The 57671-nt window shown below is 72.1% G+C and carries 49 protein-coding genes (1 of these 49 cut by a window edge); 35 read left to right on the top strand and 14 right to left on the bottom strand.

What is annotated here, in order from left to right:
• The first annotated feature begins 31 nt into the window (after window positions 1–31).
• Window positions 32–490 (top strand): PH domain-containing protein, encoded by a 459-nt coding sequence (locus AB0N02_RS14415; protein WP_363945875.1) that lies wholly within the window; start codon window positions 32–34, stop codon window positions 488–490.
• Window positions 491–575: 85 nt separating this feature from the next.
• On the opposite strand, the gene AB0N02_RS14410 is transcribed toward AB0N02_RS14415, so the two are convergent.
• Window positions 576–1244, bottom strand: coding sequence for a TrkA family potassium uptake protein (locus AB0N02_RS14410; RefSeq protein ID WP_363945874.1), 669 nt, complete (start codon window positions 1242–1244; stop codon window positions 576–578).
• Window positions 1237–2577 (bottom strand): potassium transporter TrkG, encoded by a 1341-nt coding sequence (locus tag AB0N02_RS14405; protein WP_363945873.1) that lies wholly within the window; start codon window positions 2575–2577, stop codon window positions 1237–1239. The genes AB0N02_RS14410 and AB0N02_RS14405 overlap by 8 nt, the downstream gene beginning before the upstream one ends.
• Before the next feature lie 92 nt (window positions 2578–2669).
• On the opposite strand from AB0N02_RS14405, the gene AB0N02_RS14400 reads away from it, so the two are divergent.
• The 4 genes from AB0N02_RS14400 (at window position 2670) to AB0N02_RS14385 (ending at window position 6642) form a co-directional block, all read left to right on the top strand.
• Window positions 2670–3566, top strand: coding sequence for a MoxR family ATPase (locus AB0N02_RS14400; protein WP_363945872.1), 897 nt, complete (start codon window positions 2670–2672; stop codon window positions 3564–3566).
• Between the two features lie 86 nt (window positions 3567–3652).
• Window positions 3653–4789 (top strand): VWA domain-containing protein, encoded by a 1137-nt coding sequence (locus tag AB0N02_RS14395; RefSeq protein WP_363945871.1) that lies wholly within the window; start codon window positions 3653–3655, stop codon window positions 4787–4789.
• Window positions 4782–5924 carry an XdhC/CoxI family protein gene (locus AB0N02_RS14390; protein ID WP_363945870.1) on the top strand — a complete coding sequence of 381 codons (1143 nt, stop codon included), beginning with the start codon at window positions 4782–4784 and terminating at the stop codon, window positions 5922–5924. The genes AB0N02_RS14395 and AB0N02_RS14390 overlap by 8 nt, the downstream gene beginning before the upstream one ends.
• Window positions 5925–6027: 103 nt before the next feature.
• Window positions 6028–6642 carry a nucleotidyltransferase family protein gene (locus AB0N02_RS14385; protein ID WP_363945869.1) on the top strand — a complete coding sequence of 205 codons (615 nt, stop codon included), beginning with the start codon at window positions 6028–6030 and terminating at the stop codon, window positions 6640–6642.
• A 5-nt stretch (window positions 6643–6647) separates the two neighbouring features.
• Here AB0N02_RS14385 and AB0N02_RS14380 read toward each other — a convergent pair whose 3' ends face one another.
• Window positions 6648–7556, bottom strand: a complete 909-nt coding sequence (locus AB0N02_RS14380; RefSeq protein WP_363945868.1) for an endonuclease/exonuclease/phosphatase family protein — start codon at window positions 7554–7556, stop codon at window positions 6648–6650.
• Window positions 7557–7776: 220 nt separating this feature from the next.
• Between AB0N02_RS14380 and AB0N02_RS14375 the strand changes: the two genes are divergently transcribed.
• The 8 genes from AB0N02_RS14375 (at window position 7777) to AB0N02_RS14340 (ending at window position 15497) form a co-directional block, all read left to right on the top strand.
• Window positions 7777–8817, top strand: coding sequence for an LLM class F420-dependent oxidoreductase (locus AB0N02_RS14375; RefSeq protein ID WP_363945867.1), 1041 nt, complete (start codon window positions 7777–7779; stop codon window positions 8815–8817).
• Window positions 8818–9212: 395 nt separating this feature from the next.
• A complete protein-coding gene (locus AB0N02_RS14370; protein ID WP_363945865.1) occupies window positions 9213–10511 on the top strand; it encodes a dicarboxylate/amino acid:cation symporter in 1299 nt (432 codons plus the stop codon).
• A gap of 116 nt (window positions 10512–10627) precedes the next feature.
• Window positions 10628–11707, top strand: coding sequence for a Xaa-Pro peptidase family protein (locus AB0N02_RS14365; RefSeq protein ID WP_363945863.1), 1080 nt, complete (start codon window positions 10628–10630; stop codon window positions 11705–11707).
• A gap of 24 nt (window positions 11708–11731) precedes the next feature.
• Entirely contained in the window at window positions 11732–12292 is a 561-nt protein-coding gene (gene efp, locus AB0N02_RS14360; RefSeq protein WP_363945861.1) for an elongation factor P, read from the top strand.
• The gene (nusB, locus tag AB0N02_RS14355) at window positions 12292–12702 is read left to right on the top strand and encodes a transcription antitermination factor NusB (RefSeq protein WP_086577701.1); all 411 of its coding nucleotides are present in this window, start codon (window positions 12292–12294) and stop codon (window positions 12700–12702) included. The genes efp and nusB overlap by 1 nt, the downstream gene beginning before the upstream one ends.
• A 217-nt stretch (window positions 12703–12919) precedes the next feature.
• Window positions 12920–13678 carry a methyltransferase domain-containing protein gene (locus AB0N02_RS14350; RefSeq protein ID WP_363945859.1) on the top strand — a complete coding sequence of 253 codons (759 nt, stop codon included), beginning with the start codon at window positions 12920–12922 and terminating at the stop codon, window positions 13676–13678.
• Window positions 13679–13715: 37 nt separating this feature from the next.
• Complete coding sequence (locus tag AB0N02_RS14345) at window positions 13716–14954, top strand: DNA polymerase IV (protein ID WP_363945857.1); 1239 nt, start codon at window positions 13716–13718, stop codon at window positions 14952–14954.
• Window positions 14955–15101: 147 nt separating this feature from the next.
• On the top strand, window positions 15102–15497 hold the full coding sequence (locus AB0N02_RS14340; RefSeq protein ID WP_363945856.1) for a DUF3040 domain-containing protein: 396 nt from the start codon (window positions 15102–15104) through the stop codon (window positions 15495–15497).
• Window positions 15498–15599: 102 nt separating this feature from the next.
• Here AB0N02_RS14340 and AB0N02_RS14335 read toward each other — a convergent pair whose 3' ends face one another.
• The 3 genes from AB0N02_RS14335 to AB0N02_RS14325 are packed head-to-tail and all read right to left on the bottom strand — an operon-like array spanning window position 15600 to window position 20271.
• Window positions 15600–18044: a DUF3488 and transglutaminase-like domain-containing protein gene (locus tag AB0N02_RS14335; protein WP_363945855.1), complete on the bottom strand. Its 2445-nt coding sequence runs from the start codon at window positions 18042–18044 to the stop codon at window positions 15600–15602.
• Window positions 18041–19297, bottom strand: a complete 1257-nt coding sequence (locus AB0N02_RS14330; protein WP_363945854.1) for a DUF58 domain-containing protein — start codon at window positions 19295–19297, stop codon at window positions 18041–18043. The genes AB0N02_RS14335 and AB0N02_RS14330 overlap by 4 nt, the downstream gene beginning before the upstream one ends.
• Window positions 19294–20271 (bottom strand): MoxR family ATPase, encoded by a 978-nt coding sequence (locus tag AB0N02_RS14325; RefSeq protein WP_363945853.1) that lies wholly within the window; start codon window positions 20269–20271, stop codon window positions 19294–19296. The genes AB0N02_RS14330 and AB0N02_RS14325 overlap by 4 nt, the downstream gene beginning before the upstream one ends.
• Window positions 20272–20827: 556 nt before the next feature.
• On the opposite strand from AB0N02_RS14325, the gene mraZ reads away from it, so the two are divergent.
• The 3 genes from mraZ (at window position 20828) to AB0N02_RS14310 (ending at window position 23145) form a co-directional block, all read left to right on the top strand.
• A complete protein-coding gene (gene mraZ, locus AB0N02_RS14320) occupies window positions 20828–21259 on the top strand; it encodes a division/cell wall cluster transcriptional repressor MraZ (protein ID WP_363945852.1) in 432 nt (143 codons plus the stop codon).
• A 223-nt stretch (window positions 21260–21482) separates the two neighbouring features.
• On the top strand, window positions 21483–22475 hold the full coding sequence (gene rsmH, locus AB0N02_RS14315; protein ID WP_363945850.1) for a 16S rRNA (cytosine(1402)-N(4))-methyltransferase RsmH: 993 nt from the start codon (window positions 21483–21485) through the stop codon (window positions 22473–22475).
• Window positions 22476–22518: 43 nt separating this feature from the next.
• Complete coding sequence (locus AB0N02_RS14310; protein WP_363945848.1) at window positions 22519–23145, top strand: hypothetical protein; 627 nt, start codon at window positions 22519–22521, stop codon at window positions 23143–23145.
• 589 nt (window positions 23146–23734) lie between these two features.
• Here AB0N02_RS14310 and AB0N02_RS14305 read toward each other — a convergent pair.
• A complete protein-coding gene (locus AB0N02_RS14305) occupies window positions 23735–24406 on the bottom strand; it encodes a hypothetical protein (RefSeq protein ID WP_363945846.1) in 672 nt (223 codons plus the stop codon).
• On the opposite strand from AB0N02_RS14305, the gene AB0N02_RS14300 reads away from it, so the two are divergent.
• The 15 genes from AB0N02_RS14300 to AB0N02_RS14230 all read left to right on the top strand — a co-directional run bounded on the left by AB0N02_RS14300 (window position 24387) and on the right by AB0N02_RS14230 (window position 42384).
• Window positions 24387–26066 carry a penicillin-binding protein 2 gene (locus AB0N02_RS14300; protein WP_363945845.1) on the top strand — a complete coding sequence of 560 codons (1680 nt, stop codon included), beginning with the start codon at window positions 24387–24389 and terminating at the stop codon, window positions 26064–26066. The two genes, AB0N02_RS14305 and AB0N02_RS14300, sit on opposite strands and share 20 nt — an antisense overlap.
• A 40-nt stretch (window positions 26067–26106) precedes the next feature.
• A complete protein-coding gene (locus AB0N02_RS14295) occupies window positions 26107–27666 on the top strand; it encodes a UDP-N-acetylmuramoyl-L-alanyl-D-glutamate--2,6-diaminopimelate ligase (protein WP_363945844.1) in 1560 nt (519 codons plus the stop codon).
• Complete coding sequence (gene murF / locus AB0N02_RS14290) at window positions 27663–29198, top strand: UDP-N-acetylmuramoyl-tripeptide--D-alanyl-D-alanine ligase (RefSeq protein ID WP_363945843.1); 1536 nt, start codon at window positions 27663–27665, stop codon at window positions 29196–29198. Before AB0N02_RS14295 ends, murF begins: the two co-directional genes overlap by 4 nt.
• Window positions 29195–30253, top strand: coding sequence for a phospho-N-acetylmuramoyl-pentapeptide-transferase (gene mraY, locus AB0N02_RS14285; RefSeq protein WP_363945841.1), 1059 nt, complete (start codon window positions 29195–29197; stop codon window positions 30251–30253). Before murF ends, mraY begins: the two co-directional genes overlap by 4 nt.
• A gap of 37 nt (window positions 30254–30290) precedes the next feature.
• Complete coding sequence (gene murD, locus AB0N02_RS14280; RefSeq protein WP_363945840.1) at window positions 30291–31676, top strand: UDP-N-acetylmuramoyl-L-alanine--D-glutamate ligase; 1386 nt, start codon at window positions 30291–30293, stop codon at window positions 31674–31676.
• A complete protein-coding gene (gene ftsW / locus AB0N02_RS14275) occupies window positions 31673–32986 on the top strand; it encodes a putative lipid II flippase FtsW (RefSeq protein WP_363945839.1) in 1314 nt (437 codons plus the stop codon). The genes murD and ftsW overlap by 4 nt, the downstream gene beginning before the upstream one ends.
• A 14-nt stretch (window positions 32987–33000) precedes the next feature.
• Window positions 33001–34092 (top strand): undecaprenyldiphospho-muramoylpentapeptide beta-N-acetylglucosaminyltransferase, encoded by a 1092-nt coding sequence (murG, locus tag AB0N02_RS14270; RefSeq protein WP_363945838.1) that lies wholly within the window; start codon window positions 33001–33003, stop codon window positions 34090–34092.
• A 230-nt stretch (window positions 34093–34322) separates the two neighbouring features.
• Window positions 34323–35729 carry a UDP-N-acetylmuramate--L-alanine ligase gene (murC, locus tag AB0N02_RS14265; RefSeq protein ID WP_363945836.1) on the top strand — a complete coding sequence of 469 codons (1407 nt, stop codon included), beginning with the start codon at window positions 34323–34325 and terminating at the stop codon, window positions 35727–35729.
• 55 nt (window positions 35730–35784) lie between these two features.
• On the top strand, window positions 35785–36453 hold the full coding sequence (locus tag AB0N02_RS14260) for an FtsQ-type POTRA domain-containing protein (protein ID WP_363945834.1): 669 nt from the start codon (window positions 35785–35787) through the stop codon (window positions 36451–36453).
• Between the two features lie 225 nt (window positions 36454–36678).
• Window positions 36679–38082 (top strand): cell division protein FtsZ, encoded by a 1404-nt coding sequence (ftsZ, locus tag AB0N02_RS14255; protein ID WP_363945833.1) that lies wholly within the window; start codon window positions 36679–36681, stop codon window positions 38080–38082.
• A gap of 90 nt (window positions 38083–38172) precedes the next feature.
• Window positions 38173–38877 (top strand): YggS family pyridoxal phosphate-dependent enzyme, encoded by a 705-nt coding sequence (locus AB0N02_RS14250; RefSeq protein WP_363945831.1) that lies wholly within the window; start codon window positions 38173–38175, stop codon window positions 38875–38877.
• A 120-nt stretch (window positions 38878–38997) separates the two neighbouring features.
• The gene (gene sepF / locus AB0N02_RS14245) at window positions 38998–39501 is read left to right on the top strand and encodes a cell division protein SepF (protein WP_363945829.1); all 504 of its coding nucleotides are present in this window, start codon (window positions 38998–39000) and stop codon (window positions 39499–39501) included.
• Between the two features lie 85 nt (window positions 39502–39586).
• Window positions 39587–39874 carry a YggT family protein gene (locus AB0N02_RS14240; protein WP_363945827.1) on the top strand — a complete coding sequence of 96 codons (288 nt, stop codon included), beginning with the start codon at window positions 39587–39589 and terminating at the stop codon, window positions 39872–39874.
• Window positions 39875–39922: 48 nt separating this feature from the next.
• Window positions 39923–40783: a DivIVA domain-containing protein gene (locus tag AB0N02_RS14235; protein WP_363945826.1), complete on the top strand. Its 861-nt coding sequence runs from the start codon at window positions 39923–39925 to the stop codon at window positions 40781–40783.
• Window positions 40784–40824: 41 nt separating this feature from the next.
• Window positions 40825–42384: a hypothetical protein gene (locus AB0N02_RS14230; RefSeq protein ID WP_363945824.1), complete on the top strand. Its 1560-nt coding sequence runs from the start codon at window positions 40825–40827 to the stop codon at window positions 42382–42384.
• 165 nt (window positions 42385–42549) lie between these two features.
• Here the strand turns inward: AB0N02_RS14230 and ileS are convergent, their stop codons facing one another.
• Window positions 42550–45714 (bottom strand): isoleucine--tRNA ligase, encoded by a 3165-nt coding sequence (ileS, locus tag AB0N02_RS14225; protein WP_363945823.1) that lies wholly within the window; start codon window positions 45712–45714, stop codon window positions 42550–42552.
• Between the two features lie 484 nt (window positions 45715–46198).
• Here ileS and AB0N02_RS14220 point away from each other — a divergent pair, with 484 nt between their 5' ends.
• The 3 genes from AB0N02_RS14220 to AB0N02_RS14210 are packed head-to-tail and all read left to right on the top strand — an operon-like array spanning window position 46199 to window position 48181.
• Window positions 46199–46618 carry a TraR/DksA C4-type zinc finger protein gene (locus AB0N02_RS14220; RefSeq protein WP_363945822.1) on the top strand — a complete coding sequence of 140 codons (420 nt, stop codon included), beginning with the start codon at window positions 46199–46201 and terminating at the stop codon, window positions 46616–46618.
• On the top strand, window positions 46582–47259 hold the full coding sequence (gene lspA / locus AB0N02_RS14215; protein WP_363945820.1) for a signal peptidase II: 678 nt from the start codon (window positions 46582–46584) through the stop codon (window positions 47257–47259). Before AB0N02_RS14220 ends, lspA begins: the two co-directional genes overlap by 37 nt.
• Window positions 47252–48181 (top strand): RluA family pseudouridine synthase, encoded by a 930-nt coding sequence (locus AB0N02_RS14210; RefSeq protein ID WP_363945818.1) that lies wholly within the window; start codon window positions 47252–47254, stop codon window positions 48179–48181. Before lspA ends, AB0N02_RS14210 begins: the two co-directional genes overlap by 8 nt.
• Before the next feature lie 237 nt (window positions 48182–48418).
• On the opposite strand, the gene AB0N02_RS14205 is transcribed toward AB0N02_RS14210, so the two are convergent.
• The 6 genes from AB0N02_RS14205 to AB0N02_RS14180 all read right to left on the bottom strand — a co-directional run bounded on the left by AB0N02_RS14205 (window position 48419) and on the right by AB0N02_RS14180 (window position 56594).
• Entirely contained in the window at window positions 48419–50041 is a 1623-nt protein-coding gene (locus AB0N02_RS14205) for a protein kinase (protein ID WP_363945816.1), read from the bottom strand.
• 124 nt (window positions 50042–50165) lie between these two features.
• Window positions 50166–50480 carry an AzlD domain-containing protein gene (locus AB0N02_RS14200; protein WP_363945814.1) on the bottom strand — a complete coding sequence of 105 codons (315 nt, stop codon included), beginning with the start codon at window positions 50478–50480 and terminating at the stop codon, window positions 50166–50168.
• Window positions 50477–51157, bottom strand: a complete 681-nt coding sequence (locus AB0N02_RS14195) for an AzlC family ABC transporter permease (RefSeq protein ID WP_363945812.1) — start codon at window positions 51155–51157, stop codon at window positions 50477–50479. Before AB0N02_RS14195 ends, AB0N02_RS14200 begins: the two co-directional genes overlap by 4 nt.
• A 10-nt stretch (window positions 51158–51167) precedes the next feature.
• The gene (locus tag AB0N02_RS14190) at window positions 51168–52052 is read right to left on the bottom strand and encodes an AraC family transcriptional regulator (RefSeq protein ID WP_363945810.1); all 885 of its coding nucleotides are present in this window, start codon (window positions 52050–52052) and stop codon (window positions 51168–51170) included.
• Window positions 52053–52198: 146 nt separating this feature from the next.
• On the bottom strand, window positions 52199–54439 hold the full coding sequence (locus tag AB0N02_RS14185) for a protein kinase (protein WP_363945808.1): 2241 nt from the start codon (window positions 54437–54439) through the stop codon (window positions 52199–52201).
• Between the two features lie 49 nt (window positions 54440–54488).
• A complete protein-coding gene (locus tag AB0N02_RS14180) occupies window positions 54489–56594 on the bottom strand; it encodes a protein kinase (protein ID WP_363945807.1) in 2106 nt (701 codons plus the stop codon).
• A gap of 321 nt (window positions 56595–56915) precedes the next feature.
• Between AB0N02_RS14180 and AB0N02_RS14175 the strand changes: the two genes are divergently transcribed.
• On the top strand, window positions 56916–57671 hold the 5' portion of the coding sequence (locus AB0N02_RS14175; RefSeq protein WP_363945805.1) for a chorismate mutase. It continues 174 nt past the right edge of the window; only the first 756 of its 930 coding nucleotides appear in the window; the start codon lies at window positions 56916–56918; its stop codon lies beyond the right edge, outside the window.

Genomic DNA, 57671 nt, shown 5'->3' with positions numbered 1-57671 from the left:
GGTGGTTTTCCCGAAGGATTGTGATCTCCAAGTGAGCCCCGAGAACGTCTCTCCGCCTCCACTGCCCGTCGTGTGGCGGCCGCGGAAGGGGCGGATCGTGGCGTACGGCTTCGCCGGGCTGTTGGTCGTGGGGGCGGTGGTGCTGGCGATCCTGCTGCCCCCGCCGTTCACCCTGCCCGACAAGATCGGGATGGTCGTGCTCGGCTGCCTGATCGCCGGAGTGCTGCACCTGCTGGGGCGCTGCCGGGTCGAGGCGGACGAGCGGGGGATCACCGTGGTCAACCCGCTGCGGGTGCACCGCTACGAGTGGCCCGAGGTGCTCGGGGTGACGCTGACCGAGAGCGAGCCCTGGGCGAAGATCGACTTCGCCGACGGCGTCACGATCGGGGCCATGGGGCTGCAGGGCTCCGAGAAGGACCGGACCGTCCGCCAGGTCGGCGAGCTCGCCGCGCTCATCCACGAGCGGGGCGAGGCGCAGGAGAGGGGCTGACCCGGCCGGACCGGCCGGCGCGTCCGTGCGCCGGCGGGGCCCCTCGGCGGGCGTCCGCCGGGAGGGGCCGCCTCCGGCGCGGCCGTCAGGTCTCCTCGGCGAAGCGCTCGGCCTTGCCGGTCTCACCCGCGACGAGCAGGACGGCGCCCTCCTCGATGACCGTGTCCGAGGTGGCGTAGGTGAACCCGCCGCCGGGTTTCTTGATCCCGACCACGGTCACGCCGTACTTCTTGCGGATGGCGAGCTCGCCCAGCGTCCTGCCCGCCGCCCACCCGGGCGCCTTGGTCTTGACCAGGGCGTAGTCCTCGTCGATCTCGACGTAGTCGAGCATCCGTCCCGTCACCAGGTGCGCGACCCGTTCTCCCATGTCGTGCTCGGGCTGCACCACGTGGTGCGCGCCGACCCGCTCCAGGATCCGGCTGTGCTGACGGCTGATCGACTTGGCCCAGATGTCGGGCACGCCGAAGTCGGCCAGGATCGAGGTGGTCAGGATGCTCGCCTCGATGTCGCCGCCGATGCCGACCACGGCCCTGCCGAAGTCGGCGACACCGAGCTGGGCCAGCGCGTCCGGGTCGGTCGAGTCGGCGCAGACCACGTGGGTGAGCTGCCCGGAGAGCTGCTGCACGTTCTTGGGGTCGTTGTCCAGCCCGAGCACCTCGATGTCGCGCTCCACCAGCTCCAGCGCCAGCGCGCGGCCGAACCGGCCCAGGCCGATCACCACGACGGCGTCGCCGCGGCTCTTCTTGTCAACCAACGAGGGGACCTTCCTCCGGGTAGCGGAACCTGCGGGTTTGGACGTGCAACGCGAGCGCGGCGCCGAGGGTCACCGGGCCCAGCCTGCCGACGAACATCAGGATCGTCAGCACCAGATGCCCGGAGACGCCGAGATCGCCGGTGATTCCCGTCGACAGGCCGACCGTGCCGAACGCCGAGAGCACCTCGAACAGCACCCGGTCGAGTTTGAACGGGGTCAGCGTCATCAGGACGAACGTACCGAGGGCGACCGTGCCCACGCTGAGCAGGGCTATGGTCAGTGCCTGCCGCTGGAGCTGCTCCGGGAGGCGGCGGCGGCCCGTGGTGACGTCGGGCTCGCCCCGCAGCTCGGCCAGGATGACGTAGCCGAGCAGCGCGAACGTCGTCACCTTGATGCCGCCGCCGGTGCCCGCGCTGCCCGCGCCGATGAACATCAGCACGTCGCTGACCAGCCAGGTGGTCTCGTGCATCTGGGAGACGTCGACCGAGTTCATGCCGCCGCTGCGGGTCATGGCGCTGTAGAAGAAACCGGCCAGCATCCGCGGCCCGGGGGGCAGCCCGCCCAGGGTCGCGGGGTTGCCCCATTCGATGGCGGTGACGGCGGCCGCCCCGCCGAAGAGCAGGATCGCGGTCATCCCGACGGTGATCTTGGTGTGCAGCGACCAGCGACGCGGGCGGCGCCAGTTCCTGCGGAGCGCGGCGTAGACCGGGAAGCCGAGCCCGCCCGCGACCACGGAGAGCGCGAGCGGCAGGCAGATCCACGGATCCCGGACGAAGCGCATCACACCGTCCGGCCACAGGGTGAACCCGGCGTTGGTGAACGAGGAGACCGCGTGGAAGACCCCCTGGTACAGGGCGCGGCCCGGCGGCTCGCCGTACCCGGTGACGAAACGGACGGTCAGCACGGCGGCGGTGATCGCCTCGACCGCCAGCGTCACCTTGGCGATGCCCGCGACCACCCGGCGCACCTCGCCCTGCCCCAGGGTCCTGGTCTCCGCCTGCGTGTTGAGCCTGGCGCGCAGGCCGATCCTGCCGGAGACGAGCAGCGCGAGGACGGAGGCCAGTGACATGATCCCGAAGCCGCCGATCTGCATCAGCACCATGATCACCAGCTCGCCGAAGAACGTCCAGTGCGTCGCGGTGTCCTGTACGGCGAGCCCGGTCACGCAGACCGCCGAGGTCGCGGTGAAGAGCGCGGACGTCCACGACGCCTCCCTGCCCGCCTCGACCGCGACGGGCAGCGACAGCAGCGTCGAGCCCGTGAGGACCACGGCCAGGAAGGCGGCCACGACGACCCTCGACGGCGTGTTGATCCTGCGGAGCGCGTTCTTCACGAGGGGTGAGGATACGCCGTCCGCGGCCCGCCCTCTCTCTTCCGGACTCCCACCCCTGCTGGACCTCCCTCCCACAGGCGTAACCTGAGTCGATGCAGAGGCGGACAATCAAGGCGTCGGACGTGGAGTCTCCCGGACAGCTGGGCGAGGTGCTCGACGGGCAGGGATACCTCGCCGACGAGGGGCTGACCACGGCGGCGTTCCTGGCGTTGCGGATGGGCCGTCCGCTGCTGCTCGAGGGCGAGGCGGGGGTCGGCAAGACCGAGCTGGCCAGGACCCTCGCGGCGGTGCTGGAGGCGCCGCTGATCCGGCTGCAGTGCTACGAGGGGCTCGACGGGCCCCAGGTGCTCTACGACTGGGACTTCGCCCGCCAGCTCCTGCACCTCAAGGCCGCCGAGGCGGCCGGCGTCACCGACGCGGCCCGCCTCGAGGGAGAGGTCTACGACCGGCGGTTCCTGATCGCCAGGCCGCTGCTGAAGGCGATCGAGACCCAGCCCAGCGTGCTGCTCATCGACGAGATCGACCGGGCGGACGTGGAGTTCGAGGCGATCCTGCTGGAGGTGCTCTCCGACTTCGCGATCTCCGTCCCCGAACTCGGCACGATCCGCGCCGAGAGCCCGCCGGTGGTCGTGCTGACCTCCAACCGCACCCGCGAGGTGCACGACGCGCTGAAGCGGCGCTGCCTGTACCACTGGCTGGAGCACCCCTCCTTCGAACGGGAGGTGGCGATCCTGCTGCGGCGGCTCCCCGCCTGCTCGGAGATCCTCGCCAGGCAGGTGGCCGGGGCGGCGGGACGGCTGCGCGGGGCCGGGCTCGTCAAGCCGCCGGGGATCGCCGAGAGCATCGACTGGACCGCGGCCCTGCTGACCCTCGGCGCCCGCGAGCTGGACCCGGACCTGGCCGCGGCGACGCTGGGCGCCCTGCTCAAACACCGGGAGGACCACGAGGCGGTCCTCGGCGGCGGTCTCCTCGGCGGCCACCGTGGCTGACTTCGTGGCCGGCTCTGTGGCCGGCTCTGTGGCCGGCTCTGTGGCTGATTCCGTGTCTGATTCTGTGGCTGACGGAGGTGCCGCCGATGACTGACGGCGCGGACCCGCGGGACGGCGGCCGCCGCCCCGGCGGGCGGGAGGAGCGGGACCTGGTCGCCGTCATGACCGGGTTCGCCAGGACCCTGCGCGCCGCCGGGGTGTCCGCCGACCACGAGCGGACCCAGAACCTGCTGCGCGCGCTGTCCCATCTGGACGCCGCCAGGCCGCGTGACGTCTACTGGGCCGGCCGCTTCACCCTGTGCGCCTCCGCCGACGACCTGCCGCGCTACGACCGGGTCTTCCAGGCCTACTTCGGCGGGCTGCGGGCCGGCCGCTCCCGCCCGGCCGCGGTCACCGTCACCCGGCACGTCGCCGCGCTGTCGGACGCCTCCGGTGACGGCGACGAGCGCCCGTCCCGGACGGCGAGCGCGAGCCCGGCCGAGGTGCTGCGCAACCGGGACGTGGCCAGAATGACCGAGGCGGAGCTGGCCGAGGTACGGCGGCTGCTCGCCCTGCTGCGGGCAGGGCGGGAGCGGCGCCGGTCGCGGCGGTTCGGGCCGTCGCACCGGGGACGCCTCGACAGCAGGGCGACGGTCCGCGAGACCCTGCGGCGCGGCGGGGAGACCGCCAGGCTCCGCTACCGCGCCCACCGGACCAGGCCCCGCAGGGTGGTGCTGGTCGTCGACGTCAGCGGCTCCATGACCCCCTACGCCGACACGCTCCTGCGCCTGGGGCACGCGCTGGTCCGCTCGGAGCCCCGGGCGACCGAGGTGTTCAGCGCCGGCACCCGGCTCACCCGGCTCACCGCGGAACTGCGCCACCGCGACCCGGCCACCGCGATGAACGCCGTCTCGGCGGCCATCCCCGACTGGAGCGGCGGCACCCGGCTGGGGGAGGAACTGCGCCGGTTGCTGGCCCTGAACGACGCCGCGGGCGCGGTGGTCGTGCTCGCCTCCGACGGGTGGGAGCGGGGCGACGTCTCCCTGCTCGGCGCCCAGATGGCCCGGCTGTCCCGGACCGCGCACCGGGTGATCTGGGTCAACCCGCACAAGGGGCAGGAGGGCTACGAGCCGCTCACCGCCGGGATGCGCGCCGCGCTGCCGTACGTGGACGACTTCGTGGCCGGGCACAGCCTGGCCGCGTTCGAGGAGCTGGCGAGGCTGCTGGGAGGGCCCCATGCGTGACGTGCTGTCACAGATCGTGCGGTGGTGGGAGGCGGGTGAGACGTTCGGCCTGGCCACCGTGGTGGCCACCTTCCGCAGCGCGCCCCGCCCGCCCGGCGCCTCCATGGCCGTCCTCGGCGAGGAGGCGGAGGGCAGCGTCTCCGGCGGCTGTGTCGAGGGCGCCGTCTACGAGCTGGCCCGCGAGGTGGCCGCCTCCGGCGCGCCGGTCCTGCAGCGTTACGGCGTGAGCGACGACGACGCCTTCTCCGCCGGGCTGACCTGCGGCGGCATCCTGGACATCCTCGTCGAGCCGGTGTCCCGCGAGAGGTTCCCCGAGCTGGGCGAGATCGCCGCGTCGGTGCGCGGGCACGAGCCCGTGGCGGTGGCGACCGTGCTGTCCGGCCCCGGCGTGGCCGGAGCCCGCAGGGTGATCTGGCCGGACCGGTCCTCGGGGTCGCTGGGCGTGACCCGGCTGGACGACGCGGTCGACGACGACGCGCGGGGCATGCTCGCCCAGGGGCTCACCGGGGTCCGCCGGTACGGCGCGCACGGCGAGCGGCGGCTCGACGACCTGTCGGTCTTCGTGCACTCCTTCGCCCCGCCGCCCCGGATGCTCGTCTTCGGCGCGATCGACTTCGCCGCGGCGGTCGCCAGGGTCGGCAAGTTCCTCGGCTACCACGTGGTGGTGTGCGACGCCCGTCCCGTCTTCGCCACGGCCAGGCGCTTCCCCGAGGCCGACGAGGTGATCGTCAAGTGGCCGCACGACTACCTGAGCTCGATCACCGTCGACGAGCGGACCGCGATCTGCGTGCTCACCCACGACCCCCGCTTCGACGTCCCGCTGCTGGAGGTGGCGCTGCGCACCCCCGCGGGCTACGTCGGGGCGATGGGGTCGCGCCGCACCCACGAGGATCGCCTGGCGCGGTTGCGCGAGGCGGGTCTCGGGGAGACAGAGCTGAGGCGGCTGCGTTCGCCGATCGGCCTGGACCTGGGTGCGAGGACGCCCGAGGAGACCGCGGTCTCCATCGCCGCCGAGCTGATCCAGCTGCGCTGGGGCGGTTCGGGGCAGCCGCTGACCGAGAGGTCGGGCCGGATCCACGGGCACGGGTCCCGTGCGCGGCTCGACGGAGAGACCGACAGGGAGGAGCTTTCGTGAAGCCGGTGACTGAGACCGGGGGGCGGCCGCCGCACCGGGCGGGCCGACGACCGCACCGACCGCACCGGCCGGGCCGGGCGGGCTCGCCGTTCCGGGAGGCCCGGTGAGATCGGAGAGCGCGGGATTACTGCTGGCGGCCGGGTCCGGCTCCAGGCTCGGTACGCCCAAGGCGCTGCTGGAGTTCCGCGGTGAGCGGCTGGTCGACCGGGGGGTCCGGCTGCTGCGCCTCGGCGGCTGCCATCCGGTGGTCGTCGTGCTCGGAGCCGCGACCGTGCAGGTGCGGGGGGCGGTGGCGGTGCGCAACCCGCGCTGGCGCTCCGGGATGGGCTCCTCGCTCCGCGCCGGTCTGGATACGCTCCCCGGCCATGTGGAGCGGGTGGTGATAGCCCTGGTCGACCAGCCGTTCATCGGTTCCGAGGCCGTCGAGCGGCTCATCGGCGCCGCGCGGGACGGTGCCTCCGTCGCCGTGGCGACCTACGGCGGCGAGCCCAGGAACCCGGTGCTGATCGCCAGGGAGCACTTCGCCGAGGTCGCCGCGCTCGCGGTCGGCGACGTCGGCGCCAGGCCCTTCCTGCGGGCGCATCCGGAGCTGGTCGTCGAGATCCCCTGCGACGACGTGGGCGATCCGTCGGACATCGACACCCCGGCGGACCTGACGGCCTCGCGGGCGCGGGCCGCGCGGGCCGCGCGGCCCACCTCGGTGCCGCGGCGGGGCTGACCGGTTCACCGGGCCGGCGCGGTCCTCCACAGGCGCAGCGAGGCGACCGCGGCGCGGTGGTCGCTGCCCGCCGCGCGCTCGACGCCCGCGCTGGTCGCGGTGAACCCCCGGTAGAGGATGTGGTCGGGGCGGGTCACGGGGAAGGACGCGGGCCAGGTGAAGCCGAACCCGGAGCCCGCCTCCTGCTGGGCGTCCGACAGCGGCGGCACCAGGCCGGAGCGCTTGCGGTCCGTCGTGGCGGTGTTGAGGTCACCGAGCAGGAGCAGGTGCTCGCTGTCGTCGCGGTCGACGAGCCTGCGAGCGTAGGCGAGGGTCTGGTCGCGCTGGGCCGTCTGTCCCGGGCGGGCCGAGGCCAGGTGCATCACGTAGACGGTGAGCCTCCCCTTGGGCGTCTCGACCACCGCCCGCAGCGCCCGCGCCCAGTCCAGGCCGATGTCCACCTTCTTGGCCTGCAGGATCGGGAACCGGCTCCACAGCCCGACCGTGGTCACCTGGTAGCGGTGCGGGAAGCGGCTGTCGAGCATCTTCGCGGCAGGGCCGCCGTCGGTCAGCTCCTGCACCGCGACCAGGTCGCGCCCCTCCGAGACGTCCCGTACGGCCCGCGCCGAGTCGCCGTTGGCCGCGCCCACGTTGAGCGTGACGACCGACACGTCGCTGGGACCGCCGGGCGGGGTGCGCAGCAGAGCCGGGCCGAACATGATCCCCCACACGGTCGCGGGGAGCAGCGCCGCGACGATCGTCGGCCGTGAACGGGTGAACAGCGCGCAGATCAGCAGGAACGGCACGGCCACGCCGAGCCAGGGGAGCAGGCTCTCCAGCACCGGTGTGAACCCGCCCAGCTCCGGAAGGAACCGGTGGCCGCAGAGGACGAGGGCCAGCGCCCCCGAAACCACGATGATCGCCTGCCTCAGCACACCATTCCCATCCGTTTGCCGGCTGTTCGTCGGTGCCCGCCGGGTTCGTCGTCCGGCTCCGCCCGGCCCCGAGGGGTCCCCCGACTCGAGATCCGTACGCTACCGGCCTCGCGCCGCGGGTGCGGGGCTTGGTGCCCAGACGGTGAGTCGATAGCCTTGGCCCCGGAGGAAACGGAACAACATTCGGTTCTCATGGGTGCGGCGGAAGGACGATCTCGCGATGCGTATCGGTATGGCCCTGAACTATTCGGGGGGCTTCAAGGAGACGGTGGCCGAGCTGGCCGACTACGAGAGAGCCGGTCTCGACATCGTCTTCGTCGCCGAGGCCTACAGTTTCGACGCGGTCAGCCAGATGGGCTACATCGCGGCCAAGACCGAGCGGCTGCAGATCGCCTCGGGCATCCTGCCGATCTACTCCAGGACGCCCGCCCTGCTGGCCATGACCGCCGCGGGCATGGACTACGTCTCGGACGGCCGCTTCACCCTCGGCCTGGGAGCCTCGGGGCCCCAGGTCGTCGAGGGCTTCCACGGCGTGCCGTACACCGCGCCGCTGGGCCGTACGCGCGAGATCGTCGAGATCTGCCGGCAGGTCTGGAGGCGTGAGCGGCTGGCCTACGAGGGCAGGCACTACACCCTCCCGCTGCCCGCGGAGCAGGGGACCGGCCTGGGCAAGCCCCTGAAGATCATCAACCACCCCGTCCGCGACCGCATCCCCATCGTGATCGCGGCCATCGGCCCCAAGAACGTCGAGCTGTGCGCGGAACTGGCCGAGGGGTGGGAGCCGATCTTCTACGTGCCGGAGAAGGCCGCCGACGTCTGGGGTGCCTCCCTCGCCGCGGGCCGCGCCCGGCGCGACCCGGCCCTGGGAGAGCTGGACGTCATCGCCCAGGCCGCGCTGGCCATCGGTGACGACGTGTCCGGCTGGCTGGAGCTCGGCCGCCCGGCGGCGGCCCTCTACATCGGCGGCATGGGCGCCAAGGGCAGGAACTTCTACAACGACCTGGCCCGCCGGTACGGCTACGAGAAGGAGGCCGAGGAGATCCAGAACCTCTACCTGGAGGGCAGGAAGGAGGAGGCCGCCGCGCTGGTCCCGCGGGAACTGCTGGAGAAGACGTCCCTGATCGGGCCGGAGGGCCACGTCCGCGAGCGTCTCCAGGCGATGCGGGAGTCGGGCGTCACGACCGTCAACGTCACACCGCTCGCCCGCACGCACGACGAGCGCATCCGGCTCATCGAGAAGGTCAGGGAACTGGCCTCCTGATCCCCGGCCCCGTCCGCCGCGGGGCCCTTTCTCTCCTTCTCTCCTTTTCCATTCCTTCTCCTTCCCTCCTGGTCTTTTCCGGTGCCGCGGGCCCCTTCTCCCGTCAGGGGCCCGCGCGGTGCCCGTGGGGACCGGCCGGGTTTTCCGGTCGATCGAGGCTTCTCTCCGGCCGCTGGACGTGATATTCACTGAAGAAACCGGAATTTCCGACCGGTTGGGGAGGTTTTACCGCCTCGTGAGTTTCTCCCCGGTGATCGTGTGGCTCGTCGAGCGACTGCACGTGGACCTGTGCCGCCTGAGCAGTCAGCTCTGTCCCTGAACGCAGTTCCCACTCCCGTTCTCCCTCCCGCGTGCCCGCCTCGGCGCGGGCACGCCCTTTCGCCGGAGTCGCGTTCGTGAAGAGACCCTCCTTCTCCCTGCAACTGCTGCTCGGTCTGGTGATCGGCGCCGCCCTCGGGTTCGTCGCCCGCGCCGGTGACGTCGCCTGGCTCACCGCCACCCTGACCGAAGTCGGCAAGATCTTCGTCCAACTCCTCAAACTCGCCGTCCCGCCACTGGTCTTCACCGCGGTGGTCGTCAGCGTGGCCAACCTGCGCAACGTCGCCGGTGCCGCCAGGCTCGCGGGCAAGACGCTGCTGTGGTTCCTGGTCACCTCGCTGATCGCGGTGGTCTTCGGCATCGCCCTGGGCCTGATCCTCAACCCCGGCCTGGGCGTCGCCGTCGCCACCGAGGGGGCCAAGGCCGTCGACCTGGAAGGGGCGGGAACCTGGCTGGACTTCGTGACCGGCATCGTCCCGACCAACGTCGTCACCGCCTTCACCGAGCTCAACGTCCTCCAGATCGTCTTCCTGGGGATCGTCTTCGGCGCCGCGGCCCTCGTGGCCGGTGAGAAGGCGGAGCCGTTCCTCGCCCTGAGCCGCTCGCTCCTCGAGCTGGTCCAGAAGGCCCTGTGGTGGGTCATCAGGCTGGCGCCGATCGGCACCGCCGGTCTCATCGGCAAGTCCGTGGCGGCCTACGGCTGGGACCTGCTCGCCCCGCTCGCCAAGCTCAGCGTGGGTGTCTACATCGGCTGCCTGCTGGTGCTCCTGGTGAGCTATCCGCTGCTGCTCACCCTCGTCGGCAAGGTCAGCCCGCTCACCTTCTACCGCAACGCCTGGCCCGCGATCGAGCTGGCCTTCGTCTCCCGCTCCTCGGTCGGGACCATGCCGCTCACCCAGCGGGTCACCGTCGAACGCCTGGGCGTGGACCGCGACTACGCCTCCTTCGCGGTGCCCTTCGGGGCGACCACCAAGATGGACGGCTGCGCCGCGATCTACCCGGCGCTCGCCGCGATCTTCGTGGCGCAGGTCTACCACGTCCAGCTCGGGGTGGGGCAGTACCTGCTGATCGCGTTCGTCTCCGTGGTCGGCTCGGCCGCCACCGCCGGGCTGACCGGCGCGATCGTGATGCTCACCCTCACGCTGAGCACGCTCGGCCTGCCCCTGGAGGGCGCCGGACTGCTCCTGGCCATCGACCCCATCCTCGACATGATCCGCACCGCGACCAACGTCGCCGGGCAGATCGTGGTGCCGGTCCTGGTCGCCCGTTCCGAGGGCCGACTCGACGAGGCCGTTCTCAACGCCCCGCCGCAGCCCCTGGACGAGGCCCCCGCCGTGCTCCGCCCCGCCTCGGGGCCGGAGCCGGCCCTGGCCTGAAGCGGGCCGGAACCCCGTGACGGGGGCGGGCCCGCCGAGGACCCGCCCCCGTCACGGGGGACGGTGGGGAACGAGGGGGGACGACAGCGACGAACATCGTCAATAACATGCAGGACATGACCGTCACCCACGCCCAGCGCCGCCAACGCCTGGCGGCGATGCTGCCCGCTCACGAGGCGGACGCCATTCTGGTCACCCGGGCCGTCAACGTGCGTTACCTGACCGGCCTGGCGAGCTCGAACGCCGCCGTGCTGGTCACGGCCGACGCGGTGGCCACGCTGGCCACCGACTCCCGCTACGCCGAGACCGCCAGGCGGGTCTGCCCCGACATCGAGGTGGTCGAGGAACGCGACGTCGCGGGCGGCTTGGTCCCGCTGGCGGACCGGGTCGCGATCGAGGCGCACCACATGCCCGTGGCCGACTACTTCCGGCTGGGCGGGAACCTGCTGCGGCTGTCCGGCCTGGTCGAGTCGGTGCGCAGGGTCAAGGACGAGGAGGAGATCGGCCTCATCCGCACCGCGTGCGCGCTCACCGACCAGGCCTTCGCCGACGTGCTGCCCAGGCTGCGCCCCGGCGTGACGGAGAAGGAGATCGCCAGGGCGCTGGAGTCCCGGATGATCGAACTGGGCGCGGAGAAACCCGCCTTCGACTCGATCGTGGCGAGCGGTCCCAACGGCTCGATTCCCCACCACTCGCCCTCGCAGCGGCCGCTGGAGCGCGGTGACCTGGTCACGATGGACTTCGGCGCGCTGTACGCGGGTTACCACGCCGACATGACCAGGACCGTGGCGATCGGTGAGCCGGCCGGCTGGCAGCGCGAGCTCTACGAGCTGGTCGACGCCGCCCAGCGGGCGGGCCGCCACGCCGTACGGCCCGGCGCGCTCACCCACGAGGTCGACGCGGCGGCCCGCGACCTGATCGCCGGGGCGGGGTACGGCGGCTGCTTCGGGCACGGCCTCGGCCACGGTGTGGGACTGGAGATCCACGAGGTCCCGTTTCTGTCCCCGAGGAGGCCCGAGCCGGAGCCGGAAGCGGCCCGTGAGCACGCTAGACTAGAGGATCGAGTTCCGGTCACCGTTGAGCCCGGGGTCTACCTACCGGGCAGGGGCGGCGTCCGCATCGAGGACACGCTCGTAACGCGTGATGACGGACCGGAACTTCTCACACGGACGACCAAAGAGCTGCTTGTCCTTTAGAGCGGCCGTACGCAGGAGAAACTAGTGGCGACGACGAACGACCTCAAAAACGGCCTGGTGCTCAAGCTCGACGGTGGTGAGCTCTGGGCGGTCGTGGAGTTCCAGCACGTCAAGCCCGGTAAGGGTGGTGCGTTCGTCCGCACCAAGCTGAAGAACGTCCTGTCCGGCAAGGTCGTCGACAAGACCTTCAACGCCGGCGTCAAGGTCGAGGTGGCCAACGTCGACAAGCGCGAGATGCAGTTCTCCTACATGGACGGCGACGAGTTCGTCTTCATGGACACCGAGACCTACGACATGCTGAACGTCTCCCGCACCGCCGTCGGCGAGGCCGCCAACTACCTTCTGGAGAACATGCTCGCCACCGTGGCGGTCAACGAGGGCAACGTGCTCTACGTCGACCTCCCCGCGGCCGTCGAGCTGATCATCGCCGAGACCGAGCCCGGCCTGCAGGGCGACCGCTCCACCGGCGGCACCAAGCCCGCCAAGCTGGAGACCGGCGCCGAGATCAAGGTGCCGCTGTTCATCACGACCGGCGAGAAGGTCAAGGTCGACACCCGCACCGGCGATTACCTCGGCCGCGCCTGATGTCCGCACGGGGTAAGGCGCGCAGGCGCGCGCTGGACATCCTGTTCGAGGCGGAGGCGCGCAGCCAGGATCCGCTCAGCGTGCTCGCCGAGCGCCTTGAGCGGGCGGAGCCGCCCGTCAACGAGTACACCGCGACGATCGTCGAGGGCGTGTGCCGGCACCGGGCGCGCATCGACGAGCTGATCACCACCTACGCCGAGGGCTGGACGCTCGACCGCATGCCCGCGGTCGACCGCAACCTGCTGCGCGGCGGCACCTACGAGCTGCTGTGGATGCCCGACGTCCCCGAGGGCGTCGTCATCAGCGAGTGGGTCGGCCTGGCCTCCGAGCTGTCGACCGACGAGTCGCCGCAGTTCGTCAACGGCCTCATGGCCCGTTTCAAGCAGCTCAAGCCGTCACTGGCGTTGTAGGCCACCGGGTGGGGGCCGGGAGGCCCGGCCCCTTCACGAGTGTGCCGCGGAAGTCGCGAGGGAACTTCTCCCGTTTGTCCCCCTCCTCGGCGTGGTGTCCGATCCTCCGCCGCGGAAAGATCTCGATCGCGCGTGAACGTGGATCGGCCCCGGACGGTACCGCGGGCCACCCGGCGTAGGCTGGGGCTCGTACCGCGAAAGAGGAGGCGATCTGAAGTTGCGCGCCGTAGGCATCTCGCGCCCGTCCGGCACCCCGGCGGTCCGCACCGCCGTCGTCTGGGACGTGCTGCGGGCCGTACTCGCCGATCGGGTGGCCGCGACCGGCAGGGATCGGCTCGACATCGTCGACGCCGGAGGTGGAACGGGCGGCTTCGCCGTACCGCTGGCCGGTCTCGGACACGCCGTCACCGTCGTCGACCCCAGCCCCGACTCGCTGGCCGCGCTCGAACGCCGGGCCGCCGAGGCGGGCGTGGGCGTCCGTGCCCTGCAGGGGGACGCGGCCGACCTGGGAGAGCTCCTGCCCGCCGACCGCGCCGACCTGGTGCTCTGCCACAGCGTGCTGGAGTACGTCGAGGATCCGGTCAGCGCACTGAAGGCCATGGCGAGCCTGCTGCGCGGAGGCGGCGCGATCAGCGTGCTGGCCGCCAACCCGCTCGCCGCGGCGCTGCATCGTTCCATCGCCGGGCGCTTCGACGAGGCGCGCCAGGTCCTGGACGACCCCGAGGGCCGCTGGGGCGACCGTGACCCCACGCCCCGGCGCTTCACCCGCGAGACCCTGTCCCGGCTGCTGGCGTCGACCGGGTTCGAGCCCGGCGAGGTCCACGGCGTCCGGATCTTCGCCGACCTGGTGCCCAGCCGCCTGCTCGACGGGGAGCCGGGGGCGGCGGGCGCGCTGGTCGCCCTGGAGCAGGCCGCCGCCGCCCATCCCGTGCTCAGGGACATCGCCACCCAGCTGCACGTCCTCGGTCGCCGGTGAGCCCTTCGTCGAACGTGCGTTCCCATACAATGACCTCGTGTCGAGAAAACAGCAGGTGCCGCGTCCCGGTTCGCAGCTGGGGACCGACGACACCGGCTGCCCGATCCTGCACGTGGACATGGACGCCTTCTACGCCAGCGTCGAGCTGCGCGAGCGTCCCGAGCTCCGCGGCACCCCCGTCATCGTCGGCGCGCCCGGCGCGCGGGGCGTGGTGCTCAGCGCCACCTACGAGGCCCGCAGATTCGGGGTGCACTCGGCCATGCCCATGACGCGGGCCCGGCGCCTGTGCCCCCAGGCCGTGATCATCCCGCCGAGCCGCGGTAAGTACTCCGAGGTCTCCCGGGGCATCATGGAGATCTTCGGTACCTTCACCCCCGAGGTCGAGCCGATCGCCTCGGACGAGGCCTTCCTCGACGTCGGCGGGGCGCGCAAGCGGCTCGGGCCGCCCGCCGCGATCGCCGCGATGATCCGCGAGCGGGTCGTCCGCGAGCACGGGATCACCTGTTCCGTCGGGGTGGCCAACAGTAAATTCGTGGCCAAGCTCGCCTCGCAGCACTGCAAGCCGGACGGCCTGATGGTGGTGCCGGCCGACAAGGTGGTCGACTTCCTCCACCCGCTTCCGGTCGCGGCCCTGTGGGGCGTCGGGGAGCGCACCGAGCAGGCCCTGGTGCGGCTCGGGATCAAGACGGTCGGCGATCTCGCCCGGGTGCCCGTCGAGACGCTCCAGCGCGATCTCGGCCAGGCGGCCGGCGCCCACCTGGCCGCCCTGGCCTGGGGGCGCGACGAGCGCCGGGTGACCCCGAACACCCCCGACAAGAGCATCGGCGCCGAGGAGACGTTCGACACCGACGTCGGCGACCCGGAGAGGATCCGCAAGGAGCTGCTCCGCCTCTCCGAGCGGGTCGCGGCCCGGCTCAGGGAGGGCGGCCACGCGGGCCGCACGATCAGCGTCAAGCTCCGCCGCGCCGACTTCACAACCATCTCCCGCTCCCGGACCCTCAGGGAGCCGACGGACGTCGCCAGGATCGTCTACGCGACGGCCCGCGACCTGTACGCCGCCTCGGGCCTGGAGGGCGTACGGCTCCGCCTGGTCGGGGTGCGGGTGGAGAACCTCCGCCCGGCCACCGAGGTGACCAGGCAACTCGGCCTGGGAGAGCGGGAGACCGGCTGGCGGGAGGCCGAGCAGGCGATGGACAGGGCGGCCCGCAGGTTCGGTCGTGATGCGGTGCTCCCGGCGTCGCTTGTTCGCCCGCCGTTTGATGGAATAGATCTATGACACCGCCTCCGGTTTGGACTACGTTGGACGTTTTCTTTCGTCTACGTCTACAGCCTCGTATTCTGGGGATAACCGACCGCGAGGTTCGGACACCCCGTGTCGTCCGTCACCGTCTTCCCCGTACTGGGGCCGTCCTTGGGAGGCGCCGTGCCGCTCTCTGAGCACGAGCAGCGCTTGCTCGACCAGATCGAGCAGGCCCTCTACGCCGAGGACCCGAAGTGGGCCAATACCGTCAGGATCAGTGACCCGCGCAGCCACTACAAGCGCCGCCTGGTGAAGGCCTCCATAGGCTTCGTCCTGGGTGTCGTCCTGTTGATGGTCGGCGTTGTGAACTACATCCCGCTCGGCGTCGGCGGTTTCGTGGTCATGCTCGCCGCGTGTCTGTGGGGTCTGTCCAGTTGGAAGCGGATGAACGGATTCGGTGAGGCCCCCGCGGCCGGCCAGTCCGGTCAGCCAGGCAGGGCCGGGCGCCGCGGCGGCTCCCGGCCGAGCTTCATGGAACGGATGGAGGAGCGCTGGCGTCGTCGCCACGACGAGCGCTAGCCCGGCCCGCCGTCCTCGTGACGGCCGTGCCGTCCCCGCGAGGGGCTCGGGCCACCTGTTGTGACGATCGTGGGTCGCCTCCGGCGGAGGCGACCCACGTGTTCAGACGTCCCGGCGGGCGGGCCTGCGGAACCTGAGGTTCTCCAGCCGGTCGAAGCCGTCGAGGAGACGGCCCCCCATGCGCCGCATCCGCAGCAGCGTCGAGGGCGGCAGCAGCACCGCGCGGATCCGCCTGCCCCGCGTCACGGTGGCGGCCAGTGCCCGCCGTACCCTGCGGAGGTCCTCGTGCGGAGAGCCGGTCTCGCCGGGGGTCCGGGCGAAGAGCATCCGCTCGACCGACGTGGCGATCCGCGTCACCGCGGCCTCGGCCTCCGCGTCGAACCCGTACTGCCCGGCCAGCCGTCCGGCCAGCGCCCGGGGGCTCTCGCTCGGCTGCCGGGACATGCCGTAGTCGCACAATACGTCGTCGAGCTCGGCCCAGGCCGCGGTCGTCGCCGCCTCCCACCTGCCGGTCCTGACCGCCACCGGAGGATCGGCCGCGCCGGTCGCCGGGACGGCGGAGCCCGCGGCGGGCCCGGCCGCCGCGCGGGAGTAGGACCTGCGGCGGCGGGCGCGCACCTGCCAGCGGAACATCGCCGGGATAAGCGCGATCAGCGCCATGACCGCCACACCCGCGCCGATGCGCACCGCGACCGGAGTGCCCTCGTTCGTGACGACGGGGCCGCCGTAGTCGAGGTCGGGCCGCCGGTCACGGGGGTTGCTCGCCGACCCGTTGGGCATGTAGGTCCCGCGCGGGCCCGCCGTCGGGCTCGTGGACGGCTGATCGCTGTCCGTCCCGTCGGCGCGGATCCGGCTGTAGGACGGAACCGTCGCGCTGCCCTGGCCCGTGCTGCCGGTCGGGGTCGGCTCGAAGCGCAGCCATCCGGTGCCCTCGAAGTAGAGCTCCGGCCAGGCGTGCGAGTCGTGCACGCCCACCTTCCACCGCTCGCCGTACCTGCTGCCGCCGGTGTAGCCGATCGCGACCCGGGCGGGGATGCCCAGGATCCTCGCCATCACCGCCATCGACGCGGCGAACTGCTCGCAGTACCCGGCCCGGTTGCGGATCAGGAAGTCCACCAGCGCCTGGTCGTCGTGTCCCTGGGTGGCCAGGCTGTAGGTGAACCCGCCCTTCCTGGTGAAGAACTCCTGCAGCTGGACGGCCTGCTCGTAGTGGCTCGCGTCCCGCTCGGTCTGCCGTGAGGTCAGCTCCCTGATCTCCCTCGGCAGGTTGCCGGGCAGCTGCAGGTAGCGCTCCCTGATCGACGGGGGCACGAAGTCCGAGGACTTGAGCGTCTCGGCCGTCGGCGTGGGCTCGTCGCTGACGACCGTGTAGGTCAGCCCTCCCGCGGTGTCCTCGGTCGAGAACACCATCAGGGTGTCCCGGTCGGGCCGCCAGTCGCCCTCCACGTCGATCCGGCCGGGCGGGTACGGCAGCGGCAGGAACTTCAGGGTCTTGACCTCGTCGCTCACCGTGATCTTGGTGGTCACCTTCGTGACGGGCACGCTCCGGCCCTGGCCCGGGGCCGGGGGCAGCGGTCCCGCGGAGGTCCTGTCCTCGGGGCGGCCGTTGGGGCCGGTCATCGTCCACTGCTGGCCGTCGAAGATGTCCAGCGAGTACATCCGCAGGTAACGCGGACGGTTGTCGCTGCTGGTGTAGGTCAGGACGGTCGAGTCGTTGGGCAGCGACAGCTCGCCGCGCAGGTTGACGATGGGGTTGGGAATGCTGATCGAGTTGCCGCCCCTGCCCTTCCCGCCCACGCCGAAGCCGAACAGCGGGTCCGGTTCGAGGGTGGGCAGCAGCGAGGGCAGCAGGACGGCCAGCGCGACCGCGGTGATTCCGATGCGCTTGCCGGAAAGACGCAGCGCCCCGACGTCCGAGCCGGTCCGCGCGGCGGTCCTCGACGCGGCGAGGCCGGAGGTCCTGCGCACCAGCACCGCCCTGCCCCAGTGGCCGACCCGCTCCCTGCCGTCGGCCACCAGCAACCCGAGGTACCCCAGGGCGGCGATGATGAACACGTGCCAGCCGATCGGCTCGGTGATCACCGCCGCGGGGACGGTGAACAGGGCCAGCAGCGGCAGCCCGGTGAGCGCGGCCCGGCGCAGGCGGGAGGCGAGAAGATCGACGAGGATCGCGATCAGCGCGACGCCGCCGCAGGTGAGCATGGTGATGGAGGTGCTCGCGGGCACCGGCGCCGCGAAGCGCTGGATGTCGGCGAAGCCGGTGACCAGCAGCCTCCCCAGCTCCGCCACCGACTCCCTGGTGGGCACGACCCAGGCCCACGCCTTGTCGCCGGTGAACGCCACCGTCAGATAGATCCACACCGCGACGACCTGGGCCAGCGGCGCCAGCCAGTCCGGCAGCGTGTAGCGGCCGGCCAGCGCGCCGACCGCGGTGACCACCGCGATGGCCCACAGGCTCGCCCAGAACCAGGCGCCGCCCTGGAAGAGCGGATAGAGCGAGAGCGTGACCGCCGCCGTGGCCGCGCCCGACGCGATGGGAAGTCTCATGAGCCGCTCCCGCTGAGTGCGAACCGCCCGCGCTGCGCGGCCTCGGGCCACACGCTCGCGATCGAGGCGTCCGAGGGCAGCCGCACGATGCGCCACCCCGCCCCGGCGAGCACCTGCTGCGCCGCCCGGTAGTGCTCGTTCCCGGCGGCTTCCGGCTGTTCCCAGCCCGCCACGTCCAGCATCACGGCCACCCCGGTCATGTTGCCGCGCCTGAGCCGGGCCAGGTCCCTGGCCTGCTCGACGTCGAGCAGGCCGACGATCGCCACGACCAGGCCGTCGCCGCCGCCCTGCCGCAGGGCGGCGATGCCGTACTCCAGGGAGCGGGCCGCGCTGGTCCGCACCATGGCGAGGGCGTCCAGCAGCGGCCAGCCCGGCCCGGTGTCGGGAAGCTGCTCGGCGCCCTGGTCGGTGACCAGCCGCAGGCCGAGCCCCTCGCGTGCCAGGTGCGCGCCGATGGAGGCGGCGGCCGAGACCGCCGTCTCGAACGACGAGCGGGGCCCCTCACCCCGGTGCGCGTACCTGCGGGTGTCGAGCAGCAGCGCGCCGCGGCTCTGCCACTGCTGCTCCTCGCGCCGCACCATCAGCTCGCCGTACCTGGCGGTCGAGCGCCAGTGCACCCGCCGCAGGTCGTCGCCCTGCCGGTACTCGCGCGGCGCGACGTCGTCGTCGCCCGCGGCCGCCACACTCCTGGTACGGCTGTCGCCCCCGCCCGCCAGCTCGCCGGACAGGCGGACCTGGGGCAGCGGCACGACCTGGGGGGTCACCACGAGCGTGTCGCTGATGCTGAAGGACCTGGTCAGCTCGACGAGGCCGAACGGGTCGCTGATCCGCACGGTGAGCGGGCCGATGGCGAAGCGGCCGCGCAGATCGGACCTGACCCGGTAGTCGATCTCCCGGACACCGTGCGCCTCGACCCTGTCCAGGACGAACCTGGGCCTTGCCCCCAGCGCGTAGGGAACGGTGTCCTCGATCATCAGCAGACCGGTCGGCAGCCGGGTGACGTTCTCAAGGCGCAGCGTCACGGTGGCCTCGCTGCCCACCTGGGCCCGGGGCGGGTCCAGGCGCCGTGTGCAGCTCAGCCGGTAGCGGGTGCGGCTGACCACCATGGCCGCGAGCAGCGGCAGGGAGACGATCAGCACGCCGATCCTGAGCAGGTCGTGCTCGCCGAAGAGGAAGGCGCACAGCAGCGCCGCGACACCGGATGCGATGAAGGACCGGCCGCGTGCGGTGAGCGCCCTGAGACCCGAGGTCACTTCGTCTGTGCCTCTGGCACGGGCACCCGGCGGACCAGGTCTGCCATCACCTGCTCGGGCATGCGGCGCTGGCCCTGCGCCTCGACGCTGGGCAGCAGCCGGTGGGCCAGCACGGGAACGCACAGTTCCTGCAGGTCGTCGGGGATGACGTAGTCGCGTCCCGCCAGTGCGGCGTGCGCCCTGGCGGTCCTGACCAGCTGCAGGGTCGAACGCGGTGAGGCGCCCAGCCGCAGGTCGGGGGAGTGGCGGGTGGCCGTCACCAGGTCGATGGCGTACTTCTTGATCGGCTGTGAGACGTAGACCGCGCGCACCGCCTCGATCAGCGCCCTGACCTCGGCGGTCGTGGCCACCGGCTCCAGCTTGTCCAGCGGGGAGGTGGCGCCGTGCACGTCGAGCATCTCCAGTTCGGCGCTCGGCTCGGGGTATCCCATCGCGATCCGGGCGGTGAAGCGGTCGCGCTGCGCCTCGGGGAGGGGATAGGTGCCCTCCATCTCGATGGGGTTCTGGGTCGCGATGACCATGAAGGGACCGTCCAGCCCGTAGGTCGTGCCGTCGACGGTGACCTGGTGCTCCTCCATGCACTCCAGCAGCGCCGACTGCGTCTTCGGCGAGGCCCGGTTGATCTCGTCGCCCACCACGATGTTGGCGAACACCGGGCCCGGTTTGAACTCGAACTCCCTGGTCTGCTGGTTGTAGGCGCTGACCCCGGTGATGTCGCTGGGCAGCAGGTCGGGGGTGAACTGGATGCGGCGGACAGGACAGTCGATGGATCGTGCCAGCGCCTTGGCCAGCATCGTCTTGCCGACTCCGGGCACGTCCTCGATCAGGAGGTGCCCCTCCGCGAGGAGAACGGTCAAGGCCAGGCGTACGGCGTCGCCCTTGCCCTCGATCACCGACTCGATCGCCTGGCGGATGCGGTGCGCCGTGACGACCAGGTCATCGAGCTGAGGTGGGACGTCATGGGTTACTGCCACCAGGCCTCCATGAAGCTGCGGCGTTTCGCGCCGGGGGGTTTGTATTTCGGGGCCTTTATAGCCCCTTTTCCATTGTGTGTACCGACACTACGACGCCGTGGGTTGCTGGGCGACTCTATGTGGGTATTAGTGCAGTTTCGCGGCGGACAGAGACAGTCTGTGAGCTCAGCGTCTGGTTCCTGTGGAAGAGGCGTTCGGATCTTGTGACGACCCGGCAGGGGAGGCGGGTTCGCAAAGGAGAAGGGGTTTTGGGCGGGGCGCCCGAACGCCGCCGGGGCGACGGCGCGCTCCACTTTCCACCCCTCGGCGCCGCCGATCGGTTGATTCCGTGATTGGCCGGCTATCGCCCGTCTTCTCGACACGCCCGTGACGTGTGCGGGGCGGCTTACCCCCTCCACTCCGCACCACCCTTTCTGAGCTGGGGAAATAACGGCGAAACCCATCGCTAAGACGCGCAGAATCAGTTGACGGTGGAGAGAAGTGGAGTATGGTGGTGCGCAGTGGAGGGCAGGGGCTACAGCGCCTGGCGCTCCGCTAGGCACGGGAGGTGAGGCCGGTGTTTCTCGGCACCCATCACCCGCGTCTCGATGACAAGGGACGGCTGTTCCTGCCGGCGAAGTACCGTGAGGAGCTGGCGGAGGGTCTGGTGATCACCAAAGGCCAGGAGCGCTGCCTCTACGTTTTTCCCGTAGAGGAGTTCCAGCGCATTACCGAGGCTCTGCGCACCGCGCCGGTGACCGCCAAGGCGGTCCGCGACTACAGCCGCGTCCTCTTCGCCAGCGCATCTGACGAGGTCGCCGACAAACAAGGCCGGGTCACCATCCCGCAGGCTCTGCGCGAGTACGCCAGCCTGCGCCGTGAGTGCGTGGTCATCGGCGCCAACACCCGGCTGGAGATCTGGGACACACACGCCTGGGACACCTATCTGGCCGACCAAGAGCAGGCTTTTGCCGACTTGTCGGAGGAGGTGCTGCCAGGGATTCTGTGATTCCACGGTCGACTCATCGGTGAAAACGTCGTTCGGCGAGGTCTCCACCCGCAACCACATGCCTGTCAGCTGATGCACCTTCCCCGGTGTCAGGTGACGGGCGGCACGCGGGGGCGGATGGGGACCTGGCCGGACGGCCCCCGGGGGTGGGAGCCAGTAACAGACACCGATGAGCGTCCGCCGCACAACCGCGAGCGAGGCGGCGAGAGGGGGGTTGCGTTTCATGCGCGCCGAAAATGACATTCATGATCTTCAGGCCTCGGGCGGTCACGTGCCCGTGATGCTCGAGCGCGTGCTCGAACTGCTGGCCCCGGCGTTGTCGGGGCCCGACCCCGTCGTGGTCGACGCCAATCTCGGTCTCGGCGGACACGCCGAGGCGTTGCTCGCCGCCCACCCCTCGCTGCATCTGATCGGGATCGACCGCGATCCCACCGCGATCGCGCGCTCCACGGCCAGGCTCGCGCCGTACGCCGACCGGATCACCCTGGTCAGGGCGGTCTCCGACGAGCTCACCGAGGTGCTGGCCAGGGCCGGGTGCCCGCGCGTCAACGGCGTCCTGTTCGACCTGGGCGTCTCCTCGCCGCAGCTGGACGAGGCCGAGCGCGGCTTCGCCTACTCCTACGACGCGCCGCTGGACATGCGGATGGACCCGGAGCAGGAGCTGACGGCCGAGATCGTCGTGAACACCTATTCGCCCTCGCAGCTGATCCGGATTCTCCGGGATTACGGCGAGGAGCGATTCGCCCCGCGTGTCGCGCACCTAATCGGCAAGGAACGGGCCAAGGAGGCCATAACGTCGACTAAGCGGCTTGCGGAGATTGTCCGTGCGGCGATCCCGGCTGCCACTCGACGGACCGGGGGCAACCCCGCCAAAAGGACTTTCCAGGCGTTGCGGATCGAGGTGAACGCGGAGTTGACGGCACTGGAACGCGCGCTCCCCGCGGCCCTCGACGCGCTGACGCTCGGCGGGCGCGTGGTCGTGCTCGCCTACCACTCCCTCGAGGACCGGCTCACCAAGCAGGTCCTCGCGGCGCGGACCAAGGAGACCGGGCCCCCAGGGCTGCCCGTCCCGTTGCCGGCTCACCAGCCGCGGTTCGCCCTCCTGACCAGGGGAGCCGAGCTCCCGAGCGAAGAGGAGGTGGCCCGCAACCCGCGGGCGGCCTCCGCCCGGTGCCGGGCGGCAGAGAGGATCCGTGAGGCAGTTGACGAGGAGTGAGCAAGACGTTCGCCGCACCGCGCCAGGTCGCGGCGGACGGCCCGTGCGTGTCCCCCGTGCGATGCCGCAGGGGCGCAGGACCAGGCAGGCCAGGCCCGCCCCCGCCGCCCGTCAGGCGGCCGGGAGGGCCACGGCGTCTGCGGCGGTCGCGCCTGCCGCACACGGGGGACGGGCGCCGCGCGCTCCCTTCGTGCTGCTCGTGGTCGGACTGCTCTGCGGTGGCCTGGTCAGCCTCCTGCTGCTCAACACCATCCTCGCCCAGGACTCCTTCAGGGCCAGCGAGCTGCGTAACGGCAACAACCAGCTGCGCCAGAAGAAGGAAGAGCTCAAGCACCAGAACTCGCTGATGGACACTCCCGAGTGGCTCGCGAAGAACGCCGAGAACCAGGGACAGCGGCCGGACTGGGACGAGGTGAACGCCATCACCCCCGACCGTCCCGGTTCCGGCCTGACCACCGACCGCTCCACCGGCGACCGCACCGGATCGGACCGCTCCACCACCGACGGCACCACGACGGACCGCTCCACCGCCGACCGCTCCACCACCGACGGCTCCACGACGGACCGCTCCACCACCGGCGTGACCGGCGACCGCTCCGCCGGCGGCGGGACCGCCGGTGACGGCCAGACGCCCGCCGGGCAGGAGCGAGTGGCGGGCACGGGCCGGTGAAGGACACCGGCGGGCGGGGCCCCGGTCCCGGCCGAGGCGGCTCCGGAGGCGGATCCGCGGGCGGCTCGGGCCGCCGGGGCCCGGGCGGCCCCGGTCGTACGGGACGGCCCGCGGGACCCGACGGCACCGGGAGGCCGGGCGCCTCGGGCCGTCCGCCGCGCCCGGAGGGACAGGACAGGCCGGAGGCCGGGGGCGGCGGCAGGTCCGGCTCCTCCGGCAGGCCTTCCGGCCCGGAGAGGCCCGAGAGGCCTGAGAGGTCTGAGAGGTCTGAGAGGTCTGAGAGGTCTGAGAGGTCTGAGAGGTCTGAGAGGCAGGGCAGGCCCGGCGGCCCCGACGGGGCGGGCAGGTCACGCTCCGAGGGCTCCACGGGCAGACCCGGCGGCCAGGCCAGGACGGGCAGGCCGCGCCCCGAGGGTTCTTCCGGCAGGCCGCGTCCGGAGGGTTCGGCGGGCAGGCCGCGCGCCGAGGGGACCTCGGGGCGGTCGCGTGCCGAAGGTTCGGCGGGCAGGCCGCGTGCCGAGGGGTCCGCGGGCAAACAGGGCGGGCCCAGGCGTCCCGAGAGCGGTTCGTCGGGAGCCGGCAGGCCACGTCAGGGAGGGGCCGGTTCCGCGGGAGCGGGCAGGCCCCGCGCGGGCGGGACCACGGGCAGGTCCGGCAATCCTCCGGGAGCGGGCAGGCCGCGCCCCGAGGGTTCTTCCGGCAGGCCGCGTCCGGAGGGTTCGGCGGGCAGGCCGCGCGCCGAGGGGACCTCGGGGCGGTCGCGTGCCGAAGGTTCGGCGGGCAGGCCGCGTGCCGAGGGCGCGGGCAGGCAGGGCGGGCCCAGGCGTCCCGAGGGCGTCCCGGGCGCTTTCCCGGCGGCCGGCAGGCCACGTCCGGGAGGATCCTCCGGCAGGCCCACGGGCCCGGGAGCGGGCAGGCCCGGAGCCCCCGGCGGCAGGCCCACGGCCTCCGAGTCGCGCGCCCGGGCCTCGCGTCCCGAAGGCACCGGCAGGCCGCCGGGAACGCCGGGGCCGGGGTCGCGGACGCCCCGGCGGCCGGTCAGGTTCGACGAGGACACCTCGCCCGGCTTCCCCGGGCGGATCATCCGTCCCGCCACCTGGCTCGGGGACGGACGGACCGGCGACCCGCCGGGGACGGGCAGGGAACGGCCCGGCGGCGCGCCGCCGCGTCCTCCCGCGCGCCCCCCGGCCGTGCTGCGCCTGGGCAATCCCGGCAGGCGCATCAGCATCGGCCTGATCGGGATGACCTTCGTGCTGTCCATCTTCGCGGGACGGCTCATACAGCTCCAGGGCCTCGACTCCAAGGTCTACACGGCGAAGGCGGCCGAGCAGCGGATCCGCCCGGAGAAGCTGCCGGCCAGGCGGGGGACGATCACCGACGCCGAAGGGCACGAGCTCGCGCTGACCCTGGAGGCGCGCGAGATCTTCGTCGACCCCGGGGTCGTGACGACCCCGGAGCAGCGCGACCGGGTGGCCACGGCACTGGCCGCGGAGCTGGGCGTCCCCAAAGAGGGGATCATGGCCAAGTTCGCCGCGGGCGGCCGCTACCAGCAGGTGGCGGCGGCCGTCGAGCCCACCGTCGCCCAGCGGATCATGGACCGTGACTTCAAGGGCGTCGGCAGCAAGCACCGTTACCTGCGCGACTACCCCGGCGGCGACCTGGCCGGCACCCTGCTGGGCTTCGTCGGCAGTGACGGCACGGGCCTGAGCGGGCTCGAGAGCACCTACAACAGGCTTCTCGCGGGCCGCGACGGCGAGCAGTACGTCGAGACGGGCCTGGACGGCCAGCGCATCCCGATGACCGGCAGCACCCAGCGGACGCCGGTGAACGGCGGGAGCGTGCGGCTGACCGTCGACCGCGACATCCAGTGGGCCGCCCAGAAGGCGATCGGCGACCAGGTCAAGGCCGTCGGCGCGCGCACCGGGAGCGCCATCGTCATCGACACGCAGACCGGACACGTGCTCGCGATGGCCAACGCGCCCGAGCTCGACCTGAAGAACTGGCAGAAGACGCCCGAGGAGGACTGGGTCAACCGGTCGGTGACGGACGTGTTCGAGCCGGGCAGCACCAACAAGGTCATCACCGCCGCCGCGGCCCTGGAGTCGGGGGCCGTGCGTCCCGAGACCGTGTTCTCGGTCAGGGACAACATCAGGTGCGCCGACCAGGTGCTCAGGGACTCCCACCCGCACGGCGTGGAGCGGCTGACCTTCTCCGGCGTGGTCGCCACCTCCAGCAACGTGGGCACGATCCTCGCCGCGCAGAAGGTCGGCGACCAGAAGCTGTACGAGATGCTGCAGCGCTTCGGCTTCGGCGCCAAGCCCGGCAGCGGCCTGCCCGGAGAGGAGGCGGGGCTCCTGCCCGACTGGCGGAAGTGGTCGGGCAGCCAGCGCTGCACGGTCGCCTACGGCCAGGGCGTCTCGGTGACCGCGCTCCAGACCGCCAGCGTCTACCAGACCATCGCCAACGGCGGCACGCGCATCACCCCGCAGATCGTGGCCGGGACCACCAACGGCGACGGGGTGTTCACGCCGTCCGCGCCCGCCAAGCAGACCCGGGTGATCGGCGAGCGCACCGCCAAGGAGATCGCGGGGATGCTGGAGGCCGCCGTGAGCACGGAGGGCACCGGCGGCCTCGCCGCCATCGACGGCTATCGTGTGGCGGGCAAGACGGGCACCGCGATGCGCTACGACGCCAGGTGCCAGGGCTACTGCGGATACACTTCGACATTCGTTGGCTTCGCCCCCGCGGACAAGCCCCGCCTGGTCGTTCTGGCGGTCGTTCAGGATCCCCAGAAGGGGCACTACGGTGGGGAGATCGCCGCTCCCGTCTTCAAGAAAGTGATGACGTTCGCGTTGAAGAGCAAGAAGATCCCGCCCACCGGAACCAAGCCGCCCGCGGTGCGGATACGCGCCGGGGAATGATGAGGGAAGGTACGCTCTCGCCGTGCGTCCCCCGTCGTCCATGCGACCCTCAACCAGCTCACCCCGTCCGCTCTCGGGGCTGGCGAGCCTCCTCGGCGCGCCCTCCGGCACATCGCGAGCACCGCTGGCCGCGGTGTCCGGGGTCACCATCGACTCGCGCCAGGTCCGGCGCGGAGATCTCTACGTCGCGCTGCCCGGTTCCACCTCCCACGGAGCCGACTTCTCCGCGCAGGCCCTCGCCGCCGGAGCAGCCGCGATCCTGACCGACCCGGCGGGCCGCGAGGCCGCGGTCGCGACCGGTCTGCCGGTCCTCGTCGTGCCGGATCCGCGGGCCCTGCTCGGGCGGGCCGCCGCCTGGGTGTACGGCAGGCCCGCCGACGACGTGAGGGTCATCGGCGTCACCGGCACCAGCGGCAAGTCGACCACCGCCTTCCTGCTGGAGGCGGGACTGCGCGCCGCGGGGCACCGGGCGGGACTGATCGGCGGCGTCGAGATCCACGTGGGTGACCTGCGCTTCACCCCCAAGCTGACCACGCCCGAGGCCACCGACCTGCAGGGCCTGTTCGCCCTCATGCGCGAGCAGGGCGTCACCGCGGCCGCGATGGAGGTCTCCAGCCACGCGCTGGCGCTCGGCCGTGTCGACGGGGTCTTCTACGACGTCGCGTTGTTCACCAACCTGTCCCAGGACCACCTGGACTTCCACAAGGACCTCGACGACTACTTCGCGGCGAAGGTCCGGCTGTTCACCCCCGAGCTGAGCCGCGCGGGCGTCGTCAACATCGACGACGCGCACGGGCGCGAGCTCCTCGGGCTCAGCAAGATCCCGATGACCACCTTCTCCGCCGGGGGCGCGGCCGAGGCCGACTGGCGGGCCGTGGGCGTCCGCCTGGGCGCGGAGGGCAGTTCCTTCCGCGTGGCCGGGCCCGGCGGCGTCGAGGAGGAGGCGACGGTGGCCCTGCCGGGCCCGTTCAACGTCGCCAACGCCCTGGGCGCGATCGTCTCCCTGGTCGAGGCCGGCGTGCCGCTGCGCACCGCGGTCGCGGGCGTCGCCACGGTGCCCGGGGTGCCCGGGCGGATGGAGCGGGTGCCGGGAGGCGACGGCTTCCAGGCCATCGTCGACTACTCGCACAAGCCCGGGGCGGTCGAGTCGGTGCTGAACTCGCTGCGCGAGATCACCGAGGGCAGGCTGACCGTGGTGCTCGGCTGCGGCGGCGACCGCGACCGGAGCAAGCGGCCGATGATGGGGGAGGCGGCCGCCCGCCTGGCGGATGTGGCCGTTCTCACCAGCGACAATCCGCGTTCGGAGGACCCGCTGCGGATCCTGGCCGAGATGATGGACGGGGTCCTCGCCGTGTCCCCGGACGAGCGCGCGCATGTGATCATTGAGCCGGACCGCGCCGCGGCCATCGAGCTGGCGATCGACAGGGCGGGCGCCGGCGACGTCGTCGTCGTGGCCGGCAAGGGACACGAGCAGGGGCAGTACGTCGGGGGCGAGGTGCTCCCGTTCGACGACAGGCAGGTCGTGGCCGGCGCGATCGTCAGGCGGCTGAACCGGACGGGCGCCGAATCACGCATGGAGAGTAGGGAAGACGCATCATGATCCCGTTGCCGCTGGCCAGGATCGCCGAGATCACCTCAGGCGCCCTCGCCGGCATGGCCGATCCCCGTGCGGTGGTGCGCGGCCCGGTCGTCATCGACTCCCGTCTCGTCGAGCCGGGATCGCTGTTCGTGGCCATCAAGGGCGCCAGGGCCGACGGGCACGACTTCGCCGCCCAGGCCGTCGAGGCGGGGGCCGTGGCCGTCCTGGCGGCCAGGCCCGTCGACGTCCCCGCGGTCGTCGTCGGGGACGTCGTGACCGCTCTCGCCCGGCTGGCCACCGGGGTGGCCGCCGACCTGCCGTCGGCCACGGTCATCGGCGTGACCGGCTCGGCGGGCAAGACCACGACCAAGGACCTGCTGGCCCGCCTCACCGCGCGGATCGGCCCGACGATCGCCCCCGTCAACTCGTTCAACAACGAGATCGGCCACCCGCTCACCGTGCTGCGGGCCGACGAGGAGACCCGCTACCTCGTGCTGGAGCTCAGCGCCAGGCACGCGGGCCACATCGCCGACCTCGCCCGCATCGCCCCGCCGAGGATCGGGGTGGTCCTCAACGTCGGAACCGCCCACCTGGGTGTCTTCGGCGGCAAGGAGGCCATCGCCCGGGCGAAGGGCGAGCTGATCGAGGCGCTGCCCGCCGACGGCGTGGCCGTGCTGAACGCCGACGACCCGCTGGTGGCCGCGATGGCCGGGCGCAGCGCCGCCCGCGTCACCTGGTACGGCAGGGCCGAGAGCGCCGCCGTGCGCGCCGAGGACGTGACCCTCGACGAGCGCGGCCGGGCCCGTTTCACGCTGCGCACCCCCTCGGGGGCCGCGCCGGTCAGGCTCCGCCTGTACGGCGAGCACGCCGTCGAGAACGCCCTGGCCGCCGCCGCTGCCGCCTACGAGCTGGGCCTGCCGGTCACCACCATCGCCGAGGAGCTGTCGGAGGCCGAGCCCCGCAGCCGCTGGCGGATGGAGGTCACCGACAGGCCGGACGGCGTCACCGTGATCAACGACGCCTACAACGCCAACCCCGACTCCATGCGCGCCGCCTTCGGCGCCCTCGACGCCCTCGCGGGCGGCCGCCGCCGGTTCGCGGTCGTCGCCGCCCTGCAGGAGCTGGGCGAGGAGGGCGACGCGCTGAACGAGGGCGTGGGGCGCCTGGCCGCGAGCTCGGGCCTGGAGGCGCTGTTCGTCGTCGGCGCCGACGCCGCCCCGGTCCTGGCCGGTGCCGCGGCCGTCGTGGAGGGCGCGGGCAGTGCCCCGGAGGCCGGATCCGGTCCCGGGCACGGTGTGGACCGGTCCGTTCCGGACGGCGCCCTCTCAGGCGCCCTCTCAGATGCCCTCTCAGGCGTCCCCTCGGGCGCCCCGCCGGGCGCCCCGCCCGGAGCGCGCTCCCGCACCCGGGTCGTCCACGTCGCCGACGTCGCCGAGGCGGTCGCCGGGCTGTCGGCGCTCCTGGCGCCCGGTGACGTGGTGCTGGTCAAGGGGCCGCGGGTCGCGGGCCTCGAGCGCGTGGCCGAGGCGCTGACCGGGGGCGAGCGCCAATGATGGAGATCCTCATCGCGGCGGCGGTCGGACTGCTGCTGTCGATGTTCGGCACCCCGCTGGCCATCCGCCTGTTCTCCCGGCGCGGCTACGGTCAGAGCATCCGCGAGGAGGGCCCCTCGGGCCACCACGACAAGCGCGGCACCCCGACCATGGGCGGCACCGTCATCGTGATCGCCGCGCTGCTCGGGTTCGCCTGCGCCCACCTGTACAGCCGGACCCTGCCGACGGTCTCCGCGGTCCTGGTGCTGTTCCTGATGACGGGCCTGGGCGCGGTCGGCTTCCTCGACGACTTCATCAAGATCTACAAGCAGCGCAGCCTCGGCCTGCGCAGCGGCGCCAAGGCGCTGGGCCAGCTCGTCGTCGGGGCGGTCTTCGCCGTCCTGGTGACCCGCTTCCCGAACTCCTACCTGATCACCCCGGCCGAGACGCGCCTTTCGTTCCTGCGCGACTTCGGGCCGTCCATCGGCCTCATCGGGTTCACGATCTGGGTGCTCATCATGATCGTGGGCTTCTCCAACGCGGTGAACCTCACCGACGGCCTCGACGGCCTGGCCAGCGGCGCCACCGGCGTGGTGCTGGCCTCCTACGTCCTGATCGGCAACTGGCAGCTGCGCAACAACTGCACCACCCAGCTGGGTCCCAACTGCTACTGGGTCCGCGACCCGCTCGACCTCGCCGTCGTCGCGGCCGCCGTGCTCGGCGCTCTGCTGGGCTTCCTGTGGTGGAACGCCCCGCCCGCCAAGATCTTCATGGGCGACACCGGGTCGCTGGCGCTGGGCGGCGTGATCGCCGGGCTGGCCATCACCACCCGCACCCAGCTCCTGCTCATCATCCTGGCCGGCATGTGCGTGGTGATCACCCTCTCGGTGATCATCCAGGTGGGATCCTTCAAGATGACGGGCAAACGCGTCTTCAGGATGGCCCCGCTCCAGCACCATTTCGAGCTGTCCGGCTGGGCCGAGACGACGATCGTGGTCCGCTTCTGGCTGATCGCGGCCCTGTGCGCCGCCGCCGGTCTCGGGTTGTTCTACGTCGAATGGATGCCGAAACAGTGACGACACATGTGAGCCGGCGGCGGGCGGGGGTGACCGCGTGATCTGCGTCGCCGGTCTCGGGGTCTCCGGCACGGCCGCCGCCCGCGCCATGGCCGCCCGCGGCGAGAAGGTGATCGTCATCGAGGGCGGGGACGGCGAGCGGGCCAGGGCCGCCGCCGCCGAGCTGTCCGAGGCGGGCGTCGAGGTCCGCTTCGGCGAGCCCGCCGAGTTGCCCGGCGGCACCCGCCTGGTCGTCACCACCGGCTGGCCGCCGCACCACCCGCTGCTCGCCGCCGCCGCCGAGGCGGGCGTCGAGGTCGTCAGCGAGGTGGAGCTGGCCTGGCGGCTGCGTCCGGAGGGGGCGGCGCCGTGGCTGGCGCTGACCGGGACCAACGGCAAGACCACCGCGGTCCGGATGCTCACCTCGATGCTGAAGGCCGCCGGGCACCGCGCGCTCGCGGTGGGCAACGTCGGGACCCCCGTCGTGGAGGCGGTCACCGGCCCCTGGGACGTGCTGGCCGTCGAGCTGTCCAGCTTCCAGCTGCACCGCTCGCCCGGCATCGCCCCGCACGCCGCGGCCCTGCTCAACGTGGCCCCCGACCACATCGACTGGCACGGCTCGCTGGAGGAGTACGCCCGGGTCAAGGGCGAGATCTTCGCCCGTGCCGGGACGATCGTCCACAACGCCGACGACGAGTGGCCCGCCCGTCTGGCCGGGCCGTACGGCGAAGGCCGGCGGGTGGTCGGCTTCACCCTGGACGTGCCGAGGCCGGGACAGGTCGGCGTGGTCGAGGACCTGCTGGTCGACCGGGCCTTCGTGGCCGACCCGGTGAGCGAGGCCGAGGAGCTCGCCTCGCTCGCCGACGTCCGGCCCTTCGCGCCGCACAACGTGGCCAACGCGCTCGCCGCGGCGGCCCTGGCCAGGTCCTACGGGGTGCCGGCCGAGGCCGTACGGCGGGGGCTGCTGGACTTCGTCCCCGACCCGCACCGGATCGCGCACGTCGCCCGGGTCGGCGAGGTCGACTACGTCGACGACTCCAAGGCGACCAACCCGCACGCCGCCGCCGCCTCGCTCGCCGCCTATCCGTCGATCGTCTGGATCGCCGGAGGGCAGCTCAAGGGCGCGGACGTGGAGGACCTGGTACGGCGGGCCGCCCCCCGCCTGCGCGGCGCCGTGCTGCTCGGCGCCGACCGCGAACGAATTCACCGGGCTCTGGCGCGACACGCCGCGAATGTTCCGGTGGTCGAGGTGCCGGGGCAAGACACTGGGGTCATGGATCGCGTCGTCACCGAAGCCGCGAGGCTCGCCACCCCCGGGGACACCGTGCTGCTGGCTCCGGCCGGGGCCTCCTTGGACATGTTCACCGGCTATCCAGCGCGAGGGGAGGCGTTCGCGCGGGCCGTGCACCGGCTCGCGGACCGGCACGACGGCGAGCCGGAGTGAGCGCCACGGCCCAGGAGGGCGCCGGACTCCGGCGCCCCCGGGCACGCGAGGACGCCGGGCGCGGGCACAGCGGCCTGCGCGACCACCTGGCCGCCTTCCGCGAGCTGCTGAACCGGCCGCTGACCTCCTACTACCTGATTCTCGGCTGCAGCGCGCTGCTGCTCGCCCTCGGCCTGATGATGGTGCTGTCGGCCTCCAGCATCGAGGCGCTGCAGGAGAAGGGGAACCCGTTCTACTGGTTCTTCAAGCAGTCGGTCTCGGTCGCGCTCGGTATTCCGATCATGTGGATCTGCTCGATGCTGCCCCAGCGGTTCTTCCGGCTCGCCGGCTACCCGCTGATGGTCGTCTCGATCATCGCGCTGGTCCTGGTGCTGTTCGTCGGCACCTCCCAGCTCGGCGCCCAGCGCTGGATCGACCTGGGGCCCATCTACCTGCAGCCCTCCGAGCCGGCCAAGCTGGGGCTGCTGCTGTGGGGTGCCGACCTGCTGGCCCGCAAGGCGCGCGGCGGGCTGATCGAATGGCGTAATCTGTTCATCCCGCTGGTGCCGGGCACCGTGATCCTGGCGGTCATGGTCATGCTGGGACGCGACCTCGGCACCACGCTGGTGCTGTTGCTGATCTTCCTGTCGCTGCTGTGGGTGGTGGGCGCCCCGCTGAGGCTGTTCGGCGGAGTCCTGGCGGTCGCGGTGCTCGCGACCATTATCATGATCAGCACCGAGGGGTATCGCTCCGATCGCATCGAGGGGTGGCTCGACCCGTGGGCCAACGCCCAGACGACGGGCTACCAGGCGGTACAGGGGCAGATCGCCATGGGCAGCGGCGGCTGGTTCGGGCTCGGGCTCGGCTCCAGCAGGCAGAAGTGGGGCAGGCTCCCGCACGCCGAGAGCGACTTCATCTTCTCCATCCTCGGCGAGGAGCTCGGCCTGATGGGCACCCTCGTCGTGATCGCGCTGTTCGGCCTGCTCGGCTACGCCGGGCTCCGGGTGGCCACCAGGGTCAAGGACCCGTTCGTCCGTCTCGCGGCGGCGTCGGCGGTCGCCTGGATCGCCGGTCAGGCGATCGTGAACATCGGCGCGGTCATCGGTGTGCTGCCCATCACCGGCATTCCGTTGCCCCTGGTCTCCTACGGTGGATCGGCGCTGTTGCCCACACTGGCGGCCCTCGGCATGCTGCTGTCCTTCGCCAAACACGAGCCCGGAGCGCGCGAGGCGCTCGCGGCGCGTGGCCCCGGACCGTTGGCGCGGGGCCTAAGCTGGCTTGGCCTGGGTGGTCCGGCACGGAGACGACGGCCGGCCCGCGAAAGACGATAAGTGAAAGGACCGACATGAGGGTGGTCCTCGCCGGCGGCGGGACGGCCGGTCACATCGAACCGGCGCTGGCCTTAGCCGACGCGCTGCGCCAACTGGACCCGAACATCGGGATCACCTGCCTCGGCACGGAACGCGGCCTGGAGACCCGGCTCGTGCCCGCCAGAGGTTACGAGTTGGAGCTGGTGCCCGCGGTGCCGCTGCCGCGGTCCCTCACGCCCCAGTTGCTGACCGTTCCGGGACGCCTGGCGGGAGCCATCAACACGGCCGCGGGCATCATGGAGCGGGTCCAGGCCGACGTGATGGTCGGTTTTGGTGGTTATGTGGCGACTCCGGCCTATCTGGGAGCACGGCGGCGCGGCGTGCCGATCGTGGTGCACGAGGCCAACCCGCGGCCCGGCCTGGCCAACCGGCTGGGCGCCCGGCTCACCGAACACGTGTTCACCGGTCACCCGAACACGCCCCTGCCCCGCGGGCAGTACGTGGGCATTCCGCTCCGCCGGGAGATCGTGAACCTGGACCGGCTCTCCATGGGCGACAAGGCGCGCTCGTGGTTCGGCCTGGAGGCGGACCTGCCCACGCTGCTGGTCACCGGCGGCTCGCAGGGCGCCCGCTCGCTCAACCACGCGGCGCTGGCCGCCGCTCCCGTGTTGCGCCGGGCCGGGGTGCAGGTGCTGCACGTCATCGGCCCGAAGAACACGCTGGAGGAGGAGCCCCCGCCGGGCGACCCGCAGTACGTCGTGCTGCAGTACGTCGACCGGATGGACCTGGCCTACGCCGCCGCCGACTTCGCGCTGTGCCGCAGCGGCGCCATGACCTGCGCGGAGCTGACCGCCGTCGGCCTGCCGGCGGCCTACATCCCGCTCCCGCACGGCAACGGCGAGCAGCGGCTCAACGCCGAGCCGATCGTGCAGGCGGGCGGTGGCCTGATGGTCGACGACGCCGACCTGTCGGCGGAGTGGATCATCCAGAACGTGCTGCCGATCCTGTCCGACCCCGAGCGCGTGGTCACCATGTCGGATGCCGCGGTCAGGATGGGCCGCAAGGACGCCGACGTGACACTCGCCCGCAGGGTGCTGCAGATCGCGGCCGAGGGCAGGAACCGGTGAGACGGCCGGGCCTCCGGGGCGGCGGACGCCGCGACGGTGGCGGGCCGGCGGGCGGCCACGGATCCGGAGGGGCGGCCCCGGCCGCCCGCCGGAGGAGGTGACCGTCCGGGTGACGAAGGCAGGGGTGGGGAGCGACCGATGAGCAGGGTGTGGACCCGGGGCGGCGGCCATGGCCGTCCCTCGGGGAAGGGGGAGGCCCGCGTGGCGAACACAGGAGTGGAGAGCGACCGATGAGCCTGGTCAAGCTGGTGGACCCGGTCTCGGCCGAGGATCTCGGACGGGTGCACTTCATCGGGATCGGCGGGTCCGGGATGTCCGGCATCGCGCGCATCCTGCTCAAGCGCGGCGTGCCGGTCTCCGGCAGCGACTCACGAGGCTCGGACCTCGTGAACGAGCTGCGGGAGCTGGGCGGCAGGATCCACATCGGGCACGCCGCCTCGCACGTCAAGAACGTCGACACGGTGGTGGTCTCCACCGCGATCCGCGACTCCAACCCGGAGCTCGGCGAGGCGCTGCGCCAGGGGCTGCGGGTGATTCCCCGGGCCGCCGCGCTGGCCTCCGTCATGGCGGGCCGGACCGGGATCGCCCTGGCCGGGACCCACGGCAAGACCACCACGACCTCGATGCTCACGGTCGCGCTGCAGAAGTGCGGGGCCGACCCGTCCTACTGCGTCGGCGGCCAGCTGGTGACCACCGGGCTGGGGGCCGACGAGGGGACCGGCGGGGTGTTCGTCGCCGAGGCCGACGAGAGCGACGGCTCCTTCCTCATGCTGGCCCCGGACATCGCCGTGGTGACCAACGTGGAGCCCGACCACCTGGACAACTACGGCGATCCGCGCGCGGTCTACGACAGCTTCGCCCGCTTCGTCGAGCGGGTCGGGCGGACGATGGTGCTCTGCGCCGACGACCCCGGATCGGCCGCGCTGGCCCCGGTCGCCCGCGCGCGCGGCCTGAAGGTGGTCACGTACGGCGAGGCCGAGGACGCCGACCTGCGGGTGGGCCGGATCGTTCCAGACGGCCTGGGCGTCTCCTTCATGGTCGCCGGTCACGGGGAGGTCAGGATCTCGGTGCCGGGCCGCCACAACGCGCTCAACGCGACCGCGGCCATCGCGGTGGCCACGGAGCTGGGCGTCTCCTTCGACGAGATACGCGACGGGCTGGCCGCCTTCACCGGGGCGAAGCGCCGCTTCGAGGCCAAGGGCGAGGCGGGGGGAGTGGCGGTCTTCGACAGCTACGCCCACCACCCGACCGAGCTGGCCGCCGACCTGCGCGCGGCCCGGGACGTGGTCGCCTCCTTCTCCGGCTCGGGCCGGGTCATCGCGGTCTTCCAGCCGCACCTCTACTCGCGCACCCGGTTCTTCGCCGACGAGTTCGGCGCCGCCCTGGGGCTGGCCGACGAGGCCGTCGTCCTGGACGTCTACGGCGCCCGTGAGGACCCGGAACCGGGGGTCTCCGGGGCGCTGGTGGCGGGCAAGGTGCCGCTCCCGGCCGCGCAGGTCGCCTACGCCCCGCAACGCGACGCCGTCCCCGCGCTGGTGGCCGGGCGCGCCAGGCCCGGCGACATCGTGCTCACGATGGGCGCGGGCGACGTGACCGAGCTGGGCCCCCTGATCGTGGCGGAGCTGGCCGCGCGGTGACCCACGCCAGGAGAGGCCGGGCGCGGGCGTCCTGGCCGCCGGACGGGGTGAGGCGATGAACGGGGTGTGGAGGTCGGCCTTCCTCGCCCTGCTCACCGCCGGGGTGGTCGGCATCGCCGCCTGGCTGGTCTTCTTCTCCTCGGTGCTGGGGGTGCGGGAGATCCGGGTGGCCGGCAACCTCGCCGTCCCGGCAGAGCAGATCCGGCAGGCCGCGGGGGTGGCCGACGGCAAGCCGCTGGCCACCGTCGACGTGGCCGAGGTCGAGGGCCGGATCCAGCGGATCCGGCAGGTCGAGTCGGTCACGGTCAGCAGGGGCTGGCCGGGCACGCTGGTGGTGGAGATAACCGAGCGCGAACCGGTGGCGGTGATCCCGGCGGGAGGGAGGTTCGCGGTGGTGGACCGCCACGGGGTGGTGACCGAGGTCGCCGCCGTCGCGCCGCCGACGCTGCCGGTGCTGCGCGTGGACCACCCGCAGTCGGGCGACCCGGCGGCGCTGGCCGCGCTGGCCGTCATAGGCGCGCTGCCGCAGGGACTGGCCCCGAAGGTCGCCGAAGTGCTCGCGCCCTCACCCGAGACCGTCTCGTTGCGCCTGAAGGACGGCAGGGAGGTCGTCTGGGGCGGTTCCGACCGTCCGGCCGACAAGGCGCGCATCCTCACCACGCTGCTGAAACGTCCGGCCGACAGCTACGACGTGAGCTCTCCCGACGTCGTGACGGTGAAGTGATCGCGCGGTGCCGCGCGTGCTCCCGGAAAAGGACGGCCCGCGACACGCCGGGCACGCTTGCGGCGCGGTTAGTTGACCCACCTGAAGGCAACTCCTACTGTCCGTATCACTCCTCAGGTTGACATAAATCTAAATCTCAACTTGAGGGTGAGAGTTTTGGAAGCAGACGGCACGGGCCCCGTGCCGCATGAAATTGCAAGTCAACGAGCGGAAAGGCCCCTCGTCGTGGCAGCACCGCAGAACTACCTCGCGGTCATCAAGGTTGTAGGAATCGGTGGAGGCGGAGTCAACGCCGTCAACCGGATGATCGAGGAGGGACTCAAGGGCGTCGAGTTCATCGCCATCAATACCGACGCCCAGGCGCTGCTGATGAGTGACGCCGACGTCAAGCTCGACGTAGGGCGTGAACTCACCCGCGGCCTCGGCGCGGGGGCCAACCCCGAAGTCGGGCGCAAGGCGGCCGAGGATCACCGTGAGGAGATCGAAGAGGTCATCAAGGGCGCCGACATGGTGTTCGTCACCGCCGGAGAGGGTGGTGGAACGGGCACGGGCGGCGCCCCCGTCGTGGCCAACATCGCGCGCTCCCTCGGCGCGCTGACCATCGGCGTGGTGACCCGGCCCTTCAGCTTCGAGGGCAGGCGCCGGGCGATGCAGGCGGAGGCGGGGATAGAGACGCTGCGCGAGGAGGTCGACACCCTCATTGTGATCCCCAACGACCGGCTGCTGTCGATCTCCGACCGGCAGGTGAGCGTGCTGGACGCCTTCAAGGCGGCCGACCAGGTGCTGCTCTCCGGTGTCCAGGGCATCACCGACCTCATCACCACGCCGGGTCTGATCAACCTTGACTTCGCCGACGTCAAGTCGGTCATGTCCGGGGCGGGCTCCGCGCTCATGGGCATCGGCCACGCGCGCGGCGACGACCGGTCGGTCGCGGCGGCGGAGATGGCCGTCTCCAGCCCGCTGCTGGAGGCCAGCATCGACGGCGCGCACGGTGTGCTGCTGTCGATCGCCGGTGGATCCGACCTCGGCCTGTTCGAGATCAACGAGGCCGCCCAGCTCGTGTCGAACGCCGCCGCGCTGGACGCCAACATCATCTTCGGTACGGTCATCGACGACGCGCTGGGCGACGAGGTGCGGGTCACCGTGATCGCGGCCGGGTTCGACGAGCCGGTGGCCGAGGTCAAGAACACGGCGGCCCAGCCGGTACCGCGCCAGCAGCCTCCGGCGCGCCCGGCCCCGGTCTCCCCGCCGCCCGCGGTCAGCGCGCCGCCGCGCCCGCCCGCGCCCACGGTGAAGGCCGAGCCCCGGTCCGAGCAGCCCCCGCAGGTCAGGCCGGTCGTCGGCGCCCCGCCGCAGCCCGCCCCCGTGGCGGAGCCGCCGCCGGCCGTCTCGTACCCGGTCCAGCAGATCCACCCGGTGCAGCCCGCCCCCCAGGTCCAGCATCCGGCCGAGCCCGAGCCGCACCGCGCCGAGGAGCCCCCCGTCCCTCCGGTGTCGATCCCGCGCCCGGCGCCCGAGCCGCCCCAGCCCACCCCCATCTCCGCGAGGGTCCCCGACTCCGCCCGGCGGCGTCAGGTGATCTTCGAGGAGCAGGAGGAGGAGCTCGACGTCCCCGACTTCCTGAAGTGACATTGCTCACGGCCGGGTGGGCGACAGATCGCCCGGCCGTGACAGGGAGAATGGATTCCGCCGGTTTGTCAGTTTTTGAGCGGCGGAGATGTGACGGAAACAACACGACGTGATGAGATCGCGGCCGGTCTGGCCGAGGTCGAGGCGACCATCGCCGAGGCCTGCCGGGCCGCCGGCCGTACCCGCGGAGAGCTGACGCTCGTCGCGGTGAGCAAGACATACCCCGCGTCCGACGTGCGGTCGCTGGCCGCGCTGGGGGTGAGGGACGTGGGGGAGAACCGTGACCAGGAGGCCTCCGTCAAGGCCCGTGAATGCGCGGACCTGGGTCTCACCTGGCACTTCGTCGGTCAGTTGCAGACCAACAAGGCCCGTTCCGTGGTCGGCTACGCGGACGTCGTCCATTCGGTCGACCGTCCGCGCCTGGTGACCGCGCTCAGCCACGAGGCGGTGAAGGCGGGCAGGGAGATCACATGTCTGGTGCAGGTGGCCCTGGACGACGATCCGGGGCGGGGCGGGGTACGGCCGGTGGAGGTGGCGGCCCTGGCCGACGCCCTGGCCGAGGCCCGGGGGGTACGGCTGGGCGGCGTGATGGCCGTGGCGCCCCTGGGGGAGGAGCCGGGCAGGGCGTTCGCCCGGCTGTGGGAGATCGCGCAGGCCGTACGGGCGGACCATCCGGAGGCCGGCATCATCTCCGCGGGGATGAGCGGTGACCTGTCCGAGGCCGTCGCGAACGGCGCGACACACCTGCGTGTCGGTACGGCGTTGCTCGGTCGCCGGAAGCCCTTCGTCAGGTAATGTCCCTTCAAGTGGACCTTGGGGTCCGCGTATCCAGATAGAGGTCGATCGGTGGTGAGCTCCAAGGGGGTGCGGCTGCCGCCCCAGGCAGATCGAAGTAAGGCGGAGGAAGAAGTAGCGATGGCCGGCGCGATGCGCAAGATGGCGGTCTACCTCGGTCTTGTGGAGGACGACCGCTACGAGAGATACGACAGCTATTCCGACGACGACTACGACGAGTTCGAGGACTCGAGGCGCGTCGGCGACGAGCGGCCTGGCACGGTCCACGACCGCGAGGAGGACACCGATCCGGGCGTCCCCGCTCCCCGGCCCGCGACGGCCGTTCTGGAGCGCCGTACGACCGATCTGGCGCGTATCACCACGCTTCACCCCCGCACTTACAACGAGGCGCGCACGATCGGCGAGCACTTCCGTGACGGCACTCCCGTCATCATGAATCTGACCGAGATGGTTGACAGCGACGCAAAGCGTCTTGTGGATTTCGCGGCAGGTCTTGTCTTTGGCCTACATGGCAGCATTGAACGTGTTACCAACAAGGTGTTCCTGTTGTCCCCTGCCAATGTCGAGGTGACCGCCGAGGACAAGGCTCGAATCGCGGAACGCGGGTTCTTCAACCAGAGCTAGAGTTCCACTATGAACAGTGACCGGCCGGACAGGTCTCGGCGAGACCGGGGACGGCGGAACAGAAGAGTGGAGGCGGGCGTAGGCCGTGGGGATCGTTAGCGAGATCTTGGTCGCCGTCCTGTCCCTCTACCTCGTTCTGCTGATCGGCAGAATGATCTTTGAGATGGTACAGTCGTTCGCGCGTCAGTGGCGTCCCACGGGGATAGTCCTGGTCCTGGCGGAGGTCGTATACACGCTGACCGATCCACCTCTCAAGTTCCTCCGCCGTTTCATTCCACCACTCCGGTTGGGTACGGTGGCCTTTGACCTAAGCTTCACCATGCTGTTCATTGGGGTCTTGGTCTTGATCCAACTCGTGTCCGCGCTTCGTTGATCGGGTACCGTCCTCCGGACAGACTCCAAGCGCGCCAAGGAGACCGAAATGCCGCTGACGCCCGCTGATGTGCGGAACAAGCAATTCAGTACGACCCGGCTGAGGCCGGGCTACGACGAGGAAGAAGTAGACGCCTTCCTCGATGAGGTGGAGTCCGAGCTGGACCGCCTCATCCAGGAGAACGAGGAGCTTCGCGCCAAGCTGGCCGAGTGCCTCAGGGGCAAGGTGCCCGGCGGGATGGGCATGGCCATGGCGCCCGCCCCCGTCGCCGAGCCCAAGCCCGAGATGATGATGCAGCAGCAGCCGGAGCCGATGCGGGCCCCCGAGCCGGTGCAGCACCAGCAGCCGGTGCCCGTCGGGATGGGGATGCCCCCGGCCGAGGACAACATGGACACCGCCGCCCGCGTGCTCGCCCTCGCCCAGCAGACGGCGGACCAGGCGATCGCCGACGCCCGCCGGGAGGCGGACGAGACGGTGACCCGGGCCCGTCGCGAGGCCGACGACATCCTCGGCAAGGCCCGCCGCCAGGCCGAGCAGGTCATCGGCGACGCCCGTGCCCGCGCCGAGACGCTTGAGCGTGACGCGCAGGAGCGCCACAGGCAGGCCATGGGCTCGCTGGTGCAGACCCGTGACGAGCTTGAGCGCAAGGTCGAGGAGCTGCGCAGCTTCGAGAGGGAGTACCGCAGCAGGCTGAAGCTGTACCTCGAGAACCAGCTGGCCGAGCTGACCGTCGCCGCCGAGGGCAGCGGCGGGTTCCCGATCGTCGGCGGCCCCCCTGCCATGTCCCACGCCGTGGCCCCGGGCGGGCAGCCGTCCATTCAGGGCCCGGTCAATCCGTTCGGCGGCGAGCCCACCCAGCACCCGGGCGCCTTCCAGGGTGTCGACGGTCCGCACAACGACCGCCGCTAGGCGTCGGGTCATCCCTCTGACCCGCCTCCGGGAGTTCCTCTGTGATCCTTATCAGCGCCGGTTTGGTGCTCACGGCCATCGTCCTGCTCATCGCGGGATTCGTGCTGGCCAAACCGTTTCTGGTCATGTGGTCGATCGCGGTCAGTGTGCTGTCCGCGGTCTTCCTGGTGATCGGTGCGTTGCTGCGCCGCCACGAGTTGTTCCCGCGTGGCGGACGCGCCGCGACGGTTCCGCCGCTCCCGCCCACGGGGCCGGTTCCGCCGGGGCAGCCCATGATGCCGAGCCAGCCCCTCTCGCAGGTACCGCACACGGCGGTACCGCACGACGTGCGGCAGACGGCCACCGTCACGTCCCAGCCCACGCTGGGCCGTCCGGCGGCCGGGCCGGTCCCCGCCTCGCGGCAGGGCCACCTGGACGACGAGGCGATCGTCCTGGTGATCCCCGGCCGTAAGCGCTACCACGTCGCCGGGTGCCGTCAGCTGGCCGGCAAGGATCATGAGGAGCTCACTCACGAGGAGGCACGGGAGGAGGGCTTCACCCCCTGCAGCACGTGCCTGCCCGAGTTCACCGCGGGGCTTCAGCCGCTGGACGCCCAGGAGTCCGCGGCTCCCTCCTCCTTCCCGGAGGGCGGCTCCCGGGGCTCTGCGGAGCCCGGCACGCCCGGGTCCCAGGGGTCCGGCCCGTCCCGCCCCTCCCAGGAGTCCGGCGCCTCACGTTCCGGTGAGAGCGCCCTTCACGAACAGACCGCCCGGTTCATCCCTCCCTACGGGCCCGTCACCTCGGACACGCCGGTGACCCGCCCCTACGTGCAGGGCCCCTCCGCTCCCGGCGAGCAGACGCGGCCCGGGAGCCCCGGGCAGCCGGCCGCTCCGCCCCTTCGCGCCGCGGATCCCGCCGCCTCCTTCCCGGTCCGGTTCCCGGCCCCCATCTCGGAGGAGCCCGGCGACCCCAACGCCACCAGCTGGTTCAACCGGGAGGCGGCCACGGCCGAGCCCGCCAAGGCCGGCGGCGGCGCGGGCGAAGGCGCCAAGGCGGCCTCTCCCGCCGGAGCCGGCGACCCGGCCGAGCGTGGGAACGGTGGCGCCGGGCCCGACAAGAGCGCCGTTTCCGGTAAGCCCGCGCCGGGTTCCACCCCCGCCTCCCGCGGTCCCGCCCCCTCCACGGGGAAACGGGAGGAGTCCGCCGGGCAGGCGCCGGAACCCAAGAAGACCACCGCCCCCGCGAAGACCGCCGAGCCGGTGGAGCCGGCCGAGACCGGACCCGGGCGCGCCGGGCGACCGGTGCCGGTCGGCTCCACCTCGGCGGAGCCCAAGAGCCCCCGGGGATCCGCCGCCACGACCGGCGAGGACGACGAGGAGGCCGCCGGTACCAACCCGCGTGGCATTCCGGCCGTCCGGGAGCAGGCGGCCGCGGGGCCCGAGATGGTCCCCGAGATGGTCAAGGTCATCGTCGGCACCCGCCGCTTCCACAGCCTCGACTGTCCCCTTGTCAAGGGCGTGCACGGCGGCGGAGTGGACACCCTCCCCCTGGCCGACGCCGAGGCGGCGGACATGGTCAGCTGCTCGGTCTGCCTGAGGGACTACCGGCGGGCGGCCAGATAGGGCCGCCCGGACAGGGCCGCGGGGCCGACGCCCTCGCATCCGCGAACGGAGAGAACGGAGAAAGGGTCCGGGGACGATCCCCGGACCCTTTCTCCGTGTTTCTCGGTGTTTCTCGGTGTTCCTTGGTGTTTTCCAGGTGTTCCGGAGGGCCGCCCCCCGGGCGGGTCAGACGGTACGGCGCAGCTGGAAGCTCAGGCCGAGGTCGGCGTCCCGGTGGACGGGCAGGCCGTCGGTTCCGCCCTCGCTGAGGGAGACGGCCAGCACCTCGTCGGCCACCGTGCCGCCCTGGGTGCGCAGGGCCTCGGCCAGGTCGGCGTCGGTGGTCGACCACCACACGTCGATCCGGTCGGAGATGGACAGCCCGGTGGACTTGCGGGCGTCCTGGAGCAGTCGGACGACGTCGCGGATCAGGCCGGAGCGGCGCAGCTCGTCGGTGATGGTCAGGTCGAGGGCGACCGTCTCTCCGGTCCCGGTGTCCACGGCTCCGGTCTCCACGGCCCAGCCGGACTTCGGCTGCTCGGTGACGATCACCTCCTCGGCCGTCAGCTCGACCGTTCCCAGCTCACCGGCCTCCACCGGCACCGCCGCCCCCGACCGGAGCACGCGGGCGAGCTCGGCGGCGTCGGCCGAGGTGACGGCGGCGGCGACCAGCTTGGTCTGCGAGCCGAACCTCTTGCCCAGGGCGCGGAAGTTGGGCTTGACCGTGAAGGAGACCAGGTCGGCCTCGATGCCGCCGAGGTCCTCCAGGCCCTGCACGTTCAGCTCGTCGGCGATCAGGTCGCGCAGCTCCTGGGAGAGCGCGGCCCAGCCCCGGGCGCCGACCAGGGCGCGGCCGAGCGGCTGGCGGGTCTTCACGCCGCTGGAGGCGCGGGCCGAGCGGCCCAGCTCGACCAGGCGGCGGACCAGCGCCATCTGCTCGGACAGCGGCTCGTCCAGCACCTCCTCGTCGACCACGGGCCAGCTCGCCAGGTGGACGGAGGAGGGGGCGTCCGCGTCGCGGAGCACGTCCCAGACGTAGTCGGTGACGAACGGCGTCACCGGCGCCATCAGGCGGCTCACCGTCTCCAGGCACTCGTACAGCGTGGCGAATGCCGAGACGTCACCGGACCAGAACCGGCGGCGCGAGCGGCGCACGTACCAGTTGGACAGGTCGTCGAGGAAGTCGGCCAGGCGCCGCCCGACCCTGGCGGTGTCGAACTCCTCCATCGACGCCGTGACCTCGGCGACCGTGCGGTGCAGCTCGGCCAGCGCCCAGCGGTCGATCAGCGGGCGCTCGCCGTGGGCGGGGGCCTCGGAGAGCCGGGACGGCGACCACGACTCGGCGTTGGCGTAGAGGGTGAAGAACGACGCGGTGTTCCAGTAGGTCAGCAGGACCTTGCGGACGATCTCCTCCAGCGCGGAGTGCCCGACCCGGCGGGCCGCCCACGGCGAGCCCGAGCAGGCCATGTACCAGCGCAGCGCGTCGGCGCCGTGCTGGTCCATCAGCGGGATCGGCTGCAGCACGTTGCCCAGGTGCTTGCTCATCTTGCGGCCGTCCTCGGCGAGGATCAGCCCGAGACAGAGCACGTTCTCGTAGGAGGACCTGTCGAAGACCAGCGTGCCGACCGCCATCAGCGAGTAGAACCAGCCGCGGGTCTGGTCGGTGGCCTCGCAGATGAACTGCGCGGGGTAGGCCTTCTCGAGCATCTCCGCGTTCCGGTACGGCGCGCCCCACTGGGCGAAGGGCATCGACCCCGAGTCGTACCAGGCGTCGATCACGTCCGGCACCCGGTGCGCCTCGGCGCCACAGGAGGGGCAGGGCAGCGTGACGTCGTCCACGTAGGGGCGGTGCGGGTCGAGGGCGGAGACGTTCTGGCCGGACAGGTCGCCGAGCTCCTCCAGCGAGCCGACGCAGGTGATGTGCGACTCGTCGGCGGAGCAGACCCACAGCGGCAGCGGCGTGCCCCAGTAACGCGACCGCGACAGCGACCAGTCGACGTTGTTGCGCAGCCACTCGCCGAAACGGCCCCACTTGATCGTCTCGGGGTACCAGGTGGTCTTCTCGTTCTCGGCGAGGAGCCGGTCCTTGATCTCGGTGGTGCGGATGTACCACGCGGGCAGCGCGTAGTAGAGCAGCGCGGTGTGGCAGCGCCAGCAGTGCGGGTAGCTGTGCTCGAAGTGGCCGCCCCGGTACAGCAGGCCGCGCTCCCGCAGGTCGGCGGTCAGGCCCTCGTCGGCGTCCTTGAAGAACTGGCCGCCGACCTGGGGGACGCTGTCGAGGAAGCGCCCGTCGGGACCGATCGGGTTGACCACGGGCAGGCCGTACAGCTTGCAGGTCGTCATGTCGTCGGCGCCGAAGGCGGGCGCCTGGTGCACCAGGCCGGTGCCGTCCTCGGTGGTGACGTAGGTGCCGAGCACCACGTAGTGCGCGCCGGGGATGTCGACCAGCTCGAAGGGACGGGAGTAGGGGGTGCGCTCCAGGTCGGTGCCCCGGAAGGTGGCCAGCACCTCGGCGCCCTCGCCCAGGGCGGAGGCCAGCAGCGGCTCGGCCACCACCAGGACCTCGTCCGACCCGGCGGGGCGCGCCGCGACGTAGGTCACGTCGGGGTGCACGGCGACCGCCGTGTTGGAGACCAGCGTCCACGGCGTGGTGGTCCAGATCAGCAGCGAGGCGCCGAGGTCGGCCAGCGGCCCGGAGGTCACGGGCATGCGGACGTAGACCGACGGGCTGCTCACGGTCTCGTAGCCGCCGGGCTGGCCCAGCTCGTGGTCGGACAGGCCGGTGCCGCAGCGGGGGCAGTAGGGCGTGATCCGGAAGTCGCGGCTGAGGAGGCCCTTGTCGAAGATGACCTTGAGCGACCACCAGACGGACTCCACATAGGAGGCGTCCATCGTGCGGTAGGCCTGGGACAGGTCGATCCAGTAGCCCATCCGCTCGGTCATCTCTTCGAAGGCGTCCACGTGCCGCAGCACCGACTCGCGGCACCGGGCGTTGAACTCGGCGATGCCGTACGCCTCGATGTCCTTCTTGCCCGACAGGCCGAGCTCCTTCTCGACGCTGACCTCGACCGGCAGGCCGTGACAGTCCCAGCCCGCCTTGCGGGGCACGTTGTAGCCGCGCATGGACCGGTAGCGGGGGAAGAGGTCCTTGAACACGCGGGCCTCGACGTGGTGCACGCCGGGCATGCCGTTCGCGGTGGGAGGACCCTCGTAGAAGACCCAGTTGGGGCCGCCGGCGTTCTGCTCGACCGAACGCTCGAAGACCTTGCCGTCACGCCAGCGTTCGAGCACCTCGTGTTCGAGCGCGGGCAGGTCGACCTGCGCGGGAAGAGGACGGAAATAGGCGGACATGACGGACGGGACCTCCACGCTGGTGCTGGCAGTGGCGTGGAGGGACGAGACCCTGCGGCCCCGCGGTACCACCCTCCTTGACCTTCGGGAAGAAGGCCCTCTTCTTTGGGCTCTGCTGCCGGTTCTACTGGGCCGGCCGGTTCTGCGTGAATCTCGGCGGCCGTTCTTCCGGCGGCTCAGGGGTGATTTTCCCTCCGGGCATCGCCCCGGGCTCGCACCGTCCCCGGGTCGCTCACGCGAGGGGCTCGGAGGTAGTTGTCCCCATCAACGCCTTGCAGGCTCACACCATAACGCACCGGCCCACGGGAAACTTCCCGAATATCTCCCCGATGTCAAGGCTGGGGATGGAATCCGGGGGAGGGGGCCGGATGTTACGGGAGTGGTAAACATCACGGCGGGTCGTTTGCCGTTCTGTTATGGGAGACCTAAGCTGCCCGCACCGTTTACCACATTGGATACGGTCCGATCGAGCAAGGAGGCCGCCATGGCCGCGACTGTACGCGCGGACGAGAGCGCGGTAGCACCGTCGGAGAACGGTACCGCCGTCACCTGGTCGGCCCAGGAGCTCGCGGAGGTTCGCGGGCGTCTGGCCGTGGAGATCGACGAGCTGAACAGGGAGATCGCCAAGGCCGAGACCGAGATCGCGTCGAGTGACGTCACCGACGGTGCGGGGGACGATCAGGCCGACGCCGGCGCCCGGACATATGAACGGGAACGCGAGATCGCCCTTACCCTGAATTCGCGCGACCTGGTCGCGCAGAACGAGCGAGCGATCGCCCGGATCGACGCGGGGACTTACGGAGTGTGCGAATCGTGCCACAAGCCGATCGGCAAGGAGCGCCTGCAGGCGTTCCCGAGGGCGACGCTGTGCGTGGCCTGCAAGCAGCGGGAGGAGCGCCGCTGAACGGCGGCGGGGCCGGTGAGGCCGGCGGGGCCGACGGGGTCACGAACGGGATCACCGGTGGCGCCGCCGGCGAGGTTTCGGCGGCCCCTCCGCGCAGAGCGCGGCGGCTGGCCGTGCTGGGGGTCCTCGCGGTGGTCGTCTACGGTCTCGACCTGCTGACGAAGACCATCGTGCTGAGGACCCTGGAGGGCAGGGAGCCGTTCGTGCTGATCCCGGACCTCCTGCAGTTCCGGGTGATCTTCAACGCGGGCGCGGCCTTCAGTCTCGGCACCGGCATGACCATCGTCTTCACGATCATCGCGACCGCCGTCGTGATCGCCATCCTGCGGACCGCGCGCAACCTGCGCAGCCTGCCGTGGGCCATCACGCTCGGCCTGATGCTCGGCGGGGCGACGGGCAACCTGACCGACCGGCTCTTCCGCGCCCCCGGCGGGCTCCAGGGGCACGTCGTCGACTTCATCGAGACCTTCCCCGGCCACTTCCCGGTCTTCAACGTCGCCGACTCGGCGATCGTCTGCGGCGGGATCCTGGCGGTCTTCCTCGCCTGGCGGGGCTACCAGATCGACGGCACGCGCGAGGGGGCGGACAACAAGACCGGTAACGAGACGGGCGACGAGGCGGGGAGCGGGAACAATGGCTGAGCGACGGAGTCTCCCGGTTCCCGACGGGCTGGAGGGCGAGCGTCTCGACGCGGCCCTGTCGCGGCTGTTCGGCCTGTCGCGGACCCGTGCGGCGGAGTTGATCGCCGACGGTGACGTGCTGGTCGACGGCTCGCCCGCCGCCAAGTCCGACCGGGTCCACGCGGGCGCGTGGCTGGACGTCGTCCTGCCGCCCCCGCCGACCACGCCGATGCCGGTCGCCGAGCCGGTCCCGGGCATGACGATCGTCTACGAGGATGACGACATCGTCGTCATCAACAAGCCCGTCGGCGTGGCGGCCCATCCGACCACCGGGTGGACCGGGCCGACCGTGATCGGCGGCCTGCTCGGCACCGGGCACCGGGTGGCGACCAGCGGCGCCGCCGAGCGGCAGGGCATCGTGCACCGCCTGGACGCCAACACCACCGGCGCCATGGTCGTGGCCAAGAGCGAGCACGCCTACTCGTGGCTGAAGCGGGCCTTCAAGGAGCGTACGGTCGACAAGCGCTACCACGCGCTGGTCCAGGGCCACCCGGATCCGCTGCGCGGCACGGTCGACGCGCCGATCGACCGTCACCCCGTCGGGGACGGCCGCTTCGCCGTCGTGGCCGGAGGCAAGGAGTCGGTCACCCACTACGACACGATCGAGGCCTTCCGCGCCGCGTCGCTGCTGGACATCAAGCTGGAGACCGGCCGGACCCACCAGATCCGGGTCCACATGTCGGCGCTGCGTCACCCGTGCGTCGGCGACATGCTGTACGGCGCCGACCCCACGCTGGCCGCGCGTCTGGGCGTCAGCCGGCAGTGGCTGCACGCGGTCTCCCTGGCCTTCGAGCACCCGACGACGGGCGAGTGGGTCACCTTCACCACCGACTACCCGGACGATCTCGCCCACGCCCTGAAGGTCGTCGCCGGCGAGTCCTGACGGTGACGCCGCCCCCGCTACCCCCGCCATCCCCGTCGCCCTCGCCGCGCCCGTCGTCCCCGCCGTGCCGGGCGTGACCCGGGGGCTCGGCGGCCGCCGGGGCGCAGCCGGGTGATCCGTCGGCGCGGACGGTGACGGCGGACCGCCCCGCGCCGGGGCCGCACCCCGGCCCGGTCCTCCGAATCCTCGGGGAGTGCCGGTGCGGGTTTCGGCGGTGGGACAGGGGATGGGTTCCGCCTAACGTCCCCGGGTCCTCCCGGCTCCGCCGTGTCGTGACGTGCCGTAGGACGCCCCGGCCAGGGCGTTCAACGCGTCGCCGAGGTCGATCTGGTCGGACGGCGGGTCCTCCTGAGCCGCGTCGTCCCGGTCCCCGTCATCCGCGCCAGTGTCCTTTCCCGTGTCCTTTCCCGTCTCCTTGCCCGGCTTCGAACCGTCGTCGCCCTCCTGGCCGTCGCCGCGTCCCTTTCCCGGGTCCCCCCTGTCGTCCCCGTCCTCGCCGCCCTTGTCCGAACGATCGCCGGATTTCTTGCCGGAGCCGTTCCCGGAGTCCTTCTCCGGGTCCTTCCCGGTGGGGTCGGCCGAGGGCCTGTCCGAAGGGGAGGGAGCGTCGGTCCGCGGCTCGTCCCGGGGCGCAGGGGGAGTGGCGGGCTCCCGCCGGTCCCGCCCGCTCCCGTTCGGCGTGGGCTCCCTGTCCGCGGGCAGCCTGGCCTGCTCGGTGGCGGTCCCGGGCGTGCGGTCCACGGTGGGGACGCTCGCCGGGGCGGACGGCTCCCGGGAGATCGGCGGGCCGGAGCTCAGGGCGACCCAGGCCGCCCCGCCCGCGGTCGTGGTGACCGCGAGCACCGCCGCGACCATGGCGAGGACGGCCGGGCGCCGCCGCGGGCCGGGCGCGGCGCGTGGCGCGCCGGATCCGGCCACGGTGGCGTTCGCGGGTGCGGGCGCGGGCGCCTGTCCCGCGATCGGCCCGGTCGCCGGCATGCCGGCCGGCCCGGCCGCGGGCGCCGGGACGGGCAGGTCGATCGGCATGGTGGCCTGCGGGGCGGTTCCGTTCATGATCGCGCGCAGGTGGATCTGCACGTCGTGGGCGGACATGCGGTGCGCGGGATCCTTACGGAGCAGGCCGTGGATCACCGGCCCCAGCGATCCGGCGAACCTCAGGGGGGCGGGCTCCTCGTGCATGACCGCGCTGAGCGTCGCCAGCGGGTGGGCGCGTTCGAAGGGAGAGCGTCCCTCGACGGCCATGTAGAGCGTCACGCCGAGCGACCACATGTCGGAGGCGAACTCCGCCGGTCCTCCGCTCGCCCGCTCCGGCGCGATGAACGCCGGGGTGCCGATGAGGGCGCCGGTCCTGGTCACCGACGAGTCGCCCTCCAGCACCGCGATGCCGAAGTCGGTCAGCACGGCCCTGCCGTCCCTGGCGAGCAGCACGTTGTCCGGTTTCACGTCGCGGTGCAGTACCCCGGCGTGGTGGGCGGCGACCAGCGCCCCCAGCACCTCCAGCCCGATCCGCGCCACCCGCGCGGGCGGCAGCGGTCCGTCCTCGCGCACCACCGCGCCGAGCGTCCGCGACTCCACCAGCTGCATGACGATCCACGGACGCCCCTTCTCCTCGATCACGTCGTAGACCGTCGCGACCCCCGGATGCCCGATCCTGCCGGCCGCGCGGGCCTCCCGGAGCGTCCGCACGGTGAACACCTCGCGTTCGCCGCCCGTCAGGTCCGGTGAGGGAATGACCTCCTTGACCGCGACGTTCCGGCCGAGAACCTCGTCCCGGGCCCGCCAGACGGTGCCCATCCCGCCGCACCCGATGCGTTCGAGCAGCCGGTACCGCGCACCGATGATCTCTCCAGAATCGGACATAGGGCCCGCCTACCCGTGATTACCGGCAACAATCCGCACATGTCGCAACGGCCGGTGAACAACGGGCATACGGTGGTCTTTTCCATGATGGAACGGATCGGGATGCCGCTCCACGACGGCCCGGTCAGGCCGTCAGCAGGCGCAGCACGGCGGTGACGACGGCCGCGGTGGCGAGCACCACCAGGAAGGGCGCGCGCAGCAGCAGCGCGACGACGGCCGCCCCCAGGCCCGCGGTACGCGGCCAGTCCAGATGCAGCGACTGCCCGTGCGCGAAGGTCTGCACCGCGATCAGCGCGGCCAGCAGCGCCACCGGCACCAGCGCGGCGAAACGCTGTACCCCCGGGTGGTCGAGCAGCCTGCGCGGCGCGGACAGCCCGGCCAGCTTCAGCGCGTAACATCCCGCGCAGGTGGCCAGTACGGCCCACCACACGCCGCTCATGCGGGCCTCCTGAGGATCACGGCGAGCACGGCGACCGCCGCGATGAGGACGGGCACGCCGGGCGGGGTGAACGGGGTCGCGGCCAGCGCGATCGCCGCGCCGCCCGCGGCGAGCCGCCGCAGCGTGCGGGTCTCGGGGCCGTCGCCGGTGAGCCTGGGCCACAGGATCGCCAGGAACGTGGCCGGGCCGACCGCGTCCAGGCCCAGCACGGCCGGGTCGGCCACCCAGGAGGTGCCCGCGGCGCCCAGCAGGGTGGTGACGTTCCAGGTCACGTAGAGGGTGGCGAAGGTGACGAAGAACCCCGTCCTGGCCTGCTCCTCGCCGGGCTGGGCCATGGCCACCGCGGTCGTCTCGTCGATCACGCCGTGGGCCACGAGGAACCTGCGTCCTCCTCTGACCCCCAGCATGTCGGCCATGCGCAGGCCGTACAGGCTGTTGCGGCCGCCCAGCAGCAACGCGCCCGCCGTGCCCGCGACCAGGCTCCCGCCGCCCGCGACGACGCCGGCCAGGGCGAACTGCGAGGCGCCGGTGAAGGCGAACAGGCTCAGCACGCACGCCTGCGCGATGCTCAGTCCCGCGGTGACCGCGCTGGCTCCGAACGCGAGCCCGGACAGCCCTACCGCGATTCCCACTCCTAGTCCGTCCCTGATTGCTGAGGAACGAGTGGATGTTTCCATGCGAAAGAGGTTATGTATGGTTTTCCGGCCCGGTCTTGTACGTTCCTGCACGTTGGTACGCGGCGGGAGGAACCCCGACGATCCGCTTGAAATGCCTGGTCAGGTGAGCCTGGTCGGTGAATCCCACATCGGCGGCGACCTGCGCGGCCGGGAGGCCCGAATCGAGCAGTCCCCGGGCCTGCCGGACCCGCAGGGTGTTCAGGTAGGCGTGCGGCGGCAGTCCCGTGGCCGCCTTGAAGGCCCGGATCAGCGCGAACGGCTTCGCCCGCACGGCCAGCGCGAGATCCTCCAGCGTGGGCGGATCGACGAGCCGGTCGTGCAGGATCTCCCGCGCGAGCCGTACCGCCCTCGGGTCGCCGGGAAGCCGCGTCTCCGGGGGAACGCGGGCGGCGTGCTGCCGCAGCAGCGTGCCGAAGGCCGCGCGGGCCAGCGTCGAGGAGGCCAGGTTGTCACCGCGCTCGGCGGCGTCGTGCGCGGCCCCCAGCAGCGCGGCGCTGTGCGGGCTGGACACGACGGCCTCGGGGAAGCACGGCGTGCCGCGCCCGGCGAGCAGCTCGGCGGCGATCTCGCCGATGACCTCGACCGACGGGTAGAGCATCCGGTAGGTCCAGCCGCCCGGTTCGCCCGCGTGGCCGGTGTGCGCCTGGTCCGGGTCGACCAGGACCACGCTTCCCGCGCCCGCGCGGTGCCGGGCACCCCGGTAGTCGAACTCCTCGACCCCGGAGACGATCACCCCGATGGCGTACGCGTCGTGCGCGTGCCGGGTGAACCTGTGGGTCACGTATCTGGCCCTGAGCAGGTCGACCCCGGGCAGCGCCGGAGTGCGCCAGAAGCGCGCCGCCTCCAACTCCGTCCGCGGTCCCGTCTCCGTCTCTGTCCCCGTCCCCGTTCTCACTCCGCTCTCCGTGCCGGCCCCGTCTCAGGTTCCTACCCTCGTTCTCGTCCGGTCCCGCGGGCGCTTCCCCGTCCCCGGTGCCGGGTTCCGCTCCTCCGCCCGCCTTCGCGCGCCTCCGGCCCGTTTCCGGCCCGGTTCCGGCGCGGTCACGGCCGGAAGGTCTCGGCGAACCTGTCGAAGAACGTCCGGTCCCACTCCTCCTCCGGGCTCTCCCAGTAAATGGCGTAGGGACGGCCCGTGATCGTGTGGAAACCCCGGTCCAGGACGTGGGTCGGGACCTTGTCCTTCAGGTAGGTGAACTCCCAGTCGGCCGCCGCGACGCCGCGATATCTCAGCGGGGTGATGCCGATCCGCTCGTAGCCCGGCCAGATCTTCTTGGCCAGGCCGCCCTTCTCGACCTTCTCCCAGTGTTTGACCGGGTCGGTCTCGGGATCCTCCGTCGACTCGATCCACAGCAGGGAGCTCGACCCCGGTGCCCTGAATTCTACCCGGTCACGGCCGGTGAACCGCTTGCTCATCCAGCCGCGCGGCAGCGCCACGCTGAAGCCCAGCGGGTCCTGGTACGTCTGCCAGCCGTCGGGGAGCTTCGTCGGACGGCCGGTGGCGGTGGCGGTGGGGCGAGGGCTCTTGGAGGGCTTGCCCGTGGTGGCCGTCGCGTCCGGAACCGCCGCCGTGGCCGTCGGAGAGGGCGGCGTCTGCCGCTGGTCACCCTCCCGGCTCTGGAGCATCAGCCATCCCCCGGCCCCGATCACCAGGGCGAGCGCCGGTATGCCCGCCATGAGGATGATCCGTCTCGTGGCGGGACGCCGGTCGGTGAGTGAGGGCTCATCGGCCGCGGCGTGCTGGCCCGGCTGGGTCCGGGGACCCGGATACGACGGCTCGACGCCGTGGTGCGGCTGCCCCGTCTGGGCGGAGGCGGCCATACCGGCCTGGAACGGGTCGTTGAGATAGCCGCCCTGGAACGGGTCGTCGAGGTAGGGCTGGGGGGTCGTCTGCGCGGGGTTGTTGCGGTACCGGGTACGCGCCGGATCGTTCGTGTGGGACGCCTGTCCGGGGTGCGTGTGGTTGCCGTGGTGCGCCGGGTTGTTGTGGTACCCGGGGGGCGGTGGGCCGTTCTGCTGGAACGGCTGCCCCGTGTACACGGGACCGGCGTCCCGGTGGAAGCCCGCCGGATCCTGGGGCGGGAGCGCCTGCGCGGGACCGTCCTGCCGCGGATGCCACGCGGCGGGTGCCGTCCCCGCCGCCCCGGCCGCGTGCGACGCGTCCGTGGGGTACCGCGTCCCCTCTCCGTACCCGGGTTCCGCGCCGTACCCGGTGTTCCCGGTGTACCGGGGGTCCGCGGCGGGCTGCCCGCCGTACGGCTGCGCCGCGTGCGGTTGCGCGCCGTGCGGTTGCGCGCTGTACGGCTGTGCGGTGTGCGGCTGCGCGGTGTGCGGTGACTGCCCGGCGTACGGCGACGGCGGGTCGAGCGGTGACCCGCCCCGCCACGCCGGGGCGCCCGTCTGCTGGGGACGGGAGGGCTGAGGCGCCGACCCGGCCCGTGGGGACCGTCCCGCCGCTTCGGACCCGCCGGGGGTGTGGCCCGCCGCGGCCCGGGTGAGCAGGGTCTCGGCCTCGTCGGCGCTCATCCGGGCGGAGGGCTCCCTGGCCATCAGCCCGAGGATCGCCGAGGCCAGGGGCCCGCCGTGCGCCATGGGGCTGGGCTCGCCGTTCAGGACCGCCATCATGGTCGCGGCGGCCGTGGGCCGCTCGAACGGCGGGTGCCCCTCCAGGGCCGCGTACAGCGTCGCCCCCAGGGACCACAGGTCCGACTCGGGGGTCGCGGGCAGCCCGTGGAGCCGCTCAGGGGGAAGGAAGGCCGGGGTGCCGACCATCCCGCCCGTCCGGGTGATCCCGGTCTCCTGGGTCATGGAGGCGATGCCGAAGTCGGTCAGCACCACCCGGCCGTCGTCGGCCAGCAGTACGTTCTCCGGCTTGACGTCGCGGTGCAGCACCCCGGCGGCGTGCGCCGCCCGCAACGCGCCCAGCACGTGCAGCCCGACCGCGGCGACCCGCTCGGGAGGCAGCGGCCCGCTTCCGCGCACCACCTCGCCCAGGGAGCGCGACCGGACCAGCTGCATGACGATCCAGGGCCGCCCCTCCTCCTCGACCACGTCGTGCACGATGATCACGGAAGGGTGGTCGAGCCGCCCGGCGGTCTTGGCCTCTCGGATCGTTCGCCGGTTCAGATCGATCCGCGCGGCCTCGTCGACCCCGCGGTAGCGGACCTCCTTGATCGCCACGACCCGGTCGAGAAGCTCGTCGTGGGATCGCCAAACGACGCCCATCCCGCCTTCGCCGATGGGTTCGAGCAGGCGATACCGGCCCGCCACCTTCCGTTCGATCATTCTCCTCGCCCCTCCCAAACCCACGCATCGTAGCCGGTTGGGACGGCCCCTACTTTTTCGAGGAGAAAGTCGCGGTGAACCCCTTGAAGAGGTCGAGCTTGCTGTCCCATTCGTCGGCCCGGGTGTGCCAGTAGATCGCGTACCCCCGGCCGCCTTCGGTGACGAACCCCCGGTCGATCACCCTCGCCTTGCCGGAGCTCATGTTCCAGGTGAACTCCCAGTCGGCGGCCTTCTTCATATAATCGACCTTTTCAATGCGGATGCGCTTGTATCCATTGAAGCTGCTGTAGCGCTCCTGCTTCTCCCAGTCCTTCTTCGGGTCCGAGCTCGGGGTCTCGGTGTACTCGATCAGCAGGTAGCTCACCCGGTCGGGCCCGCGGAACCACACCGACTGCCCGGATCGCCGGTCCACGTCCCACCCCTTGGGCAGGCCGACCGAGAACCCGTTGCCGTCCTTGTGCATGCGCCAGCCGTCGGGGAGCGCGGGGTTCTTCTCCTTCTCCTTCTCCTTCTTCTCCTTGGACGGGCTGGGGCTCGGGGACGGCTCGGACGTGGGCTCGGTCGTCTTGGCGGACTGGGCCGACTTCTTCGGCTCGCCGGGGTGCGGTGCGGGCAGGTCGCCCTCGGTCTGGCCGTTGCGCAGCCCGAGCCACCCCGCCACCAGCCCGACGACCACGAGCGCGGGCACGATCAGCAGCAGGCCCCGCCTGCGCGGCGAGCGCCGGGACTCCCCGGGCACCGTCGGGGGCGCCGTCGGGGGCAGCGTCGGAGGCGCGGAGGAGAAGTACTCCTCGACCGGCACGACCTGGGGGGAGGCGGGTCCCGCGTCGGCGTAGGGATCCCGCCGGGGGGCGGGAGAGGCGGGCGTCCACCCCACCGGGGGGACGGGCCCACGCCCGGCCTTGGGGGCCTGATCCGGGCCGGGAGCCTGGCTCGGCGTCCGTCCGGGCGCCGGGCGCGGGGAGCGCCCCGCGCCCCCGTCCCGCGGTGGCGCGGCCGCCTCGCCCGCCGCCGCGGAGCCCGTCCCGAAGGCCGCCCCGGACGCGGGTCCGGCGGACGGCTTGGAGATCGCCCTGGACGCGAGACCGGGGACCGGCCTGGGGGTCCGCTCCCGCCGTACCTCCGTCTCCGGCTCGCCCTGCCCGGGGCGTTCCGGCCGCGGGGCCTCCTGCGGGGGAGCGGGGGCTGCGGAGCCCAGCTTCACCCCCGTCGCGGGCAGGGCCTCGGCGGGGCGGCGGATCCCGGGGTCGGTCTCGGCCGTCGCCGCGCTCTCCGCCCCGTCCGCCACCGCGGGCATGACGGCCGTCCTCGCGGGCGGCCGCGGCTTCTCGCCACCCTCGGCCACCTGGCGCAGCAGCCGCGAGGCCTCCTCGTAGGACATCCGCTGGGCCGGGTCCTTGCGCAGCAGCCCCTCGAGGACGGGCGCCAGGTCCCCCGCGTTGACCGGGGGCTCCGGCTCGTCGTTCAGCACGGCGTGCATGGTCGGCAGGACCCCGCCCCGGTCGTGCGGCGGCTTGCCCTCGACGGCGGCGTACAGCGTCGCGCCGAGGGACCACAGGTCCGACTCGCGCTGCGCGCTGGCGCCCTTGATCCGTTCGGGCGGGATGAACGCGGGCGTGCCCGCGATCCCGGTCATGGTCAGCGCGGTCTCGGCCTCCAGCGTCGCGATGCCGAAGTCGGTCAGCACCACCCGGCCGTCGTCGGCCAGCAGCACGTTCTCCGGCTTGACGTCGCGGTGCAGCACGCCCTGGGTGTGGGCGGCGCGCAGCGCCTCCAGCACCTGCAGCCCGATCTCCGCCACCCGCCGGGCCGGCAGCGGCCCGTCCTGGCGCAGCACCTTGCCGAGTGACCGGGACTCGACGAGCTGCATGACGATCCAGGGCCTGCCGTCCTCCTCGACCACGTCGTGGACGACGACGACGTTCGGGTGGGTCAGCCGTCCGGCGGCGCGGGCCTCGCGCTTGGTACGCCGGTTGAAGTCCTCCTGGTTGTCCTCGCCGAGCATGTCGGCGTAGCGAACCTCCTTGACCGCGACCTCGCGATCGAGGAGCTCGTCGTGCGCCCGCCAGACGATGCCCATGCCACCCCGGCCGATGGGTTCGAGCAGGTGGTAGCGGGCGGCTACGCGACGTCCCTCAGGCTGTGCTTCGGCCATCAACCGCACCTACCCCTTTCTAAACCCCCGCATACTCTCATAGGCCGAGGAGGGTGATCGACTCTCCGGAGGTCCAGACGTCCGGACCCTGAGATGGGCGGTCCCACAAGTGGCGTCTGGGATGAAGATGGCCTATCGTCATTTTCATGACTTGCTATTTCGCGTTTATCGAGCCGGCTCCGAGGAGCCGGTCGTGACAGCGTGACGTAGCGACCGTTCGGAGCCGGCAGAGGCAGAGACGCCCACAGTCTCTGCCTTTTTTGTTTCTTACGATTCGCCGGCCCACGGGATGTGCGCGCCGGCTGAGCATGGGGAGCCGAGATGTCGTTGACCGCACACCTGGAGCGCGGGGCCGTACAGGTGGGGACCCTCACGGTGGGCGCCGGACCGGCCGTGGTGATCGGCGGTGCCGGAGGGGACGCGCGCTGGGTCAGCCTGCGCGGCCACCACGGGAGGGTGCCCGCGTCCGAGACCCTGGCGGCGGTCCGCGCCGAGTGGGCGGGACCGGTCCTGGCCGAGCCGTTCTCCGCCGCCGACCTGCCGGAGATCGCCGAGAACGCCGACGGCGTGGTGATCGGGGCGGCGTGGATGCAGGACTTCCAGCTGGTCAGGGCGGTGGCCAGGCTCGGGCTGCCGGTGGTCGTCCAGCGAGGCCCCGCCGCGACCCTGGAGGAGTGGCTGGCCATCGCCGACTACTGCGTGGCCGAGGGCAACGACCGGGTGGTGCTGTGCGAGAGCGGCAGCCGTACGCACCAGGCGGGGATCACCCTCGACCTCGCCCTGATGCGCGAGGCCCGGCGGCGCTCGGGACGCCCGGTCCTGGCCGACCTCGGCGAGGACCCCGCCCTGGCCGCGGCGGCGGTCGCGGCCGGGGCCGACGGGCTGCTGCTGGCCCCGGACGCCCCGGAGGAGGCCGCCCTGGCCGCCCACGAGGCCGCGCGGATCGTCGGAGCGGTGACCCGCTCCGAGGTGCCCGACTCCGTCCTGGCCGCCCGGAGCGCCATCGACCGCGTCGACGCCGCCCTAGCCCTCCTCCTGGAGCGCCGCGCCGAGCTGGCAGGCACCATCCAGCGCCTC

The sequence above is a fragment of the Streptosporangium sp. NPDC051022 genome (assembly GCF_040683035.1).
Classification (GTDB): domain Bacteria; phylum Actinomycetota; class Actinomycetes; order Streptosporangiales; family Streptosporangiaceae; genus Streptosporangium.
The sequence above is the reverse complement of the archived record's forward strand: the minus strand, read 5'-3'. Positions and strand labels throughout refer to the sequence as shown.

What these genes read in the sequence shown, in the direction of transcription:
- AB0N02_RS14400 (WP_363945872.1), top strand. Translation starts at nt 2,670, where the DNA reads ATGCAGAGGCGGACAATCAAGGCGTCGGACGTGGAGTCTCCCGGACAG.
- AB0N02_RS14395 (WP_363945871.1), top strand. Translation starts at nt 3,653, where the DNA reads ATGACTGACGGCGCGGACCCGCGGGACGGCGGCCGCCGCCCCGGCGGG.
- AB0N02_RS14390 (WP_363945870.1), top strand. Translation starts at nt 4,782, where the DNA reads ATGCGTGACGTGCTGTCACAGATCGTGCGGTGGTGGGAGGCGGGTGAG.
- AB0N02_RS14375 (WP_363945867.1), top strand. Translation starts at nt 7,777, where the DNA reads ATGCGTATCGGTATGGCCCTGAACTATTCGGGGGGCTTCAAGGAGACG.
- AB0N02_RS14365 (WP_363945863.1), top strand. Translation starts at nt 10,628, where the DNA reads ATGACCGTCACCCACGCCCAGCGCCGCCAACGCCTGGCGGCGATGCTG.
- nusB (WP_086577701.1), top strand. Translation starts at nt 12,292, where the DNA reads ATGTCCGCACGGGGTAAGGCGCGCAGGCGCGCGCTGGACATCCTGTTC.
- AB0N02_RS14335 (WP_363945855.1), bottom strand. Translation starts at nt 18,044, where the DNA reads ATGAGACTTCCCATCGCGTCGGGCGCGGCCACGGCGGCGGTCACGCTC.
- rsmH (WP_363945850.1), top strand. Translation starts at nt 21,483, where the DNA reads ATGCGCGCCGAAAATGACATTCATGATCTTCAGGCCTCGGGCGGTCAC.
- AB0N02_RS14300 (WP_363945845.1), top strand. Translation starts at nt 24,387, where the DNA reads ATGACCTTCGTGCTGTCCATCTTCGCGGGACGGCTCATACAGCTCCAG.
- AB0N02_RS14305 (WP_363945846.1), bottom strand. Translation starts at nt 24,406, where the DNA reads ATGGACAGCACGAAGGTCATCCCGATCAGGCCGATGCTGATGCGCCTG.
- AB0N02_RS14295 (WP_363945844.1), top strand. Translation starts at nt 26,107, where the DNA reads ATGCGACCCTCAACCAGCTCACCCCGTCCGCTCTCGGGGCTGGCGAGC.
- murF (WP_363945843.1), top strand. Translation starts at nt 27,663, where the DNA reads ATGATCCCGTTGCCGCTGGCCAGGATCGCCGAGATCACCTCAGGCGCC.
- mraY (WP_363945841.1), top strand. Translation starts at nt 29,195, where the DNA reads ATGATGGAGATCCTCATCGCGGCGGCGGTCGGACTGCTGCTGTCGATG.
- murG (WP_363945838.1), top strand. Translation starts at nt 33,001, where the DNA reads ATGAGGGTGGTCCTCGCCGGCGGCGGGACGGCCGGTCACATCGAACCG.
- murC (WP_363945836.1), top strand. Translation starts at nt 34,323, where the DNA reads ATGAGCCTGGTCAAGCTGGTGGACCCGGTCTCGGCCGAGGATCTCGGA.
- AB0N02_RS14260 (WP_363945834.1), top strand. Translation starts at nt 35,785, where the DNA reads ATGAACGGGGTGTGGAGGTCGGCCTTCCTCGCCCTGCTCACCGCCGGG.
- sepF (WP_363945829.1), top strand. Translation starts at nt 38,998, where the DNA reads ATGGCCGGCGCGATGCGCAAGATGGCGGTCTACCTCGGTCTTGTGGAG.
- AB0N02_RS14235 (WP_363945826.1), top strand. Translation starts at nt 39,923, where the DNA reads ATGCCGCTGACGCCCGCTGATGTGCGGAACAAGCAATTCAGTACGACC.
- ileS (WP_363945823.1), bottom strand. Translation starts at nt 45,714, where the DNA reads ATGTCCGCCTATTTCCGTCCTCTTCCCGCGCAGGTCGACCTGCCCGCG.
- AB0N02_RS14220 (WP_363945822.1), top strand. Translation starts at nt 46,199, where the DNA reads ATGGCCGCGACTGTACGCGCGGACGAGAGCGCGGTAGCACCGTCGGAG.
- AB0N02_RS14210 (WP_363945818.1), top strand. Translation starts at nt 47,252, where the DNA reads ATGGCTGAGCGACGGAGTCTCCCGGTTCCCGACGGGCTGGAGGGCGAG.
- AB0N02_RS14205 (WP_363945816.1), bottom strand. Translation starts at nt 50,041, where the DNA reads ATGTCCGATTCTGGAGAGATCATCGGTGCGCGGTACCGGCTGCTCGAA.
- AB0N02_RS14200 (WP_363945814.1), bottom strand. Translation starts at nt 50,480, where the DNA reads ATGAGCGGCGTGTGGTGGGCCGTACTGGCCACCTGCGCGGGATGTTAC.
- AB0N02_RS14195 (WP_363945812.1), bottom strand. Translation starts at nt 51,157, where the DNA reads ATGGAAACATCCACTCGTTCCTCAGCAATCAGGGACGGACTAGGAGTG.
- AB0N02_RS14185 (WP_363945808.1), bottom strand. Translation starts at nt 54,439, where the DNA reads ATGATCGAACGGAAGGTGGCGGGCCGGTATCGCCTGCTCGAACCCATC.
- AB0N02_RS14180 (WP_363945807.1), bottom strand. Translation starts at nt 56,594, where the DNA reads ATGGCCGAAGCACAGCCTGAGGGACGTCGCGTAGCCGCCCGCTACCAC.